General features: G+C 54.5%; 43 protein-coding genes and 1 riboswitch (1 of these 44 running past the window's edge). Of the genes, 9 read left to right on the forward strand and 34 right to left on the reverse strand.

Annotated elements, in window-relative coordinates; genetic code table 11:
- Nucleotides 1–159: 159 nt before the first annotated feature.
- The 6 genes from EJQ19_RS12125 to EJQ19_RS12150 all read right to left on the reverse strand — a co-directional run bounded on the left by EJQ19_RS12125 (nucleotide 160) and on the right by EJQ19_RS12150 (nucleotide 6,500).
- Nucleotides 160–933: a sugar phosphate nucleotidyltransferase gene (locus tag EJQ19_RS12125; protein WP_164716500.1), complete on the reverse strand. Its 774-nt coding sequence runs from the start codon at nucleotides 931–933 to the stop codon at nucleotides 160–162.
- 27 nt (nucleotides 934–960) lie between these two features.
- Complete coding sequence (gene pgsA, locus EJQ19_RS12130; protein ID WP_338143329.1) at nucleotides 961–1,632, reverse strand: CDP-diacylglycerol--glycerol-3-phosphate 3-phosphatidyltransferase; 672 nt, start codon at nucleotides 1,630–1,632, stop codon at nucleotides 961–963.
- Nucleotides 1,633–1,676: 44 nt separating this feature from the next.
- A complete protein-coding gene (locus tag EJQ19_RS12135) occupies nucleotides 1,677–2,330 on the reverse strand; it encodes a FusB/FusC family EF-G-binding protein (RefSeq protein WP_126141491.1) in 654 nt (217 codons plus the stop codon).
- A gap of 569 nt (nucleotides 2,331–2,899) precedes the next feature.
- A complete protein-coding gene (locus EJQ19_RS12140; protein WP_126141492.1) occupies nucleotides 2,900–4,012 on the reverse strand; it encodes a Ger(x)C family spore germination protein in 1,113 nt (370 codons plus the stop codon).
- Nucleotides 4,009–5,079 carry a GerAB/ArcD/ProY family transporter gene (locus tag EJQ19_RS12145; RefSeq protein WP_126141493.1) on the reverse strand — a complete coding sequence of 357 codons (1,071 nt, stop codon included), beginning with the start codon at nucleotides 5,077–5,079 and terminating at the stop codon, nucleotides 4,009–4,011. Before EJQ19_RS12145 ends, EJQ19_RS12140 begins: the two co-directional genes overlap by 4 nt.
- Complete coding sequence (locus tag EJQ19_RS12150; RefSeq protein ID WP_126141494.1) at nucleotides 5,076–6,500, reverse strand: spore germination protein; 1,425 nt, start codon at nucleotides 6,498–6,500, stop codon at nucleotides 5,076–5,078. The genes EJQ19_RS12145 and EJQ19_RS12150 overlap by 4 nt, the downstream gene beginning before the upstream one ends.
- Before the next feature lie 156 nt (nucleotides 6,501–6,656).
- Here EJQ19_RS12150 and EJQ19_RS12155 point away from each other — a divergent pair, with 156 nt between their 5' ends.
- On the forward strand, nucleotides 6,657–7,247 hold the full coding sequence (locus EJQ19_RS12155) for a TetR/AcrR family transcriptional regulator (protein ID WP_126141495.1): 591 nt from the start codon (nucleotides 6,657–6,659) through the stop codon (nucleotides 7,245–7,247).
- A 468-nt stretch (nucleotides 7,248–7,715) separates the two neighbouring features.
- A complete protein-coding gene (locus tag EJQ19_RS12160; RefSeq protein ID WP_126141496.1) occupies nucleotides 7,716–9,131 on the forward strand; it encodes an MFS transporter in 1,416 nt (471 codons plus the stop codon).
- A gap of 69 nt (nucleotides 9,132–9,200) precedes the next feature.
- Here EJQ19_RS12160 and EJQ19_RS12165 read toward each other — a convergent pair whose 3' ends face one another.
- From EJQ19_RS12165 to EJQ19_RS12245, 18 genes are all read right to left on the reverse strand, one after another.
- Entirely contained in the window at nucleotides 9,201–10,970 is a 1,770-nt protein-coding gene (locus EJQ19_RS12165) for a methyl-accepting chemotaxis protein (protein ID WP_126141497.1), read from the reverse strand.
- A gap of 210 nt (nucleotides 10,971–11,180) precedes the next feature.
- Complete coding sequence (locus EJQ19_RS12170; protein ID WP_126141498.1) at nucleotides 11,181–12,869, reverse strand: hypothetical protein; 1,689 nt, start codon at nucleotides 12,867–12,869, stop codon at nucleotides 11,181–11,183.
- A 30-nt stretch (nucleotides 12,870–12,899) separates the two neighbouring features.
- On the reverse strand, nucleotides 12,900–15,014 hold the full coding sequence (locus tag EJQ19_RS12175) for a phage tail protein (protein WP_126141499.1): 2,115 nt from the start codon (nucleotides 15,012–15,014) through the stop codon (nucleotides 12,900–12,902).
- Between the two features lie 333 nt (nucleotides 15,015–15,347).
- On the reverse strand, nucleotides 15,348–17,594 hold the full coding sequence (locus EJQ19_RS12180) for a putative baseplate assembly protein (protein ID WP_126141500.1): 2,247 nt from the start codon (nucleotides 17,592–17,594) through the stop codon (nucleotides 15,348–15,350).
- Between the two features lie 33 nt (nucleotides 17,595–17,627).
- Nucleotides 17,628–20,702 carry a baseplate J/gp47 family protein gene (locus tag EJQ19_RS12185; RefSeq protein WP_164716502.1) on the reverse strand — a complete coding sequence of 1,025 codons (3,075 nt, stop codon included), beginning with the start codon at nucleotides 20,700–20,702 and terminating at the stop codon, nucleotides 17,628–17,630.
- A 50-nt stretch (nucleotides 20,703–20,752) separates the two neighbouring features.
- Complete coding sequence (locus EJQ19_RS12190) at nucleotides 20,753–21,154, reverse strand: GPW/gp25 family protein (RefSeq protein WP_126141502.1); 402 nt, start codon at nucleotides 21,152–21,154, stop codon at nucleotides 20,753–20,755.
- 18 nt (nucleotides 21,155–21,172) lie between these two features.
- The gene (locus tag EJQ19_RS12195; protein ID WP_126141503.1) at nucleotides 21,173–21,898 is read right to left on the reverse strand and encodes a phage baseplate assembly protein V; all 726 of its coding nucleotides are present in this window, start codon (nucleotides 21,896–21,898) and stop codon (nucleotides 21,173–21,175) included.
- Nucleotides 21,898–22,986 (reverse strand): phage late control D family protein, encoded by a 1,089-nt coding sequence (locus EJQ19_RS12200; protein WP_241242865.1) that lies wholly within the window; start codon nucleotides 22,984–22,986, stop codon nucleotides 21,898–21,900. The genes EJQ19_RS12195 and EJQ19_RS12200 overlap by 1 nt, the downstream gene beginning before the upstream one ends.
- A gap of 3 nt (nucleotides 22,987–22,989) precedes the next feature.
- Nucleotides 22,990–23,616, reverse strand: a complete 627-nt coding sequence (locus tag EJQ19_RS12205; RefSeq protein WP_126141504.1) for a CIS tube protein — start codon at nucleotides 23,614–23,616, stop codon at nucleotides 22,990–22,992.
- 241 nt (nucleotides 23,617–23,857) lie between these two features.
- Nucleotides 23,858–29,188 carry a hypothetical protein gene (locus EJQ19_RS12210; RefSeq protein ID WP_126141505.1) on the reverse strand — a complete coding sequence of 1,777 codons (5,331 nt, stop codon included), beginning with the start codon at nucleotides 29,186–29,188 and terminating at the stop codon, nucleotides 23,858–23,860.
- 36 nt (nucleotides 29,189–29,224) lie between these two features.
- On the reverse strand, nucleotides 29,225–29,674 hold the full coding sequence (locus EJQ19_RS12215) for a phage tail protein (protein ID WP_126141506.1): 450 nt from the start codon (nucleotides 29,672–29,674) through the stop codon (nucleotides 29,225–29,227).
- A gap of 15 nt (nucleotides 29,675–29,689) precedes the next feature.
- Nucleotides 29,690–29,863, reverse strand: coding sequence for a DUF6760 family protein (locus EJQ19_RS32955; protein WP_338143330.1), 174 nt, complete (start codon nucleotides 29,861–29,863; stop codon nucleotides 29,690–29,692).
- A 20-nt stretch (nucleotides 29,864–29,883) separates the two neighbouring features.
- Nucleotides 29,884–30,255: a phage tail assembly protein gene (locus tag EJQ19_RS12220; protein ID WP_126141507.1), complete on the reverse strand. Its 372-nt coding sequence runs from the start codon at nucleotides 30,253–30,255 to the stop codon at nucleotides 29,884–29,886.
- 85 nt (nucleotides 30,256–30,340) lie between these two features.
- Nucleotides 30,341–30,775, reverse strand: a complete 435-nt coding sequence (locus tag EJQ19_RS12225; protein WP_126141508.1) for a phage tail protein — start codon at nucleotides 30,773–30,775, stop codon at nucleotides 30,341–30,343.
- Between the two features lie 43 nt (nucleotides 30,776–30,818).
- Nucleotides 30,819–32,552: a phage tail sheath family protein gene (locus tag EJQ19_RS12230; protein ID WP_126141509.1), complete on the reverse strand. Its 1,734-nt coding sequence runs from the start codon at nucleotides 32,550–32,552 to the stop codon at nucleotides 30,819–30,821.
- A gap of 124 nt (nucleotides 32,553–32,676) precedes the next feature.
- On the reverse strand, nucleotides 32,677–33,495 hold the full coding sequence (locus EJQ19_RS12235) for a DUF2012 domain-containing protein (RefSeq protein WP_126141510.1): 819 nt from the start codon (nucleotides 33,493–33,495) through the stop codon (nucleotides 32,677–32,679).
- Nucleotides 33,496–33,503: 8 nt separating this feature from the next.
- The gene (locus EJQ19_RS12240; protein WP_241242866.1) at nucleotides 33,504–34,082 is read right to left on the reverse strand and encodes a Pvc16 family protein; all 579 of its coding nucleotides are present in this window, start codon (nucleotides 34,080–34,082) and stop codon (nucleotides 33,504–33,506) included.
- Nucleotides 34,083–34,256: 174 nt separating this feature from the next.
- A complete protein-coding gene (locus tag EJQ19_RS12245) occupies nucleotides 34,257–36,458 on the reverse strand; it encodes an ATP-binding protein (protein ID WP_126141511.1) in 2,202 nt (733 codons plus the stop codon).
- 173 nt (nucleotides 36,459–36,631) lie between these two features.
- Between EJQ19_RS12245 and EJQ19_RS12250 the strand changes: the two genes are divergently transcribed.
- Nucleotides 36,632–37,732 (forward strand): GGDEF domain-containing protein, encoded by a 1,101-nt coding sequence (locus EJQ19_RS12250; protein WP_126141512.1) that lies wholly within the window; start codon nucleotides 36,632–36,634, stop codon nucleotides 37,730–37,732.
- A 69-nt stretch (nucleotides 37,733–37,801) separates the two neighbouring features.
- On the opposite strand, the gene EJQ19_RS12255 is transcribed toward EJQ19_RS12250, so the two are convergent.
- On the reverse strand, nucleotides 37,802–38,992 hold the full coding sequence (locus EJQ19_RS12255) for a Gfo/Idh/MocA family protein (protein ID WP_126141513.1): 1,191 nt from the start codon (nucleotides 38,990–38,992) through the stop codon (nucleotides 37,802–37,804).
- Between the two features lie 243 nt (nucleotides 38,993–39,235).
- Between EJQ19_RS12255 and EJQ19_RS12260 the strand changes: the two genes are divergently transcribed.
- The 3 genes from EJQ19_RS12260 to EJQ19_RS12270 all read left to right on the forward strand — a co-directional run bounded on the left by EJQ19_RS12260 (nucleotide 39,236) and on the right by EJQ19_RS12270 (nucleotide 41,839).
- On the forward strand, nucleotides 39,236–40,042 hold the full coding sequence (locus EJQ19_RS12260; protein ID WP_206438409.1) for a sugar phosphate isomerase/epimerase family protein: 807 nt from the start codon (nucleotides 39,236–39,238) through the stop codon (nucleotides 40,040–40,042).
- A 132-nt stretch (nucleotides 40,043–40,174) separates the two neighbouring features.
- Nucleotides 40,175–41,083 carry an AraC family transcriptional regulator gene (locus EJQ19_RS12265; RefSeq protein ID WP_126141514.1) on the forward strand — a complete coding sequence of 303 codons (909 nt, stop codon included), beginning with the start codon at nucleotides 40,175–40,177 and terminating at the stop codon, nucleotides 41,081–41,083.
- A gap of 108 nt (nucleotides 41,084–41,191) precedes the next feature.
- Nucleotides 41,192–41,839: an SOS response-associated peptidase gene (locus tag EJQ19_RS12270; protein ID WP_126141515.1), complete on the forward strand. Its 648-nt coding sequence runs from the start codon at nucleotides 41,192–41,194 to the stop codon at nucleotides 41,837–41,839.
- Between the two features lie 21 nt (nucleotides 41,840–41,860).
- Here EJQ19_RS12270 and EJQ19_RS12275 read toward each other — a convergent pair whose 3' ends face one another.
- From EJQ19_RS12275 to EJQ19_RS12285, 3 genes are all read right to left on the reverse strand, one after another.
- Entirely contained in the window at nucleotides 41,861–42,319 is a 459-nt protein-coding gene (locus tag EJQ19_RS12275) for a DUF1284 domain-containing protein (protein WP_241242867.1), read from the reverse strand.
- Nucleotides 42,320–42,408: 89 nt separating this feature from the next.
- The gene (locus EJQ19_RS12280; RefSeq protein ID WP_126141516.1) at nucleotides 42,409–42,984 is read right to left on the reverse strand and encodes an NUDIX hydrolase; all 576 of its coding nucleotides are present in this window, start codon (nucleotides 42,982–42,984) and stop codon (nucleotides 42,409–42,411) included.
- A gap of 239 nt (nucleotides 42,985–43,223) precedes the next feature.
- Nucleotides 43,224–44,636, reverse strand: coding sequence for a hypothetical protein (locus EJQ19_RS12285; RefSeq protein WP_126141517.1), 1,413 nt, complete (start codon nucleotides 44,634–44,636; stop codon nucleotides 43,224–43,226).
- 278 nt (nucleotides 44,637–44,914) lie between these two features.
- Between EJQ19_RS12285 and EJQ19_RS12290 the strand changes: the two genes are divergently transcribed.
- The gene (locus EJQ19_RS12290; RefSeq protein WP_126141518.1) at nucleotides 44,915–45,130 is read left to right on the forward strand and encodes a hypothetical protein; all 216 of its coding nucleotides are present in this window, start codon (nucleotides 44,915–44,917) and stop codon (nucleotides 45,128–45,130) included.
- 535 nt (nucleotides 45,131–45,665) lie between these two features.
- Here the strand turns inward: EJQ19_RS12290 and EJQ19_RS12295 are convergent.
- The 3 genes from EJQ19_RS12295 to EJQ19_RS12305 form a co-directional block, all read right to left on the reverse strand.
- Nucleotides 45,666–46,466 (reverse strand): AAC(3) family N-acetyltransferase, encoded by an 801-nt coding sequence (locus tag EJQ19_RS12295; RefSeq protein ID WP_126141519.1) that lies wholly within the window; start codon nucleotides 46,464–46,466, stop codon nucleotides 45,666–45,668.
- A 94-nt stretch (nucleotides 46,467–46,560) separates the two neighbouring features.
- Nucleotides 46,561–46,821 (reverse strand): YqkE family protein, encoded by a 261-nt coding sequence (locus EJQ19_RS12300; protein ID WP_126141520.1) that lies wholly within the window; start codon nucleotides 46,819–46,821, stop codon nucleotides 46,561–46,563.
- Between the two features lie 47 nt (nucleotides 46,822–46,868).
- On the reverse strand, nucleotides 46,869–48,704 hold the full coding sequence (locus EJQ19_RS12305) for an APC family permease (RefSeq protein WP_126141521.1): 1,836 nt from the start codon (nucleotides 48,702–48,704) through the stop codon (nucleotides 46,869–46,871).
- A 98-nt stretch (nucleotides 48,705–48,802) separates the two neighbouring features.
- A riboswitch (cyclic di-AMP (ydaO/yuaA leader) is annotated at nucleotides 48,803–48,954 on the reverse strand.
- 258 nt (nucleotides 48,955–49,212) lie between these two features.
- Between EJQ19_RS12305 and EJQ19_RS12310 the strand changes: the two genes are divergently transcribed.
- The gene (locus EJQ19_RS12310) at nucleotides 49,213–50,637 is read left to right on the forward strand and encodes an MFS transporter (protein WP_241242868.1); all 1,425 of its coding nucleotides are present in this window, start codon (nucleotides 49,213–49,215) and stop codon (nucleotides 50,635–50,637) included.
- 122 nt (nucleotides 50,638–50,759) lie between these two features.
- On the opposite strand, the gene EJQ19_RS12315 is transcribed toward EJQ19_RS12310, so the two are convergent.
- On the reverse strand, nucleotides 50,760–51,992 hold the full coding sequence (locus EJQ19_RS12315) for a glycoside hydrolase family 130 protein (RefSeq protein WP_126141522.1): 1,233 nt from the start codon (nucleotides 51,990–51,992) through the stop codon (nucleotides 50,760–50,762).
- Nucleotides 51,993–52,143: 151 nt separating this feature from the next.
- Between EJQ19_RS12315 and EJQ19_RS32830 the strand changes: the two genes are divergently transcribed.
- On the forward strand, nucleotides 52,144–53,490 hold the full coding sequence (locus EJQ19_RS32830; RefSeq protein ID WP_126141523.1) for a glycosyl hydrolase family 28-related protein: 1,347 nt from the start codon (nucleotides 52,144–52,146) through the stop codon (nucleotides 53,488–53,490).
- A gap of 73 nt (nucleotides 53,491–53,563) precedes the next feature.
- On the opposite strand, the gene EJQ19_RS12325 is transcribed toward EJQ19_RS32830, so the two are convergent.
- A complete protein-coding gene (locus EJQ19_RS12325) occupies nucleotides 53,564–54,724 on the reverse strand; it encodes a helix-turn-helix domain-containing protein (protein ID WP_164716504.1) in 1,161 nt (386 codons plus the stop codon).
- Nucleotides 54,725–54,808: 84 nt separating this feature from the next.
- A protein-coding gene (locus EJQ19_RS12330) for a hypothetical protein (protein ID WP_126141525.1) crosses the window boundary here: on the reverse strand, nucleotides 54,809–57,671 show its 3' portion. 566 nt of this gene lie beyond the right edge of the window; the window shows 2,863 of its 3,429 coding nt (coding positions 567–3,429); its start codon lies off the right edge, out of view; the stop codon is at nucleotides 54,809–54,811.

A 57,671-nucleotide genomic window follows, 5' to 3' on the forward strand; every position in this document is an offset into this window, starting at 1 on the left:
GACACCCCCGCCGCCAAACACAGCAGCAACACACTCCCCCGCCCGAAGCATCCCCGCGCCACTTTTTCCCGTGGACTCCTGCGTCCCCACGCTACCGCTCCAGCAGCCGGATGTCACCGCCGATAGAAGCGCTCGCCTACTTTTCCAACCAGCTGCAGCTTAATCTCGGGGCCATGAACGCACTGGATAATCCTGCATGGCGATATTTGTCTCCAACCAACCTTCCTTCGTTCCCGTATCCCAACGCTTTCCAATATATTTAACGCCATAAATATTTCCAAGCCCCATCAATTCCCACAAAACGTCTGTCACATACACTTCGTTCCCTGCACCGCGCTCGTCCCAATTCATGCCATCCATGTGCGCCATGACCCGGTAACTGCACACATAGCGGCCGATTGCCGTATACGTCGACGGATACTGCCCTTGCGGCTTTTCCATAATATCCGTTAGCTGCACGACCTTATCCTCAAACTCATGGAAAGCGACCGAATTGTACATACGGATTTTTGCTTCGCTCACCGCTTCAATTCCCGTGACGACATCTGCCGTACCGAGACAGTTAAACACGTCAATCAATTGACGCATACACGGCGGGTCACCCGCCATCACCTCATCCGAGTAGCAGAGGGCAAAAGGCTCACGTCGGAGCAACCCCTTTGCCTGATACAGCGCAGGCGCAGTTCCATTCATCTTTTCCTGGACAACGAATTGGATAAAAGGATGGTCTTGATAGTACGTTTGGATCATTTCTTTCCGATGTCCGACTACGATAATGACGCTCTCAATGCCGGACTCCAGCAATTCCGCAATCACATAATCCAGCGTCGGCCGGTTCCCAATCGGCAGCATTGGCTTGGGAATTACGCTGGTGATCGGCGCAAAACGGCTCCCCAGGCCCGCCGCGAGGATGACGGCTTGTTGAACATCCATACGTTTCATCTCCACGAATAGCAAATTTTAAAACTCTAATTGCAGTTCACGATAATTGCTTTTTACATAGTTGTAGCCAGAATAAGCTGTTATAAGCACTGCCGCCATCATCAGGGTCTGATCAATTGGAAAACCCGTTAGATACGAAAACGGAAAATTGCCCAGCAGTACTGCGGTTATTGCCACCACCTGGAGCACCATCTTCAACTTCCCATACTTGTCAGCCGCAAGCGCCACTCCCTTCGCCGCAGCAAGGATTCGAATCCCTGAAACCATCACTTCCCGGCCAATGATGACAACCACGATCCACGAAGGCAACATGTTCTGCTGAACCATCATAATTAAAGCCGCCGAGACGAGAAGCTTATCTGCGAGAGGATCGACCAATTTGCCGAAATTCGTTATCTGATTGTATTTTCTCGCAATGTGACCATCCAATTTGTCTGTTGCAGATGCAAGAACGAATATGGCAATTGCCGCGTACACACCGTACTGATTGATATATTTCAAAAATTCAACCTTCTCAATCATCCAAGACGGGTACTGTTGGAACGCCAAAACTAGAAATGGTATCATCCCGATCCTTGCAATCGTAATTTTATTAGCCAGGTTCATCTTTTTTGCCCCCATCTGCATCATTCGTCTTCGCGCAATCGCGTTAGAAATGGATTCGTTCTTCCTCCACCAAATACCTTCCATAAAAATAAAACTCCCACCCAGAGGTGAGAGTCCTTCCTTCCTATTCAACCGATCACTGCATCAATAAACCTCTCCAGCGCGGCGGTGTCCGTGATGTTCTTATTGCACTCTTGACCGTTCATGCACAGATAATTGCCGACCGCTTTATAGTAATCAGGCGAAGCGTGCGCCGGACGTTTCTTGGTAACCGCGGTGAACAGCGCAAGCTCTTCGTACCGATTGCAGACAAAGCAGAAGCTCTTCTTGTTCGTCGGCGTAAATTTGCCTTCGACACCAACAAATTGCCCGCCGGCAGGATACACGATGAACAGCTTGTTCGTCGCAATATCAACCCAGCTCAGATACGTAATGTGCCGGAAGTCGATTGTCTCCAAATCGGGCAGCTTCAGTTTTTTATTCTTGGGAAACAGCTTCTGAATCTGCTTCGCTGTAATCGGCGGAAAAGCCGTCCGATCCGGCTCCAGCGCCTTGAGCTGCCTGGAAATGTCGTCGGCCGATTGCAGCTTAAAAATAGCTTCAAGTTTCTGCATCTGCTGAGGTGCTGCGTCTGGAAACAACTCTGCGATCCTCGTTATCGCACTGTATCTGACCGACTCCACGACTTTCGGATCCGCGTTCGTGCGGAGCGCTTGCTCCAAAGTCACGGCTTGTTTTTTCATATAATTAAATTGATGGTTGCTAATGAATGGTTCACACATGAGGTCCAGCTCCTTATTTTTTCGTTGAATACGTCCATAAGGGGCAAAACCAATCATGGAACCGATCTAGGCAAAATTAGGCGACACGGGTACTGCTCCAAGTCCGCCCATGCAAAGTATCGCCTCCATAACCGGCTTTGCATGAGGCTGGGCCAATCTGGCAATCGCACATTGCCATGGCTATCAACTCCTTTTTTACCGAGCTGTCTTCTATTATAAGAAAAAGACCCCCGTCTATTCAACGGAAAGTCTTGTTATAAGGAAAAATTTCGGCTTCAAGCTCGTTAGTAAGGCGAGAATAGTGACAGTACAAAAAAGACCATGCTCGTCGCTAACGGCTACCCTGGCGCCTATTCGCTGCCAAACGCTACTTTTCCCAGGCTAACGGTTACAGCAGCAGCTAATGAAGCCTAATCAGCTCGATTTCGCTAGTTTTTTAGCAAATAAGCGCTGCTGGAACCGTTACAATCCGAAATGACGTATTTTAAGCTTAATAAGCACTGTGGCAACCGCTACACATCTTCTCCAATTCCTCGCGCAATGGGGGCCCGGGGAGGGGGTTGAACTTTCTAATTAATAATCCCCTTCGAAACAATCTCCACCGCAATTTGTGCTTGAAAATTCGTTTTCGGATATTCCGTTTCCCAGTCCATCTTCGCCCATGCCTCCGGGTAATAAGCCATAATGTCGCGTGCAATCCCATACGCATCGGAATGCGATTTCAGCAGCTGCTGGAAAATGCCTTGCGCGTCCTCCATTAAAATTTCCGAGAAGCGTTTGGCTAATTCCTTCGTATCATATTCGCCGGCCTGATCCGAGCTACCGGCATATTCAATGATGGATCCTTTCATTTTCAAAGCAAAACGTACTTGCACGTGCCCGCTTTCATCCAACCAAACCTGCTTTTTTCGCTTTAGATTCATAATGCTAAGCCCCATGTAATCCGCTGGACTATCATTGTCGTCTGTCTTCACCCTGCGGGTAATGACACAGGCATTTCCCATACTGCCGTTAAGCAGCAAGGCTAGTGTCGATTGTTTCGATGTCAGTGTATATCCGGTAAATTTACGCTTGTGAAGCAGCCCCATCCCATCTACGATGGCTTTATCCCCTTCTTTTTTCAGAACAGGAAGCACCGCATCCCGCCCGCTATCGTGCAATAACGGAAACAAATTGTGGAGTGTGATCGCCGGAATAACGGTATCGTGACGGGCGCTTTGGATGATTTTCCGCAAATATTCACCAGCCGTTGCCGAGCCTACCCTTTTTAAACGAATCAGGTCGCTTGAGTCGCCCCGTACAATCGCCACCTTCGCCAGCATCGGATCATCGGATATACGAACCGCGGAATCCAAAATTTTCGCCAAATCCTGTTTGGCCAATTTTTCGCTAATCAGCAAAACCTGATTTTTCGAGGTGCCGACCGTGCCGGCGATTTGCTGACCGATTTTGTTATTCAGCGCCTCTTGCAGCGTTGCCCCCGTCGCGCTTATAATCTCATGCTCGGGCACATTGCGCTCCTTACCGCCCGGCGATTGTATTGTGACGGTTGCGACAATATCGTTGTTGTCGTTAATATCGAGCGAGGTTGCATAGATCAACTGCAAATTTTTCAATTGATTCTCAACCGCGCAGCCCGTCAGCAGCAGGCTCAGCAGTACGCTGATCATGACCCGTCTCATGCCGTCACCTGCCCCCTTTTTCCCAACAGCCACGCGAGCAGGAGCAGCACGATCGGAACGCTCAGCATGACGTAGCTCTCATATTCAACGATCTTCCCAAGGTGCTTCACTCTCGCTTCCGATCGCCAGAGAAAGCCAAGCGCACAGACCAGCGGCACAATGAAATAAACTGCTTTTGCATGATCGCGGAGATGAAGCAGCTGGCTAAGCCCCTTTCCCGCACAATAAAAATAGCTGATCAGCGTCGCCGTCACCTTGACAAGCCAGATCGACAAAAACAGCAGATCCAGCCTTTCCAGAAAAGGCAGCGAGATGCCGTTCAAATAATAGGGAACCGGTTGCGGAATAAAATCGAGCGCTTCCTGACTGAAATTGAGATAGCTGACCAGCACGATGAGCAGAAAAAATAGCGTTGCAAGCCCGTTCGCCCACAGCAGCGGCGGCATGAAACTCTTCCCTTCGGAGCGTACATCTCCACTCAGTACCATAAGCACTTCAAATCCCAGAAAGGACAAAAACGAGCTCTTAGCGCCCGCTATCACCCCCGACCAGCCGCTTTGCCCGATCGGGAGCAAGTAGCGGTAGTCTATCGACCGAAAACTGGTCATCATAATGCCCAGCATCACGATGATCAGAAACGTAATCAGCACATTATAGCGGGCGATGACCCGGATCGGCTCTTTGGCCAGATACGTGCACACGATACAATTCGCTACTAGCACAAGCCACGGATTCGTAAAAGGCAAAATCCACATCTCGACGAAGGTCATCTCCATGAGGATAATCAGGCTGGTTGTCAATAAAAAGTGCGCTGTATACGCCGCATTCACCACTTTGCCAAGCCATTGGCCGATAATGATCGGCGTAAAGTCGAACAGGTTTTGCTTAGGGAACCTTTTACATAGAAGAACATAGGCAAACAGGATCACCTGCACGATGGCGCCCGCAACGAGGACAGATATCCAGCCGTCCGCACCTGCGTCCTTATGCAGATCATAAGGGACGGACAGCACCGCAATGCCGATCTGCGTTTGCAGGATAAAGGCAAACAGTTGAACGCGCGTCATGAGGAGCCTCTTTCTGGCCGCCGTTTGCCAAAAACACGACCCGGCAGTTGCACAATCGCGTTAAGCAGCCTTCGCGGCTTGAAAGGCGCCGCCGGGTAAAAATAAGGCACACCGAACGTCTCCAATTTGCTTATATGCATGAAGATGAAGCTAAAGCTGAACGCGATGCCCGTGAAGCCAAGCAATGAGGCGGCAATCATCATAGGAAAGCTGATCAGACGGATCGCAAGACGCATCTCGTGCGAAGGAACGCTGAAAGACGCGACCGCCGTTAATGAAATGACGACAATCATTGTCGTCGAAACCAGATTCGCGTTGACCACCTCGCTGCCAATGACGAGGCCTCCAACAATTGAAAGCGTGGTGGCAATGGATTGGGGCAGCCGAATCGCCGCTTCGCGGAGCAAGTCGAGCACGATCGTCATGAACAGCGCTTCCATCAGCGGGCTGAACGGGATGTTTTCGAGCGAGGCTTTGAGGGAAAACACGAGATCGATCGGAAGTATATCGAAATGCTTCGAGACGATCGCGATATAGATGGAGGGCATGGAAATCCCCAGCATAAAGCTGACCATGCGAAAGATCCGAAAGACGGTGCCGTTCCACCAACGTTCATTAAAGTCATCGGCCGCCTGAAAAAACATAAAAAACGTTGCCGGCATGATCACAGCAAAGGCGCTGCCGTCCACCAACATTACGACTCGCCCTTCCATCAGGTGCGCTGCCGTCGTATCCGGCCGTTCGGTGAGCAGCAGCTGGGGGAACAGCGACAATCGGCTGCCTTCCAACCGGTTCATCAGTTGACCGGGCGATTTCAGCATGGTATCCCGGTGAGACAGTAAGCGCTCGGAAATCTTATCGATCACCGCTGGATCAGCAAAATCCTCTATATAGAGCAGCCTGACGATCGTTGGACTTTCTTGGCCCAGCGTAAACTGACGGTGAAGGAAACGGGTGGTTTTAAGCCGCTTCTGGATGAGCTGCATATTCTTGCCTATTTCATCCACGAATCCTTCTTGGGAACCGCGAATCGTCTGTTCATTATGCGGCGCCGTCACCGCCTGCTCCGCGGAGGCGCTCACGTCCGCCACAACAATTTCCGCTGTATGATCAAGCAAAATGGCGCATTGGCCCTGCAGCATCGCAGCAGAAGCAGCTTTGAAATCGAACAGCACCGCAAGGTTCAGTACTGGCAGCACATCGATGATCCTGCCCTCCTGAGCTTGCAGCAATGGCTTTAAAATATCCGACTGCAACTTCATTTTATCCGTACAGGAGACTAGGTACAGCAGGCATCCTTGGTGCCCTTTGTAATGAAAAGCCCTCGTGTGCAAATCTTCGGAAGCCTGAAATTGCTGAGTAAGAAGCCGAATATTCGTCTCCAGATCCGTCGAGACCGATCCTGCCGATTCGTTATTCATGCCGCTTCCCGCCTTTCGACTGCATGGTTTTGCTTAGTATTTGCAGCCCGGAGCAAATTATCCAATTCCCGCCATTTCCTGCCCATTGACAATCGCCAGTTCCCTGTTACAATGAATGTCAGTGAGTACTGACATTTGGAGAGAGGGATCGTTTGCATGGACAGCAGCAGTAAGCAGGGGAGCAGCGATCGGCTGCTTCTCGCCGCCCTTCATTTAATTGCGGAGAGAGGTTACAACGGCGTTACTACCCAAGAAATCGCCGCGGAGGCCGGACTGAGCGAGAAGACGCTGTTTCGCCATTTCGGCAGCAAGCAGAAGCTGCTTGAAGCGGCTTTCGATAAGTATCATTACGCGGACGAAATGAAGAAACTTTTCAGCGAGAAGCTCGTCTGGGAGCTGGAGCCGGATCTGCTCCTTGTCACGGAAACGTACCATGAGATCATGAACCGCAATCGGAAAATGATTCAAATCTCCTTGCGCGATGACGGCCAATTGCCCGGCTTTCGCCAGCGCACGCATAAACATCCGCTGCAATTGCTGGAATTTCTGACGAACTATTTTACGCACATGTCCGATAAAGGCAAGATTGCCTCCGCTAATCCGGAGCTTCACGCCTTTACCTTCATCATGATGCATTTCGGTGCATTCATGAACGATCTCGACCGCCGGCAAACGTATCCAACCATCGCGCTGGAGCCGTTCATTCAGGAGAGCGTCAAGCTGTTTGCCAGGGCGTTGAGGCCATAGGTTACTCGTTGAAGAGATCAGGCAAAGCCTGCATGGGTTGGCACTCGTTGAAAAGATCGGGCAGATTCCTGCGAATAGGCAGGCATTTTTCATAAAAATGGCGTTTTTCGCAAAATGCCTGCGAGAAGGCAGTTTTTTTAGACCATACCTGCTCCAAAAGAGGGGGATCGTCAAAGATGCCTGCGATTTTGCAGGCATTTCATCGAATTGGGAAGAGAAAGAGGAAAATTCCTGCTTTATTGCAGGCTTTATGCCCAATCCGAACGTCTTCCCGGTCACACAGCCCTTGTTCAGGGCCACAACCGGCCGCTCCAAAAATACCTGCCTCATCGCAAGAATATACCTGTTCACCTCGGCTAGTACTGCGTAGATGAGCTTTTTTTATCACCCGAATGTCAGTCAGTACTGACAGTCATTCATTATCCAAACTATATCAAAACCCACGAGAAAGGATGTGCCCTCCTCACCATGGCCATTTCCGCCCCTTCGTTACCTCCGGTTCGTACGGAAATACGCGAACAACCCCAAACCCGCACAGCCGACAAGCTGCTGCGCGTGCTGATGCTGACCATGTCGGTCTCCATGATGACCGGCATCATGTTCAATATCGCGCTGCCCCGCATCAGCGCGGAATTCTCGCTGACCATTGCCCAGGTCAGCTGGATGTCGTCTGCGTACATTCTTATCTACGCGGTCGGCTCCGTCACCTACGGGAAGCTGGCTGACCGCATTCCGCTCAAAAACCTCGTCACCGCCGGGCTGCTCGTCTTCGCCCTCGGCTCCCTGCTCGGGCTGACGTCCCACGGCTTCGCCGCGGCGCTCGCGGGACGCTGCCTGCAAGCCGCCGGCGCCGCCGTCATTCCGGCGATGTCCATGATCATCCCGCTGCGCTACTTTGCGCCGGAGCGGCGGGGCGCCGCCCTCGGCATGACTGCCGTCGGGCTGGCCTTCGGCAACGCGCTCGGCCCCGTCATCGCCGCGCTGATCGTCAGCTCGCTGAGCTGGCGCTGGCTGTTCGCGGTGCCGCTCGTCGTGTTGGCTGCGCTGCCGCTGTTCCGCAAGTACCTCGGCGACGAGCGGCCGCAGCCCCAAAGCGGCACGTTCGACTGGCTGGGCGGCCTCCTGCTCGGCGCCGCCATTGCCCTGCTGCTGCTGAGCGTCACCCAGGGCAGCTGGCTTCTCGGCCTGGCGCTGCCCGCCGCAGCTCTCTTCGTCCTGCGGATTCGCGCCGCCCGCGAACCGTTTATCGCGCCTCACTTGTTCAGGAACGCGCGGTACACCTTGGGGCTGACGGTTTCCTTCCTCGTCAGCGCCACCTGCTGCTCGCTCTACGTCGTGAGCCCGCTTCTGCTCACCGACGTCCAGCGGCTGCCCTCGCTCTGGATCGGCTTCGTCATGGTGCCCGCGGCGATCGCCTCCGCGGCGTTCGGCCGAGCCGGCGGCCGGCTCGCCGACACGAGGGGCAACCTGTTCGTCGTCTGCGTAGCCTCCTCCCTGCTCGCTGCCTGCTTCGGGCTGCTCTCGGTCTTCGCCGGGGGCTCGCCGGTGCTGATCAGCGCGCTGCTGATGCTCGGCAACGTCGGGCAGTCGTTCCTCGTCATCGCGCTGTCAAACGCGGTGTCCCGGACGCTGCCGGCCGAACAGGTCGGCGTCGGCATGGGGATGCTGTCTATGGCCAACTTCATCGGCCAGGGCATGGCGATCGGCACGTACAGCCGAATCGTGGATCATGGCGCCGCAACAACCTCGCCCCTGAATCCCTTCTATGGCTACGGCGAGGGCGCCGTATTCAGCAATATGTACTTGGCGATTGCTGCGGTTCAGGTGATCATTTGGGCCCTGTACGCCCTTACATTCAGCACAAGACGTGCCACGGCAGCATAAACGCAAATAGGAGCAGAACGGCTAGGATTTGTCTCTAGCCGCCTGCTCCTGTTTGGCTTACGCCTCAACTTATGCCTTTATCCGAAACTGATGTGCCATCTCCTTGAGGGCCGTTGCCATTTGGCTCAGAGAACTCGAAGATCGGGCGATCTCATCGATCGTGGCCAGCTGTTCTTCTGTCGCGGCAGTGATCGTCTCGGAATTCTTAGCCGACTGCCCGGCAATGCGATCCAGCTCTTGCAATGAAGCCGTAATCTCTTCGGAGCTTGCCGACATTTGCTCCGCTGCCGCCGATGCCTCCTGAATTTGACCCACGACGTCTTGGGCGGTTTCCACAATTTTCGCAAATGCAGTTCCCGTCTGCTCAATCGCGAGCATGCCTTGCTGGAATTCGTCGATGCCTTGGACCGTCGAACTGGAGGCCGACGCAATGTCCGCCTGTACCTGACTGACAAGCTCGTTGATCTGCTCGGAGGAGCTCTTCGACATTTCGGCCAGCTTTTTCACCTCGGATGCAACAACCGCAAAACCTCGTCCCTGTTCCCCGGCCCGTGCCGCCTCAATGGACGCATTCAGCGACAGAAGACTCGTTTGCGAAGCAATGTCCGACATCACAGTAACGATACCGCTAATTTCCTGAGAGCGCACATTGAGCGTCTCCATCACCTTGGAAATATTGTTGACCGCTTGCTGCACAGACTGCATTTTGGCAATCGACTGCTCGATCAACCCAAAGCCGTATTCCGCTTCTGTCTTTGATTGAATCGACGTTTCATAGGCTAGCGATGACGTATCGGCGATTCGCAGAATCCCCTGTGTCATTTCTTCCATCGCTTTGGAGCTTTGCTCCGTGCTCATCGCTTGCGTATCGATGCCTGCCGCAATCTGCTGCGTGGACTCCGCAATGTTCCTGGAAGCTTGCGTCGTTTCCTCAATAGAAGACTGCAGCGTATCCGATGCTGCTGATACTTGATCCGAGCTATGTACGACTTGCTGCACAAGCGACTTTAAACTCGTGCTCATCGTCGTAAAATCGCTGGCCAGTTTGCCGATCTCATCCCTGTTTTTGATGTGCAAGCCATCTGAAGTTAAATCGCCTGCAGCAACCTTCCGGGCTTCGGCGGCAATCTTTTTAAGCGGGCCGGAAATGTGATTGGCGAACAGGATCACGCCCAATACACCCACAACCAAACAGATTACCAATGTCGTGATCGTGGAATGGAGCATGCGCTTCTGTCCATCATTGTAATCCTGATAGTACGATCCGGCTGCAACAATCCAATTCCAGTCCGGCACTTTGAGTGCATAGGCAATCTTCAGCGCCTCCTGATCGCTGTTCGGCAGCGGCCAGTCATAGAAGGTGAATCCGCCGCCATTTTGAGCCTGGTGAATCATATCCTGAATGTAATAGACCCCATCCGATGACTTTTTATCCCAGATATTCTGCCCTTCCAAACTCGGATGCGCCTGTAAATCCCCTTTATCATTTAATACAAAGTAATATCCGTTCGCGCCCAGATTAATATTGCGATTAATCGGTCTTGTTCCGTCAGCTTGCTTGCCGCCCAGCATGATAAGCTTGGCGTCTTCTTCCGCCTGCTGTTTAGTCAATTGACCGTTTTTGACCAGTTCATTCAGTTGAACGATATTCTGAACCATCAGTTTAACGCTGTTTTCGAGATTTTTCTCAATAAGCCTGTCGGTTTCATTTTTGGCGTCAAAGTAACTGTTTATTGAGAGGGAAAGCGTAGGGATCAACAACAACAATAGACAAAAGGCCAAAAGCTTCTTTCGAATCGTCCAACCCCATTTCCCGGGCATACCGTAAACTTTCTGCATGTTCTTCGCCTCCTGAGCAGCTCGCAAGCTTTTTCTATTTGACCTAGGTATAAATAACTGAATATTTAGATCTTAATACCCATATTATACTTGGTGTTTTTTCAAAAAACGGTCACACGTGTTACGAAAACGGTAATTTTCGCCAAAACTCTGACAACCTGTGTGCCTTAACGAAAAAAGCCAAGCACATCGCTGTGCTTAGCTTCTCTGTTATTCCGCGTCGCTGCCTGCCGGCGCTGCTTCGCGCATGGCCGACAGCGCCTGGTCGATCGAATCGACCTCACCGCTGCGGCTGGCGGATGAGCCCGCCATCTCCGCGCTGTACGCCCACCAGCGTACGCGCACGTTCCCGGGCTCGCCGGACTGCTGCACCTTCACGCCGATGCGGAAGGTGCCTTTTTGCGGGTACGCGATCGTGCCGATCTTCACTTCCGGGGCATCCGGTTCAAACTCGCTGCCTTTGAACACTTCCGAAGCCCCGCCGTAGACGCGTTCATCGCTCGATAACATATCCGAGAACGCATCTCCGCTCCGCTCCTCCAGGCTCGTGACGATCAGCACGTTGCCTTCGCCAAGTCCGTGCGCGATCTCGCCGGAGAAGAAGCTCTTCGTCGCCCGCCCGAACGGGGACACCGCAATTTTCGTGAATGGCTCGATCGGAATATCGACGAAGCCGCTGACAATTCCCGCGAGGCCAGTGCCGCCGCCAGCCGGAATGCCCAGATCGACCGACAGCTCGCTGATCTTCGGATCGTAATTGACTTTCAGCTCAGGCGGCTGGCCGGGCGCAAGCGTTTTGACCTTCGACTTCGTCACCAACTGCCCCGCTGTCTCATCGCGATACGCGCTCGCTTGGCTCAATCGGTACATTACGGATGTGTTGTACACGTACTCTCCGAACGGCACCTGCTCCACACTCTCGATCACATAGGTCGGCCCGACCTGAATCAGGCAAATTTTCGCCAAATAAATGCATGGCTCCGACGGAGCCTCCAGCGAAGCTTCCAGCGATTGCTTTACAAAATCGGACATCAACCGCTCGTTCACCGATGTGCTCAAAATCTGGATCTCGCCGAGATTTTGCGCTGGCAGCTCCAGCTGCCGGTCATCCAGCATCAGTGCCGCCGTGTCGGCCTGAACACCCACCGTTGCTTTCACGCCAGCGGTGCTGTCTGCGCGGAGCAGCACCTTCATTTCGTACTCGCTCTCCTGCCCATCCTGCGGCTCAAGGAAAGCGATCGTACCGCCCTGCATCGCTTCCACCCGCTGACCGGCCAACTCATAACGGAACGAGAGTCTGCCGGCTTTGAGCGTCTTTTCAAAGCGCAGCGTCATTTCAAAAAGCTGTCCCGGATTCACATAGCGCGGCGTCGTTTGCAGCACGCGCACGTGCGCATCCTGATACACGACAACCGTTTGATCCGTGAGGTTCGCCAGCGGCAACGAAGCCGGATCAGGCGCCGTTTCGCGGATGAAGAGACGGTAGCTCTCGAGCACGCGGTTATAATCGTTAATTTCGTCGGAACGCACGGAAGAATTCGCCACCGCGTGAACCGGTTCTTTGTCTTTTTCGTCATAGGCAATGCAGAGATAGACGTTCTTCGCGTACTGATTATTCGTGAACCCGTCCATCATGGACAGCTTCATCGTCATCGGCGACGGCACGACAATTTCACGGCCCAAGCTGTCAATCGCTGCCCCCATTTCCACGGAGACGGACTTTTCATCCACCGCAACGACTTGCAGGCCGGTTACGACACCGGAGCCGTGCAGCAGACGATTCATCATGCGGCGCTTGTCGTTGAAATATTTTTGCTCGGACTCAAAATCTCTGACGGTCAGCAGCTTCCCATAAAAATACCGATTGCGCTCAAACGGATAATAACGTGATTTTCTCATAACGGTCCCCTCACCTTCCTGACTCACCCTTTATTCGATTTCGGAATCCAGTCCCAAGCGTGTATGAATGTCCATGCGTTTATCGCGATCCACATCAATCAGCACCGTATTGTACGGCATTGACGAGCGCTGATCGAGGGTTAATAACGTAGGTTCCGACAAATACGTATTGATCCCCAGGTACGTATGCATATCCGCGTACATCCAAGGCTGCAGCACGATCAGCTTGCCCTCGGTGTACGCCGGCTTCTGATCCTCAATGATCGACTCCACAATGAGCCGCTGCGCATCGGTTCGCACACATTCCGGCTTCAGCAGCACGCAGAACGTATACGGATTATCCCCATACAACTGGGCAAAAAGCTTCCGCAGCTCCGACGTCTCCTGCATCTGCCTGAACTGGAAGTACTCGAGAATGAACGCTTCCGTTCCCGTATAAATCTGCAGCATGTTCAGGAGGCCTTCGCGCGTCCCCCGCAGCTTATACAGCTCGGGTGCCCGTTTGATCAGCTCGCGGAGCTTCTTCTCGCCCCACGCCTCGTGCTCGGTGATTGCCAGCCAGCCGCCCAGCCACTCGAGATACGTTCCCGACACCGCATCAGGGTCAAAATGCGACGAGATCCGGTCAATCCTATCCTCCATATCGTCAAAAAACGTGGAGAACATCGCCAGGAACCGCTCCAGAAACGGGCTGTGCGTATCGTCCTGCTGGTACATCGGCGGCAAGTACTGTATCAGCGAAGTCCGCGGGAAATAGACGCGAAGCTTGCGGATGAACGGCGTTTTCTGCTCGCTGCCGATCAGCTCGATTTTGAACCAGAGATACCGCCCCTGCGCATCAATCAGCGCATCCTTCGGATTCAGAATCGGCTCGGACCATAGTCCCGCCGTCGCCATTACCTTCGTTTGAACCGGAATCGTCGGGTCCGTCAAATAGCTCGTATAATTGAGGTAATCCCCGACAATCAACCCTTCGCTTTCATCCGAGGCAAAATACGAAAACCGCACCAGCGTCTCCTCGGGAATGTTGGCTTCAAGCCGAATTTTGTGCCAGATCGTCTCCGTATCGCCCGTATCCAGATCCGCCGAGAAATACACGGCCTCCGGCAGTTGGCTGCCTTCCAGCAGCATCGTGCGCGCCCGGAGATCCAGCAGCGTAATCTGCCCGCTGAGCCGGTCGAACACGTACAGCCGGTCTCGGCTGTCCATCGTCATTTTATCCGCCCTGCCGCGGAAGCCGGTCACTTTGTCCGCCGGAATGCCGTTGCCGCGGTATTTGAGAATGAACCGCTCCGTCACGCCCTCCTGCTGCGCAAACCCGCTGTCCCCTATATAGAGATTATGATTCGTATCAATGGAAATTCCGGCAAACCGCCCCTCCTGCTCCAGCGAAAATAGCAGCGGTTCCCGCCCATCTTCATGGAACACGGTGACCGTTCGCTGCTGCGTATCAAGCAGTGCGAGCGTCCCGTCGGCTGCCGCCGTATAATACCGGTCCTGCAGCTTAGAGAGCGGGGTCGCTTCCGTCATGCTCAGCGCTTCGTGCTCGAACACGCGCAGCACCTCCCCGGCCGAGCTCCACTGCATAATGCCAATCCGGCCGCCCGGCGGGACTTCGGGTCTTCCATTCATACCAATCTCAATGTCCAGTGGCACCGTCACGTACAGCAGATTGGCGGTTTTTAACTTCGTATTTACGGCCAGCGGATACAGCTTCAGCCCTTCCCATTCTTGCACTGCCCACATCGTCTGACCATTGGATATCGCGTACACGGCCAGCCTGCGCTCACTGCCTTCATGCGCATCCGCGATGACGAGCAGATCGGCCATCGACGCCAGCATCGCTTGCGGGCTGAACAGTTCGTGACCGTGACGGAACAACAGCTCACGGTGGCGGCTTTCGTCATCGTATACCCAGACGCTCGCCGACTCGTCGAGCAGAATCAGCTTGCGCCCCGGCCCCACCGTCATATCGACGATGCCGGGAATGCCCTCCAGCTCATCCGTGCGAACGATGCGGTGAATACTGTACTTATCCGTTTGCTGGATCGAAAAGCCCTGATCCGACATCGCAATATTCGCGTCATACCCCTGCTCCCAATCCAACCGCTTGTTCAGCGAAAAAAACGTTTGTCCATCCTGCATCGTTCGTCACCTCGTTTCTTAGATCGTTCGGGGCAGCCCCCGTTGGCGAATGGGAAAAGCGCGTTAATCGCACTCTCTCCACCATTTAGCAGGGGTTTACCACCCTTATTTCCCACTTTCGCTTCTCTTTTCCGCAAATAGCGGGGGGTTACCACTCTTAACTTGTTGGAAAGGCGTCTCATCCGCACTCTCTCCACCATTTAGCAGGGGTTTACCACCCTTATTTCCCACTTTCGCTTCTCTTTTCGGCAAATAGCGGGGGTTTACCACCCTTAACTCGGCAGGTACTCGGCTGCAGCGCCTATGCGTACTGCGCGTTGAGTCGCCGCTCCGCTACAAATCCGTAATTCCGATCGTCTCTACCTCATGATCGCCGGAGTAGACCAGCGCGTACGGCGGGATATGAATATCCCCGGCGCCGTCCTTGTGGAAGCCTTCGCCCTCGGCGTCGAGCCAAATGTCCTGCACGTAGGCGACGCCTTTCATCTTGGAAATCACACCGTAGATGTCGCCTTTGTACACCGTCCGGCCAAAACGCCAGCCCTCCGCGCCTGGCCCGCGGTCCATCGGCTGCAGGAGCTTCTTCAGCTCCAGCAAAATTGCGCGCTGTTCGCTCTTATATTTCGGTTCCATCACGACGACCGCGTGAACCGTTACCTTAATATATTCCGCCGGAATTACATGCAATTCCGTCGTAAGAAGCCGATACCGCTCCAGGTGCATCTTGATCGTCTGCAAAAAGCCTTTGCCCGCACGCGGCTTGTCGCTCTCGCTGTACGGCACGACCACCACCGTCATCTGCGCCGGCGCCGAGACGCGCGGAAAATCCCGCATCCCCGGCTTATACAGCGGGATAGCCTTCACCCGCGCGACGCGCAGCCCCGGCGCCGTCTTCGCGATCGCCTCGTAGTCCTCGGCGGTCACCGCGCGCGTCGGCGCGGCCAGCTCGCGCTGCACGCGCAGCTTCGCCTGGGCCAGCGTCTCGGCCTCGAGGCCGCCCCGCGCCGGGAACGGATTCGTCACGCTGACGCCCGGGTCCCCCGTCACAGCCGCCGCCACGCCCGTCACAAGGCCCGCCTTGACGTTGCCACGCACACCCCCGCCCGCTTGCAGCGCCAGGAACCGAATATTCGGTTCCCCGGCCTTGCGCGGGACGAGCCCCGCTTCGTTGTTCCCGAAGCGGATCGTGCCTTCCCCAGCGTCGTAAACGTAGTGCCGGTCGGTCGACTTCGAATTATCGAAGTCGTCTACGGCCGTCCAGTCCTCCCAAACGACGCTGTCCTCCCCGCGGGGGATGTAACCGACCTGCAGCAACATGCTGTCAGGCTTGTACACGCGCCCGCGCGAGATTTCCAGGGTCTGGCTCGGCAGCCCCTTCGTACTGCCCACGTACCGGTTGTAGTCGAACGCAGCCGTGTACGCTACAAGCCGCACCTGCTTCGCGCCCTGCAGCGGCACAAGCCCATGCGTCCCGTCGCCGAAGCGAAGCCGGGTCGTCCGGCGGACCGAATCCTGGTGCAGCTCGCAGCACCTGTCCGCCGGGCCGCAGGCCTCTAGATCTGCGACAATGTGCCAGTCGCGCCAGCGCCCTTGCTCGTCCCGCACCTGCACCGTGTGCAGGCCCGTATACGCAAGGTAAGAGCTCGCCTCGAACACCTGCCCCGGCTCGCCGCTGCTGTTCCACGACGTTACCTCGCTAAACGTCTCTTGCTCGGCAGCACGCACCGTATTCAGCGTCACTTTCTCGATTTTCGGCGACAGCTCGTAGCCATCCTCCTCCAGGGTACAGCAGAGCCAGTACCGGCTGCGGTCATCCGCCGGGTACAGTGCCATCGGCTTCATCTCCGACTGGAGCTGCAGCTTGATCTCGCCGCTCTGCGTGAAATGCACCGTCGCGTCGCTCACATTTTCCACCGGCAGCCAGCTCTCCGACTGTCCACCCACGCCCGCGCCGGCATAAGACCAGACGACGCGTGCCGTCGACAGCGTAAGCCCCGATCGGACCTCAGCCTGGCTCATCCCGACCGGATAGCGATCATAAAGCTGGACGTGAAGGGAAATTTCCGTATCCACCGGCAGCGCCCGATCGAAACCGAGGTACAAATGTGCTCCTTTGCGCGCCTCCGCACCGAACGCATAGAAGGCAATTTTCGCCTGATTGTTCGAGCTGTAGTCCGCAGCGGCGGTCTCCGTGCGAACGAGCACTTTCTCCACCGCCGCAGGCACCAGTTCCAACGTCCCGAGCGTCTCAAATCGCAAATCCATCGCCGTCAGCGGCGTCCCTTTCAGGAGCACAAGCTGCTGCGCCGCGCCGGTAAACGTCACCTCGCACTCCGCCGACTTCACCGGCTGCGGGTGGATGCCGAGCAACTTAAGAAACTTCCGCTCGCTGCGCTCCGTCACCCGGTTCAAATAATACTGCTGCATCTCGGTCACCCAAGCCATGAGCTGCAGCAGCGTAATGCCGGGGTCATGCTCGTTCTCATCCGTCCATTCCGGATATAGCTTCGGAATTGTTTTCCGCGCTTCCAGCACCATCTGTTCAAACATGCGATCATCCAAATTCGGGATTGGCAGCAACTTGTGCTCACCTCCTTTTGTCGATATGCGTTTCTATAATGCGTTCACAACCACCTTGTGCTTCCCGCTGACGACAATGCCGTGCGGCAGGGAAGGCAGACGGTTCACGTCTAATTCTGTGCGCTCGCCATCCTCGATTTTGTACACCGTCATGTACAGCTTCTCGACGTGACTGATCGTCCGAATCGTTTTCAGCAGCGCGTAAAAGACGGAAGGATGAATCTGCTGGCCGATCGCCCAGCCCTTCTGGTCAAAATTGCCTGTCAACGGGTCGAGAAACCGCGTCAACCTGTCCAGCGCCTGGATTTCCGTCTGCACGACGGCATCCATCCCTTCTACCGCCACGACGGCGGAGACGGAGATTTCCATATACACCGGCTCGATCACTTGCAAGCGCTCCGGGAATGCAACGAGACCTGAGGCGCGTTTCAATATAAAACGCTCCACCTGCTTTTTCAATTCCGGGAACGAAGCGCTGCCGAGTTGGCCTTCCTTTGGCAGCACGACGAGCGTCATCGCACCAATCTCTTTTTCCATATAAGCGTTCATGTTCGGAATACACGTCACCTTGGCGATGTTTGGGTACGCCTCACGTGCCAGCCACTCGTAATCCCTGGCGGAAACCGCCCGATTCCGATGCTTGAGCAGCTCGGGTCCGCGCACAAGCGCCGCTTCCAGCTTCTCGGCCTGACAGCCGCCGGATGCCGGTTCCGGGTTGTACACTTCTCCGACAAAAGCGATCGAATCCTGCATCTGATTGATCTGCCGTGCACCGACATTGCCAATTTGACCGGCCGTGACCTGGTAGTTCACCTTCATCTGCTCCAACCCGCCCTTCGGCGGACGCATGCCATGCACACCGTCACCGACGCGAATGCGGCCAAACGTGCGGTCAATCACATAATGCCGGTCCCGATAACCGGATTCCGCCAAATCGCGAACTCCCGTCCAACGCACCCAGACATTCAGCAAATTGCCGTCCGTATCCCGGCGCACGTCGGTCAGCAGCGTTCCGGACTGCTCATACTCCGCGAGCTCCTCTTCCGTAACATAGTCAGTCTCGTCAACCCAGACTTCCTCCGATACGATGCCTGTCCGGCTTAATTGATATTCCGTTTCATCCAGGTCCTTCACTTCCGGAATTTCGCCCGTGATCGTCTCCTGCTGCAAAATCCGCACCGTATTCATATAGAACCCCTGAATCGTCGGAATATGAATGCGGCCTGTCAGATCCTCGTACAAATCATCCCGGTTTACCGCGCGAATCCAATACCCCGTTTGCCCGAAAAGCGACGCCTCCGCAAAATCGGACGGCCCGACAAACTGCACCGTTCCGCTCTGCGTCAGGCCGTTCGTCTCGTCGATCACTTTCAGCGCCGTCCACTCCGCCAGAGCTCCCGGCAGCAGGCCGGCACGCAAATATTCCCACTCCAGCATCGGCACATCATGCTCAGAGAACCGCTGCTGCTTCACCGATACGAAAAGGGAAATCGGCCCTTTGATCGGTGGTGTATCGAACGAGAAGAGGAGCGCAGGGTGCCGACCTTCCAACGGCTGAAACGGCTCAAAACCGCCCATCAGCTGTCGGCTGTGCTTCGTCCGGTCCTCAAACACCGTGTTGTTGAACGCGAGGCAGCGCTCCGCTTCGTACAAGCGATCATCATACGCATACGTCAGCAGCACCTCGTCGATCCAAGGCGACAAGTACAGCGCCTGCGGCTCGTATGCGTTCTCGATGTGCAAAATTCGCGCCCGAATCCAGCGATTCTCGTTGCCATTGACAGAGGTCGGCTGCAAATCGATCGGACAGCGGAAACGGATTTCTTTTTGCACCTTGCTCTCCGTTGGGTAATAGAACAGCTTCTCCGCGTCTTTATGAACATCGAGTCTGACCCACGTCGTGCCGTTCCAATATTCCCAAGCGACTTGCAACACCGTCACGTGCTTCACCGGCTCTTTGTCGAACTTGGATTTCTTCATCACCAGTTTCCAGTCGATGTTGTCCTTCAATTCCGGCCCAAAACGGTTCTCAATCGCCTGCAACCCAAAGCTCAGCCGAATATCGCCGTCGGTCTTCGTAAACACTTCCTGGCTGCCAATATAGAAAGAACCATATAACGCGAACTGATCGCCAAACGGATAAAAGCCCGCAGGATCGGCGTCAATATCGTTATAGAACATTTGATCAGGCGCAATGCCGCCGGTTTCCAGCGTATCTGCGTAATCGGTTTTGAAAGCGATATGATCCATCGACAAGCGGCTCTCCGCAAGCGATTTTCGCTCCATGGAGTGTGGCGTCAAGCGGCATTGTAGCCACCTTCCGGCAATGCCGTTCACGTCCGTCAGGGCAATCTCGGCCTGCACGTCTTTATGCAAAATGACCCGGTTACCCTGCACCTCCACACGGTCAAAAGGCTTCCAGCCCTCGGCCGTGGCGTACAACCACTCCGTGAGCAGCGGATCGGCAAGCTGAGCGGCTATGTCCTGCTCTTCAAAACGGCGCGTCGAATTGCGGAATTCAATCTCAATCTGTGCAGGATGCGTCACGGTGAACAGTCCGCTATGCTCCACAAACATCGCATGCGCTTGAAGATCCTCGCCTTCCTGCAGATTAAAGAGCTTCTTCGGCAGCGCAAGCCCCTGACGGCTTGCCGCCAAAAAGTCGTCGCCGATGCGCAAAATGCGATCCTGACGCGCACTGGTGACATAGACGCTCGTCATCATGGCCGGTGTCAGCAGGGCGCTGCGCGCCGTTTCGTACAAGATCATGGCATCTTCCAATGCAGCGCCAATCTGTGTGCCCGCCGAGATGAACACCGACTCCTTCGTCCCTTCGTTCAGCGCAAACGTGAGGTAACTGCTTGCGGGCCTTGCCGGCAGCAGCGTCACGTCGAACATGTTCAGGAACGAGATCAGGTTTTTCGTCGGCACCTTGTTCAGCCGTTTGATATTGTCGTGGAACATATCCGCAAACATGAGAAACAAAGCCGTACCCGGATCCGGGTCTTCCGGCGTGAAGCGCCACTCCGGCGTATAGAAGGGCACCATGTCCTTCATTTGTGCGATCAGATCCGGAATGTCCCGGGCGTCAATTTTGGGAGGCAGCACTGTTGCACCTCCTTTCTTGCACATGTCATCATCGATTCCGCAGCCTCTTTCTATTTGGAGCCTTCAAATAAGTAGAACGGATACACTTGGTTAAATAAGTTGTTCGTCGTACGCACCAAATAAGAAATATGGATTTTCAGCCTAGCCGGATCGTCTGCCTCCGGCACGCATCGTACCTCGACCTCTTCCACCCGAGGCTCCCAGTTGCGGATCGCTTCCTCAATGTTCGTCTTCAGCAGGTGCAGCGTAGTGTCGTCCGTCGTACCGAAAATAAACTCCTGCACGCCGCAGCCAAACGTCGGGCGCATTACGCGCTCCCCTTGCGTCGTGCCCAAAATCACGCGGATCGCTTCCGCGATGTCTTCCTCATACTCGGACATCCGGATTCGCCCTGTGGCAGGATCAACCTGAATCGGGAACTTCCAGCCCCGTCCCAAAAATGCCTCCGACATCTCGTCACGCTCCCCGCCCTAGTTAATTTTGACTAAACTGCCTTTGATGTTAATAATGCCGTCCGATTTCAGATCCAGCGAGGCGCCGGCTTTCAGCGCCATCGTGGCCGAGGCTTCGATGTTCACCTGCGTCGACTTGATCTTAATTTCCTTCGAGCTTTCAATCGCGACGTCGCCTTTGGCGTTCATCGTGATTTTGGAGGTCGAGCTGACGATCGAGATTTCGTTTGCCGAGCCGCCCTTGATCGTAATTTTGTTGTTGCCGCTGTCGTCGGCAATCGCGATGGAGCTGTCTTTATCTTTAAGCTCAATGACTTGGCCTTTTTTCGTCTTAATCGTGATGCTTTCGTCGCCGCTTTTGTCATTGAACGAAATTTCGTGGCCAGAGCGGGATTTAATCATCCGCAAATCGTTCTTATCCGCCGGGGCCGGCGGCTTATTCTTCGGGTTCCAGAGCGAACCGATGACAAATGGCATCCGCAGCTCGCCCAAATGGAAGGCAACGAGCACCTCGTCGTTCACCTCAGGGATGAACAGAGACCCCATCTCTTTGCCGCCCATCAGCGTTGCTATGCGAACCCAGTCCGTCTCGGTGTCCGTCTCTTGCATCGGGAGCTTGAGCTTCACCCGCCCCAGCTTGTCAGGATCGTTATTGTTCGTCACAATGCCGACCATGACGCCGTTCATCTTTTGGGAAGTAAAATCGGAAATACCGCCAATCGTAAAATCGGGTGTCTTGTGCATTAGACCGCATTCCCCCCCAATTGAAACCGCGTGACATACCCTTCATCATCGTAAATGTGGGTAGCTCCGGTAATGTAATAGGGCTGGTCGAACGTTTTACCGACGCCGCTCAGCTTGATGTAGCGCCCGGCGCGAATTTCGGGGATGCCGATGCATTCCCCCGTGCCGCTGATCAATCGCATGGCCCGACGATTCAGGATTGCGTTGGCGTAGCTTTTCGCTTCCTCCTGCGAAGTAACATTTGTGTACATATGTTCCACAAATTCACCTTTGGAGGCAAGCAAATCTTTCCCCGTCTTGCTATTGCCGCCGAGCTTCGTGATGCTGGCCGATTTGCCCTCAATGACCTTGAGCTCTTTGTTATCCCAGGCGCGTACCACAACCTCGGTCAGCTGGTCGGCCAAATTCATATCAATGGACAGCGAATTGATCGTTTTCCCCATCTCCAGTGTCATGACAGCTGTAGTGGCGGTCAACGGCTTGCGAAAGTATAAATTTTTGCCGACGACGAAAAAATCGTAGTTTACCAGATTCGCGAGATTCTGGATAAAATGATAATCGTTGCTGTTGCTCTGCGCGAGCGCCGGGAATTCCGTCGTCGTGGCGTCCACATTCGTTTTGAGACCGTACGTTTTGGCGATTTCCTCAACAACGTCGCTGTATTTCTTTTTATTCCAGGAACGGGATTTCGTCCCTTTCATCATCAAGTACGAGATGTCCATGCCCCGAACAATCAGGCCGAACTCCCCCTCCGGCGAAAACTCCGCCACAACCGAGGTAATATGTCCGGTGAATACCGCTGTAAATTTGTCGACATAACCTAGGCTAATATCGATTGCTTTGCCCAGCGTGAACGTGGAAATCCACTTGATCTCGTTGTTGGTAATGTCGTAAGCATTCATAATCCGAAACGAAAAGGAATCCGCCGTCCCATCGATCGTCGTTTCCACGCGCAGCGAGTCGATGGCGATGTCATCCGAGATTTTGGAGCCGTCTACGGAGATCAGATAGGCAGGCGCTTCAAAATCTTTATACTTTTTAGCTAAATCGTCGTACGTAAATGAGCTTGTTTCCAGATCCAGAGCCATCGGCTAGTCCAATCTCGGAACCGAAACACGGCGTCCCGTAACGACTTTCAGCGGATTATCGATCCCGTTGGCTTTGGCGATCTCCCGCCACAGGGTCGGGTCTTCATATTCATTCGCGGCAAGCGTCCAGAGCTGGTCGCCTTGATTCAGCATTTTCAGCTTGGTACGGTCCGCGGAATGGCGTGGAATTTGCTTCAGTTGATCCTTCTTGCTTAGCGTCGACTTGAACGTGACTTTCAGCTTCGCGCGCACCGGCACGCCGGTGTCCAGAAACATTGTGAAGTGTTGATTGACGCCGACGACAACGCCTTTAAAATCCAGCGATCCCCAGACAAACCGGCACAGTGGCGGCGCGTGGATCTCCTTCTCCACGTCGAGCAAACCGGAAATTTTTTGGGTCAGCTCGCGAACGTCCGTCCCTTGTTCATAGGTGTCAAAAAACAAATCCATCGTTAGCGTCGTGGTGCCCCCGCTTACAAATTGAGCGATCGGCATGGACAGCCCCGGCACGGTTTTCCAAGAATAGCTGTTGTTCGTGTCAATGGTGTATTCACCCGGATTAAACATCACTTTCACGTTCTCGGTTTTGCTTCCCTTGTGAACGATAATCATCGCTTTCTTGAGCGCCATGGGACCGGTCCTTTCTAACGGGATTTTGGTGTTTCTGGAATAACTCGTATTAAAAGCTGCGAAAATGCAGGAATTTACTCGAACCTTTCCTGATTCGCGCCATATGCCTGCGATTCAGCAGGAATTTGTGGCAATAACTTACTTTTGGGGCGGAATCAACCTTGAAACCTGCGTTTTCACAGGCATTCTCGCCAAAACCGCATCTTTGTAGAAAACTCCTGCCGATTTGCAGGCATTTCAGTCAAAAGCCCCGGCGCTGCCGTTCGAACCGCATCTTTTTCTCAATTTCACGGAAAACCCGATCCGCGATCTTGGAAATATCGATCGGTGGCAGCTGCTTGATCAGTTCCTGCACCTGCTGTTCCGTCAACTCCGGCGGCGCTTGCGGGGCCTGCGGCTCCGACGGGTTCTCGGGCTCCGCACGCTTCGTGCTCAGCCAGTCCAAATCGAGCGGCGCCTCGGCCAGCGAACTGATTGGCGATTGTTTATGCTCCAGAATTGCGGCCAGCGATGCCGGCAGTTCAGCAGCGTTTGGCGGCTGTCCCATCCCCACGTTCGGGGATAACTGAATTTGCTCGACTGGCACCGTGTGCATCAGTGCACTTGCAGATGCCGGCGTGATCGCCGTGCGCTTCGTCTGCAGCTGCATGTCCGCGGGTGCGGACGTCAGCAGCGGTGACGAGGTGGCAGCCCCGGACGCAGTCATGCTCTGTGATGCGGCAGCGCTGCTCGGCAGCGAAGGGCTCTGCGCCGTGATCATCGGCGCAGAGGACGTGATCGGTTCGGTGCCGGTGCTGGCGAGGCGGCGCGGCATCAATGCGGCGCTGCTCGTGAGTGCGCCTGACGTTGACGACTGAAGCAGCGCCGGGCCGGACGCGCTCATTCTCCGTGATGCAGAGGTGCTGCTCTGCGGCGGTGTGCTTTGTTGTGCCGTGATCAGCGGCACATTGGACGTGATCGACTCTGTGCCGGTGCTGGTAAGCCTGCGCTGCGTTATTGCGGCGCTGCTCATTGGCACGCTGGATGTTGATGCAGTGATCAGCGGCGTTGATGATTCTGAGACCGCGCTGCCTTGGCGGCGAGGGATCATTGCGGTGCGGCTCGTTAGCGCACCGGTTGATGCGCTGCTCAGCGGCGCTGTCGCCGCTGTTGGTTCCATCCCCGCGCTGTCTAGGCGACGCGAGATAAGTCCGGCTCGGCTCGCGAGAACGCTAGCCGGTGATGCACTGCTCAGCGGCGCTGTCGCCGCTGTTGGTTCCATCCCCGCGCTGCCTACGCGGCGCGAGATGAGTCCGGCTCGGCTCGCCTGCGCGCTAGCCGGTGATGCACTGCTCAGCGGCACTGACGCCGCTGTTGGTTCCATCCCCGCGCTGCCTATGCGGCGCGAGATGAGTCCGGCGCTGCTCGCGAGCGCGCCGGGTGATGCTGCGGCACCGCTTCGCTCGGTGCCAGGGCCCGCTTGCCGCTGCACCTGCGGTGGCAGCGGCTGCATGCCCTCACTGGCGGCGCTCGGCGCGCCAGCCAACCGCCCGGCGGCGCGGCCGATGGCCGCCGCCTGCGTCAACCTGCCCGGCCCGAGCGCGGGCAGGCTGTGCGCCCCTGCGGCCTGGACAGCAGCCGCAGCACCGAACTCAGAGCGCTGCTGTGCAGCCGCGTTCAAGCCCCTCGGCTCGGCCAGTGTCAAGCGGGACGCTTGCCACCGGCTCTCCGAGCCGGACGTCCCCCGCAGCGGCGCGCGCTCGCGGTCGGCGGCGCTCCCACGCCGCTGCAAGTGCTCGGCTTGCGCCGTACGCCACATGCCTTGGCTGCGCTGCGCTGCGCCTTGCTCAGCCCCATGCGGCGCAAGGGGGCCAATCCCCTGAAACCGCACCGCGAGCTCTTCACTCAGCGAGCTCAAGCTCCTTGCACTGCTGCGCAGCGCAGACTCGCTCGCCTGCACGTGCATCCGGTGCAGCAGACTCATCTGTTCAGCTCGTTGCGATGGGATTAGCGTCCCTTGTGCAACGTGCTTGGTACTCTCTTCCACTTGTCTCTGCAACCATGCAGGCCGGTTCTCTTCATCCTCCAACGGCTTGCTATCGGCAAACTGTAGTCGGACAGCCGAGCGTTCTATCGCTTCGGGTGAATCTATGTGATCCTGCTGCAATCCTGCATCCTCGATCATCTCCGAAGCCCGAGCAGGCAGAACAGAACCAGCCACCGTATTCCCTTGCCGATCTGTAGTCTCCGGCGCACTTCCTTCCGCCTGAGGTGCCGATCCAGCATCGGAAGTGCGCTCAACAACCGTGCGATTGTCAGCTTCGGCGGACCGCAACACTTCCTGCACCTGCTCGAGCAACTCCGCAGATACAGCGTCTGATGCCGGAGCGCTTCTTCGCGCCTGTACCATACTGACAGGTGCTGTATCCTGCTCTTGAATGCGCTCAGCCGCAGCATGTGCCTGCTCGCTCTCCTTCAGCGTTTGAATATCCGCTGCGCTTCGTCTTACGAAGCCTCCTTGCTCCACACGCCCGGCGCGCAACGTGAGCTGCGGTCTCGAGCCTAGAAGTGGGCTGCTTCCATCCGGACCGGCTTCCCTTCTGGCGAGAAGGCCTTCTCGCAGCTCCGGATGGGTGATGGAATCCCGCCTTGAGGAGATCCCTGAATCTTGCTTATCTGCAAAATCAGGCACTCCTGCCCGACTCGCATCAATTCTGCGCTGGATCGCTGTACGCTGCATTCGTACGCGCTCTACGTTCGTCAACTCGCCGTTTCTACGGACAAGCTCGAGCGATTGACGATACGAAGCGGAGGAAATGGGCGCCCTTGACGCTTCGTGTATCTCTGTACGGCTCGCTTGACTTGTCGCCCCTGGAGCCGAGCCATTCTTCACTTGCTCCGGATTGGAACGCGTTTCCGCAACCGCCGGCCTCTCGGCTAGTGCCTTCGACGGTTGCGACGCCATGCGCTCACTGCGCTGCATGACTCGCGCCGCCAGTTCGTCGGCCTGAAGCCCTGCCGTGTGGAGCTGCACAGTTGCCTCCAGCCGTTCCGCAGCCGAAGGCGATACCGCTATACCGGTTCGCTGTTCAACTGGCGTTGCCACATCCGCCTGCCGAAGCTGGCGTTGTACATTGTCTACCATCCCCGGCTGTGGGGAAGGCGACTGGCCTTGCTTCCGGAACAGAAGCGAGCCACTTCGCGTTCCAAGCCCTGACGCAGACCGTATGCCGCTCACCAGTGTCCGCTCACCGGCCATCTGCCTGTTCTTCGCTGCAACTGCCACAGCCAGCTCACTTGCCGGCAGACGGTTTGGCGCAACATGCAACGCAATACCGTCCTGCTCCACCGCCTGACTTCCTGCGGATACCGACGATGTCTTGACTGAATCGCCCAGGCGCTCGCTTGCTTTGGCCAATACGCTGGAGGCAAGATCGCCCCGAAGCGTTTCTTTCTTTGCAACTGTTTCTCTAGTTTCATATAAAGCTGTTTCAGCTTGTGGAGTGCTATTATCAATACTTCTAATCGACGAATCGTTAGAAGAGGATTGTCGTTGCCAGGTAACGAGCTGCTGCATCGCGTTCTCATTGCTCTGGATTTTCCGCACCGAGGACAGGGAATCACCTAGGTGATGCTCCGTCATTTTTCTAAAAATACGGTTCGGATACGTCGCCAGCAAATCTTCACGCTTTACTTGCGCTGCGGCTCTTCTTGCTATGGGCGGGCTTTCTTCTGCAGAAGGAGACATCCAGCTGCCAGTGCCTTCGCTTAATTGTTCGGCAATCGGTGCAGGCTCATTTGCCTTCGCAGCCATTGCGATACGTTCTTGATGAACGGGTTCAACGATCGGATGCTTCCGAGGCCGACCACGCTTTCTTTTTACAGGCTGTTGTTCGAGCTGTCCGGGCCTGTTTGCCTGATCTTCGCGTTCCATCATCGAACGTGGATCTGGTAAACTGCCCTCTTGGCTCGCTTGCAGGTTAGTTTGATGACTTGCTTGATGATGACTTGCTTGTTGTTCTGCAGCTTGCTCATCCGCTTGACTCGCCGGACGAACCCACACCGCTGCCGCTTGAACCGTCTCAGATTCCAACGGACTTTCAATTCCCCGTTCTCCTTGGGACACTGAGCTGCCATTCACTTGCTGTCGATGGGTCATCACTGAAGAAGCAGCTTGCATAAACCTTGGCACACGCGAGGTTAGACTTACGGCATTGATCGGCAAAAGTTGATTGCTTGTTGCCAAATACCCTTGTGCCATCGAAGCAGACGGGCTGCTTGCCGGTGGCGTTAATACTGAACTTGCATGTAATTCTCTATCAGACGCTGGCTGCTGAATGCTTGCCGTCTGGCCCTCCGTGTGCTTCATCAGCAAACTTTGGATAAATTGGACCGTACTCGGCACTTCCCTATTGGAGAAAGGGCCTTCCCCTAACTTCCAATCCCCCTGCGACGCATTCACTTCGGCAGGTTGACGCCCTACCGACATATCCATCTCAGGCGAGATTGTCGCATTCAGGCTCACAGAACCTTGTTGCAATCTCGGCTTCGCGATGTGCTGCAGCAATTGCTTAGCAGCATGTAAAATCGTTGGTTGCCCTTGCCGCGAAACCTTGGCGCCAAGCGCCCCTAACACACTTTGCTGCTCATACGCACTTAGACTTCCGTTTTGAAACTCCGCCATCCACTGCGATGCACGACGTACAGCCTCCACATGCTGTGCCACGTTCACCTGATTCATGACCGTCTTACGCTGAATCTCTCTCTCTCCCATTTGAAGAGATGCGGGTCCATTAGCTTCGCGAACAGCCTGTCTGAGCCATACTTGAAAGGGACTTTGCAGCCGTCGATCCGTGCCCAAGCCGCGATTGTCCTTACTCTGATCAGACGCTTGTTCTCTGCTGCCGATGATGCCATGCCTCAGCATGCCGATCGAAGCGGCAAGTTGCCCAATCGCACGCTGCGTTATCGATGTGCGATGATGATTAACTACGTTAACTACCGGCTGCTTCATCGTCACGTGATGATGATTCACGACATGAACTTTTTTCAGCGCAGCCTGCGTTTCTTGCTCAAATCTTGCGCGCCGTTCCTCCAGATCCCTCTTGCTTGGACGCCCGCGTTTTTTCGTCTTAGCTTCATCTCCCACAGGAGGAGGCGATGCCGGTGCTGCTTGCGCATGCTCCACAGGAGCCGCTGACCTCGATGCAGACTGTATCGGACGCTCGTGTCCGCTCTGCAGGATCATCTGCTGCAAGTGTTGAATCGTGCGCTCTTTGGTAATCAGCGGAGGCGATTCCGGATGCTGCAAACTTTGCAGCTGCAGTTCCAGCTGCAGTACCCAAGCTGGATCGCTGGAAGCGCCAAACTTGGCGAATTCCTTGTCGGACAGCCAGCCTTTTTCCTTAAAGATAAGGGAAAACATGCCCAAATAATTACGCTGATCCCAGCCATACTTGCCCATTAAGCCGCTTGCAAATTGCTTCGAGGACCTGGAGACCCGATCCATCGGAGCCGGCATCTTGCTTGCGGTGAAACGTACGGGAGCCTTATTACTCTTCCCTCGGGATTTATGCGATTGTCGAGCTTTCATCAATCATCACCTCAAGCAATCCCGGATGAACCCCCGCTATTTTTTAAAAATCGTCTTCAAGCCCTCATGAACAAGCTCAATCGACTCCACCGCCACATTCACACTGGTGGCATTCAAATCTGGACCGTTCCATTTTACCGGAAATGCGCGCGTGAATTCCCAACGGCACACTTCATCGCCCAGGGCGTTGTTTAAAATAATCGAACCGTTTTTCCGCTTGATTTTCCCTTGCGCCGCACTATTGTACCAATCCCAGAGATCGCTCGAACTCGCAATCCCTCGCTTGAGCACAATGTTGGGGGTCTTGCTGTGCTGCACCATATAATGCGGGTGCGTGTTCACGCCGCCTTCCCACAATGGTTTCACTTCAATCTCCGACTTCATGCCGGTGACCTCCGAGAACCCCCCGGCTTCCAGACCGTCAAGCTCGACTTTAAAACGAAAAGCACCGCTGATATTGCGCAGCTTGGAAGGATGCGTGCTCATGTCTTCATTCCCTTCTTACCGAAACACATCGAACGGATTATCGGACGGTTTCTTGCCTTCTTCGTTCAGATTGCGGTTGATGCGGGAGATTTCCTCGCACCATTTACGGCGTTCACGGTGTTCCATCGCCATGATCTCGTCGTGCGGCCAATGGAAATAGTACGCGATAAAGCCTACTTCCTCATAGATTTTCTCTACAGGATAGCCCGTTACGCCCTCTCGTCCAAAAAAGACACGTCCACGCTAAACTCATGCTCGCATTTCGGGCAGGATGTGTGAACACGAGGCACTTCCATTTCGTTAATTTGCCGGTAAAAATTTTGCAGGAACGCGAGGTCCGCCGTGAAAAGCTTCTCGATCACACGCGTATCGATCGCACGCAAATCGCCCAGGCTCGTAATAACCCGCGTCAGCAAAATGATCGTCAAGTACCCTGGATTTTGCTGTACCCGCTGATCGCGCATCGGCAAAATTTCGTCGGCCGCCGTCGCCAACCGCATAACGCCGCGTTTGTGCAGCGTGCCGTTGTCGTCTACGTAGCCTCTAGGAAGTTCAAACTCGTATTCTGTCTTGAAAGCCATGATGTCGGTGCCCCCTTAAGGTTCAAATTAAAAAGAAGAGTCAGGTACCGGAGCTTGCCGCCCCGGCACCTACTCTAACCTCGTCTTACTTCGTGCGCGTCATGCCTTCGTGAGCAAGCTCCAGGCTCTCGATCGCGACTTCGTTCCCTGTACCTTTAAAGCTAGGTGCGGAGTACTTCGTCGGCCAAGCTTCGATGACTTGCCATGTCGCTACGTCAGCGCCTTCTTCGTTGATCGCGATGATCGTAACTGTTTTACGGGAGATCTTGCCTTGAATGGACTCGGACATCCAGTTGTACATATCCATGGAGTCCGTAACCCCCCATTTCAATGAGATGTTGCCGTATTTAGCCAGACCCGGAAGCTTCCGGGCCGTGATCGTTTCGTTGCCTTCACGATACTCGATAACCGCCAAGGATGCGTCGAACCCGGACACATCGCTGAAACCAGCTTGTTGAATACCCTCTACTTCCACTCTAAATCTAAAATTGCGGTATGGATCCCTACGTTCGCCAGCCATATGATACCCCTTTCGTCAATATGTGAAATATCGTAACGTCAGACTATTCTTCTCTTGTTTTCTGTGTAATACGGAAGATCACGAACTCGGCAGGTTTTACCGGAGCGACCCCGATCACACAGATGAGGCGGCCGTTGTCAATGTCGTCTTGCGTCATTGTGCTGCGGCCGATGTTGATGTAGAACGCCTCGGAAGGACTTCCGCCCATCAGTGCGCCGTCTCTCCATACACGCGTCAAGAACGCGTCAATCGTCCGCTGAACACGTGCCCACAGCTGCTCGTCATTCGGTTCAAATACGACCCAGTTCGTGCCGTTTTTGATCGACTCTTCAATGAAGATGAACAAACGTCTTACGTTCACATATTTCCACAGTCCGTTGGAAGAGGTTGTGCGAGCGCCCCATACGCGAATGCCTTGACCGGCAAAATGACGGATCAAGTTCACGCCTTGCGGGTTCAGGATGTCTTGCTCACCTTTGTTGTATTGGCAATCCAGACCAACGGCACCGCGTACGACTTCGTTCGCAGGCGCTTTTTGTACACCACGAGATTGGTCGGAACGGGAGTAGATCCCGATGACGGAACCGGATGGCGGAATGTAAATATTGCGCTTATCCAGCGGATCGAACACTTGCAGCCACGGGTTGTACATCGCTGCATAGGAGCTGTCGAAAATGTTGCGGTGCGTCATCACATCGGCAACCTTCGTTTTCTCACGCGGAATATCGAGCACCGCGAAGCGGCTGCCCAAGTTCTCGCAGTGTGCAACGAGCGACAATTGTACCGTAGGCTCCGTTACACCCGGAATCGCCATGATGGAAACAACATCGTTGTCGATAAAGGATTGAATGCCTGTACGTTTGCCAGGACCGCGGTCTACACCCATGAAAATATCAGGCGTTACGTTCGCAATGGAACCGTTGCTGCCGCCGGAAAGCGCGATTTGGAATTTGCCGACAGACTCGTCTTCGCCGGAGAGCACCTCGAAAGGAGCAATTGCACCGAGATCTTTGCCTTCGGTCAAATCTTTCACCTGAATGATGTTGGAACGGGCAATGATTTTCTCAACGTGGTTCGCCGCCGAAATGTTCAAAGACACTTTCTCGTAAGTTTCCGCCTCGTCACCGTAGAAAACGTGCAGCGTGAACTCGCAAGTTGTAAGCACTTTGCTGGCCAGCAAGCCGCCGTCAACAACATCGCCATCCAAAGCGTCAGACAGCTTGATAATGTTGTCTTGAGAAGAAACAACTTTGCTGTATTGCTTTTCGCCGGCTGCTTCGAAAGCGACAACGTCGCCAACGTTAAAGCCTGCATTATTTTTGACGCGATATTCTTTTTCGCTCAGCACTTCGTAAATTTGCGTTTTCGCTTTGCTCGAAGGCAGGACGACAACGCGCACTTGGTTGCCCCAAGTACCTGGGTTCTTCGACGTAATGTTCAGAATCGCCGCTTCTTTGTTGCCGGCATCTTGGTTGCTCGCCACTTTGGCATCCGTAGGCGCTACGCGCATTACGAAGCAGCGGGAACCGCCATTCAAGAAGAAATGCTCAACAGCGTAAGAAAGGAAACGGTACTCGCCAAACTCGTTCTCGGACAGATAGCTGCCGAATAAACGGTGGAAATCGGCTACGCTTGTAACCAGCTGCGGTACGCCCTCGATTTCCCCTCTTTGCGCAAGCCCGATAAACCCGGCCGTACTTGTGCTTGCACCCTCAAGCGGTTGTGCTCCGCTGTCAAACTCTTCCACATAGACCCCAGGTGATAAATAGTCAGCCATTGTTCCCCAGTTCCGTCAGCGGACACGATCTCTTGCTCATCATGCTGACCTCTGACATGAAACCAGTTCTCTCCTTTCTGCTTGTCATTTTTTGTATAGAAGATGGACGTATCCATTCTACTAATTAGCGTTGCGTGAGACAGACCGTGCCCAGATTCGTCGTTGCGCCTTCGGCGACGGCAACCTCTTTGATCACTTGCTGGCTTGCCGATCCGTATGAAATCATTAAATCGGCTGTAAAGTCCGGAATGCGATTCCCCCGGAAGGCAATAACCACCTCTCCCCGCTCTGTGCTTCGCGTCATCTGCACGGGCATCAGCAGCGCGCCTCGCGCGTACGCCTTGGTCAGCTTGTCCATCAGCCGAAATCGTTTCTGATGCTCCAGCACCTCGGCAATCCGGATCATTTCCTCGGATGCTTTGCCCCCCCGGCCTCGAAGCAGATAAGTGTCGCCAGCGAGCACTCCGCCTGTAAAAGAGCCAAGCGTCAGCTCCTCGCTGCCGCGTTCGGCCTGCTCCGTCATTAATCTGGCGCGTGCGCCGTCTTCCGACTGCACGACCGCCTGCAGCTCCGCGCCTTGCAGCGGGGTTCCTGCGCTGCTGTGCAGCATCATTCGAATCAATGGCGTTCCGGGTGAAAAAGGGTAAGAGGGCTTGGGACTGAGCTGCACGACCGCAATCGCATTCGTGCTGCCGATGGAGATGCGCACTTGCTCCTGGAAGTAATACTCGCTCGTTACCGTAGCCAGATACGTGCCAGGCGTTAAATCATTAAATATATAGGAACCGTTCGTTTTGCGAATCGCTTTCGAACGGGTGCCCTCGAGGTGAACGGTGGTTGTGTTGCCTAGGGGAGACTGAGAAGTGAGTGAATCGACAACGCCTACAACCAGGGAAACGCGGGATTTTAAATGAGACACGCGAAGCTGTTCCATGTGTTCCATAGATCCCCCTACCCTTCAACGCGAAAATCGGTTTCAGTAACTCTTTTGGTCGTTTTAATGCGAGTCGAATCAATATATACAGGACCAACCGTATAACTGACGGATAACCGGTAAGGCGTATCGGCGAAATTCCACAAGTTCGTGAGGCTCTCGCCTTTAAAAGGCTCCATGACGATGCGGACTTCTTCATCCTGCTCGGCCAGCGTACCAACGGTCTGCGACCCGCGAAGAATCGAATTGTCGTACAGCACCTGCATCGCCCTTCCCAGAATACGGTGCTCGTCGAGCGCCCTGGACTGCAGTTCCGCAGGCGATTGCACTGTCAGCAAATAGCTGAGATCGACGACCATCGGTGGAAACTGGATCTGGTCGGTGCCTCTGGACACCATGTGGGTTTGACGATTTGCACCGCTTTCACGCACGTTGAACAAAAAGAGCGAGAGATAAAAATCGCCCTTATCGACCGGTGACGCAAGCCCTATCATTTCCGGCTGCGGGATCGGATCAGGTGTCATATTTTCTCGAAGAAGCTTGATTAATGACGCGCTGACATCGGCGATGACAGAATAATTGCCTATGGGAGTCAACTCCTACCACAAAATACCTATGTATGTGTTGAAATGATGAGTAATATGTCATATTCTGTACCTTTTTCTATTATAATTGCAAACGCGAGAGATGACTATAGTATTTTCAAATAAAAAAAGAAGCCGGCCCCCCCATTGAACAGGAAACCAGCTTCATAGATTGCTATATCGGATTTAGTAGTCCTCCCACTCCTGTTTGGCAAGAATTTTGCCGGATTTCTGTAGTTCGTGGCGAATCGAACGGATGATGTGTCCCATGTTGATGGACACGCCCGCCTCCGCAGCCAGAAACGCCGAGGACAGCACCACGTTCTTAATATTTCCCCCGGCAATCTCGTAGCGCTGCGCCAAATATTTGAAGTCGACTTCGTCGCTGAGCGGCGCGGACGGCGGGAACATGGAACGCCATATTTTCTCCCGATACTCGCTGTCCGGAAACGGAAATTTGATAACATAATTGATCCGCCGCAGAAACGCTTCATCAATGTTGTTCAGCAGGTTCGTCGCCAGCACGGTGATGCCCTGGTATTCCTCCATCTTTTGCAGCAAATAGGCCGTCTCGATGTTCGCATACTTGTCATGCGAGTCCTTCACTTCCGACCGCTTGCCGAAGAGGGCATCCGTCTCGTCAAAGAACAGCACGGCATTGCTCATCTGCGCCTCGGTAAAAATCTCGTGGAGATTCTTCTCCGTCTCCCCGATGTACTTGGAGATGACCTGGGACAGGTCCACCTTGTACAGTTCCAGCTGCAGGTCGCCGGCGACGACCTGCGCCGACATCGTCTTCCCGGTGCCCGGCGGGCCGGCGAACAGCATGCTGAGCCCCTTGCCGTAGGCCAGCTTCTTCTCAAATCCCCACTCGCTGTAAACGACACCGCGATATTTCACCTGGTTGCAGGCGTTGCGCAGCTGATCCTTCTGCTCCGGTGCGAGGATGACATCCTCCCACTTGTAGCGCGGCTCGATGCGCGTCGCCTTGCGCTCCAGTTTGTGCTGCACCTGCTGGTAGCACGCCCGATAAAGCGCGTCGCTGCGCAGCGACGCGCCGGGCTCTCCGGCAGGGGCCTCGCCCTGCCAGGCCGAATAGCCGCGCGCGAGCTCAAGCGCGCGCCGGATCTGACCCGGGGTGAAGCGGAATTTGCCGCTCATCACCCGGGGGTCCAGCCCTGCGCCGACGCCGAGCTCATCGGCGTACGTGCGCCACAACCGTTCCCGCTCCCGCTCGTCGGGAACGGGCAGTTCATGCTCAAGGAGGAGCCGCTCCTTGGGCTTCCAGCTCAGCCGGTGATGCGCACCGGCCAGCAAAAACACGGTGCCGCCGTAGCCGTCCAGCACCTCGTGGAACTTCGCGAGCCGCTGCTGGGCGGCGAGATCCGGCTCTTCGGGGTAGAGCTGTTCCAGGCGCGTGAAGCACAGCATCGCCTGGTGCAGGATCGCTTCGCGCACGATGACGCGGATGCGCTCCTCGAAGTGCTCCGCGTGCAGAGTTACCTCCGCGAGATCGGCCACGAGCAGCGGCCGGTTGAAGTGGCGGCTGAGATGCTGCACGTGCAGCTTTTTGCCGGCGCCGGCGTTCCCCCACAGGTGGAAGGCCAAGCGCTTCCGCTGCTCGAGCGGCTGTTCCAGCGCCTCCGTGATGAACCGCCGCAGGCGCTCCTGAAAGTCCGCCTGCACGAGCAAAGGCGGGATCGCCTCGTCCGGGTAGACGATGGCGACGCCCGGCTTCAGCTTCGGATCGAGCTCGCCAGAATCCAGCAGGAAGGCGATGATCCGCTTATCCAGCTGCACCGCCCTGGAAAGCAGCGTAGGGCCGTTCATTTCAAGCAGCTCGCGGTTCAACAAATAGCGCGCCAGCCGGCCCTCCGGCAACTGAAACGTCGCCCGCGCCGCACGCATGTCCTCCGGCGTGCGGCAGGCGACCTGCAGCGCGAGGCTGACGTTTGGCGTTTTGGCTGTCAAATCGTCCTGCAAAAATCCGAAAATCCGTTCATACTTCCGGTCAAGCTCTACCGCCAGCGCCAGCAGCACGACCCGCTCCTCGATCGGGGAGAGGCCGAATACCTGTGTCAGATAGGCCAGCGGCAGAAAAACGCCCTGACGGCGGCTCTCTTCGCGTCTGGCCGCAATTGCCTGCTCCATATCCCGGATGGCGGCCAGATAGCCGGCATCCTCCTCCTCCAGGTAATCATACAAATCGGCCCCGCCGATCAGGCGGAGAAACTCGTCTTCCGACACAAACATCCCGCGAAAAGAATCCGTCTGCGGATCCGGCGTCAGGAGCTGACGTTTCCGGTAGATCAGCTCCAGCTTTTTTTCGAGCAGCGACAGCTCGTCCTTGTAATGCTCCCAGGCATGTCCATATTGATATGCAGCCATAATCCTCCTGCCGACGTCTTTCTATCATTTTTTCCTGTAAACGCCTATTGCCAAATTCAATTAACTCATCTACTAAACTACTTGCTAAATGAGGGTGGAATTCTTTACAATATTCCTATAAGGTGCCAACAAGCACATGACCCATGCCCTGAAAGGAACGTGGCCTCCCCTTAATGGAACAAATCCCTGCTCATGATCCTGTTTGGAATCGCAAACTGATTTCCATGCTTTGGTGGATTTTGCTTACTTATGAAGTCGCTTCATTGCTCAGCCTGCTCGTGGAAATCGTGCAAGGCGAGAACTGGCGGCAAACCCTTCTACCGTTTCACGTTATCCCGACCGTTTTCCAGCTTGGCATCATGGGAGTCGGCTATCTTGCTATTCATAGATTAAAATCCTACAGTGATTTTATCATGATTATATGGACGATGACCATGGCCTGTGTGTTTATCCTCAGTATTCCGGAGTTGTCGAACAACTACGCGGTGCTATGTATACCGATTCTACTTTCTTCTATATATTTCCAGAAAAAATATATCGTCTTTGCCTCCAGTCTCGGCATCGCCTGCTTTCTGACGCTCACACTGGTGCAGACCTTCTCCGGCATTCAGGTAACCGCTTTTGATGTGATCGTCGGTTTGACGGTAATGCTGGCGACGACGCTGCTCTGCTTCTCGATTATGGAGCGAGGACTGACGCTGATGCAGAAATTAAAGGAATCCGTCGTCCGCGAGCAGGATTTGCTGATTCGCAATGTCATGATCGATCGCCTCTCCAAAGTGGACGCACTGACGGAATTATTTAACCACCGTTCGTTCCAGGAGCACGCGGATCACCTGATCTCGCACATTCCGCACGATACGCCGCTGGAGCTGGCACTCATGGATATTGACAATTTCAAGCTGATTAACGATACGTACGGCCACTGGGTGGGCGATGTCGTCCTCAAGACGGTCGGTTCGCTCATTCAAGAGGTGCTCGGCCCTGACGATATGTCGTTCCGTTACGGGGGTGAGGAGTTCGCCGTGCTGTTCGTGGGCAAGTCGGCGCAAGAAGTACTGGGGATCTGCGAAAAAATGATGGCGCTCATCCGATCCACCGTCATCCCGGAAATGCCTGGACACAAGTTGACGATGAGCATCGGCGTCGCCACCTACAACCGCAACACGATGAAAAAAGCGTGGTTCCAGCTTGTCGACGAATGCCTGTACAAGGCGAAGCGGAACGGCAAAGACTGCATTTATCGGCATCAGGCGGAGCCCCATGTGAGCTAAACCGCTGCAGGGAGCCTCGCATCAAAGAAAAACGCAAACACCCAGCCTCCACGGCTGGGTGTTCTGTTATCACTTGGAGAAGGAAGCATTCATATCCTCCGACTCCACGCTGACAGCTTTCTTCTTGACATATTTCGAGCCCCGGATTCGCTCCTGCAACTGAGCCTCATAAGCATTGCCGTCCATCGGAAGCTCGACCGTTTGACGGGTGAAGGAGGACAGCATAATGGCATTCGCCAAGGTCAAGCCATGGATCCCTTCCGTTCCATGGGCAACCAGTTCCGCATCTCCGTGATGGATCGCACGGATGAACTGCTCGAACACCACAGGGTGGTTGCTGGGCACGTTCCGGTCCACTGGAATTTCAGTATACCACGTTTCAATATTATCAAACCTGGTGGGCGTATTTTGAATGTGATCGATCATCGAGACTCTGCCCTTATGCAGCACAAGTGTATCCTTCTCATACACCAGGGTCCCATACTCACCTACGATTTCGAGGCGGTTGGTTCCCGGCGACTCCGCCGTCGTGACGATAAAATGGCCGACCATGCCGTTCTCATGCTCCAAATAAGCGGTGACCTCATCCTCCACCTCGATGTTGTGGTACTTGCCGATATGCGCGAAGCCGTGAACTTGCGCCGGCATGCCAAACAGCCACTGATACAAGTCCAGGTTATGCGGGCATTGATTGGTCAGTATCCCGCCACCTTCCCCAGCCCAGGTTGCGCGCCAGTCTCCGCTGTCGTAATACAGCTGGGAGCGGAACCACTTCGTATTGATCCACGTCGCCCGCATCAATCTGCCCAGCTCGCCGCTGGCCACAATGTCCTTCAGCTTGCGGTGGAACGGCAACGTTCTCTCCTGGAACATGATGCCGAATACCAGGCTCGGGTTCGCCGCTTTGGCTTCTTCGTAGGCGACGATCATCTTGGTCGCGTCGTTGATATGAACGGCAATAGGCTTCTCACACAGCACGTGCAGGCCCCTGCGGAAAGCTTCTATAGCAATCGGGGTATGGTCGTAATGCGGAACGCTGATAATGATCGCATTGAGCCCCGATTGGTCGAACATCTCATTCACATCGTAAAACGCGGTGGTGTTCAGTACAGCAGCGTATTCATCCGCCTTACTCCGGTCTATATCGCAGATCCCGACAACTTCAACCTCTTCAGCCTCCTTCAAGATCGGAACATACATTCTAGTTCCGATCGCTCCCAGGCCGACGAGGCCTATTTTTACTTTTGGCGGTGCTCCCATGGTCGGACACTCCTTTAAATAAAGTGATTTGCTGATGCTTATTCTCTATTCTAGTGTGCTTCGACAAACGGCCCCATCCATTATCTTTGGACAAAGGTAGACTATTTTTCGTTTCTCACACTTGCCCCAAAATGTCCAAAAATACGCTATATCCTTCTGAAAATAGTGGATATTCTCTCCCCGCCCGGCTTGCTAAGCTAGAAGATGATCAGCTAAAAGCCATCTATATTACGGAGGAGATCCATGATGAAAATTGCCTTTCAAACTTTGGCAACCCCGAATTGGACGTGGGAGCACACGTTACATGAAGCGAAGTGTTTGGGCTTTGACGGTATTGAGCTTAGAGGAGTCGAGGGTGAAATGTATCTTCCGCGTGCACGCCCGTTTCTTTCGGAGAATCTGGAACAAACCATCCGAGGTCTGGAGGAGCATGGGTTGGAAATATGCTGCCTCGATACGTCCTGCTCGTTCCATCAACCGGATAAGTATGTCGATGCCATTCAGGAAGGGAAGGATTCGATTGATCTGGCGGTGAAGCTGAAGACGCCGTATATCCGGGTGTTCGGTGACCGGCTGCCGCAGGAGGTTGCTGCTCAAGATACGATAGCCAGCATTGCCGCCGGACTGACCGAGCTGGGGCGCTATGCGGAAGGAACGGGCGTTAAGGTGCTCCTGGAAACGCACGGCGATATCAACAATTACACGGTGATTACCGCCATCCTGGAGCAAACGGCGAGCACCGCCGTAGGGGTCTTGTGGGATTTTGAACATCCCTATTTGCACGGGGAAGAACCCGAGGCTACCTGGGCGCAGCTGGCTCGCTATATCAAGCATACGCATGTGAAGGACGCGATCAAGCACGAAACAGGCAAAACCCTCACACTGATCGGCGAAGGAGAAGTTCCTGTAGCCAGAATCATAGGCTTACTGAAGGAGAATGGCTACAACGGTTGGCTGTCGCTGGAATATGAGAAGAAATGGGTTCCAACCCTTGAGGAGCCTGAGGTCTCGCTGCCGGCTTATATGGCGTTTATTCAAAAGCACTTGTAAGTTCGCACGAATACAAACAGGGCTGTTCCCAATATAGGGGACGGTCCTGTTTGTTTTGGAGAAAAGCATCCGGATGTCCAAGCTTATGGTAAAATCAAGAAGAACCGCGCTATCGCAAAGGAGTACGCCAACGTGTCCTATTATCGGTATAAAGAATTTATGGACGAGCAGTTTCCATTCAAAATCGCCGTCAAAAACAATGCCGCCCTTCTCGGCAACCGGCAGCATGCCCATGAATATTTTCAAATCTGCTATGTGATCAAAGGGACTGCCCTTCATAATGTCAACGGAATGAAAGCTACGCTCATCAAAGGCGATTTGTTCTCCATCCCGCCTAACTATGAGCATCAGATCGAGCTGCTGGAGGGCAAAGAAGCCGAGATCGTCCATATCGATTTTATGCCGTACCTGCTCGATTCGAGCCTGCAAGGGCTGACCGACATGGAGAGCTTTGTCAACTTCGCGTTTATTCAGCCCTTTGTTGCTATGAACGACCGGCTGCTGCCCAAGCTTAATTTGACTTTTAACGGACAGCGGGAGACGGAGCAGTTGATCGCACGGATGTTGCAAGAGCGGGAACGTCAGCAGGACGGCTACACGTTGATGGTCAAATCCAATCTGCAGATGCTGCTCGTGATCGCGGGGCGCGAATATGCGGAATTTCTGGAACAAAGTGCGGAGAAGCAGCACGTTCAAGCGAACCGCAAGCATTTTGAAAAAGCGGTCGACTACATCGAAAGTCATTATATGCATGAAATCAAGCTGCAGGACGCTGCCGCCCAAGCGACGATGTCTCCCGCTTATTTCAGCACGATGTTTAAGCTGCTCAAGGGCAAATCGTTCATCGAATATGTGAATGACATCCGCCTTTCCGAGGCCATGAAGCTGCTCAAACAAACCAGCCATAGTATTGAACAGATCTCCTACCGGATCGGCTTCAATCATTTGACCCATTTTCACCGTATGTTCAAGAAAACGACTGGACTTACGCCGGCTGAATACCGAAAGCAAAGCAAGCCGGATAACCCGGACCTATTGTGACGCTAGATTCCGCTGCGGCCCGGTGCCGTGGTTTTTTTTTACATACAAGCGAGTGAAAAAGAAAATTCTGGCACATACTAACCAAAATTTGCAATTGAGGTGATTCGTATGTGTCATTCCATCGCCATTTTGGCTGAGGTACAGGATGTCATGAAGCAGTTTCGTGTAGATCGGCTGCTGTCGTATAATTCCACCCGTTACGAGGTGAAACCTACCGAATCGGTTTCTGCCATCATGGTTAACCGTAAAGGCGAACGAATTTTGGACGAGTTCCGTTGGGGGCTGATGCCTTTTTGGGCTAGAGAGGCGGTGTGCGGAGAGCGGGATTCCATCTTCAGCAACCCCACGTTTGAACGCATTGTGCGCAAGCAACGGTGTCTCATTCCATGCAGCGGCTTCTATATCGGCGTTCCCGAGGGCAAAGACACGACATGGATCCGGGTCAAAATGCGCAGCGGCAACTTCGCCATCGCTGGCTTGTACGACGTGTGGCGCGCCCCGTCGGGCGAGGAGGAGCTTCGCACCTGCATGATGCTGATGACGGAAGCAAACGATGTCGTCCTTCCATATCAGCGCAGCATGCCGGCGATTCTGGACAGCGAGCAAGCCGAAGCTTGGCTTGCGCCGGAGCAAAAAGACAGCCGCCAGCTGCGCTCGCTGCTCCGCCCGGTCGACGATCTGCTGATGGTGTCCAGTCTCCTGGGCTCCGCCCAGGAGAAACTGGACATCAGCGCAGATGTGGGTGTGCTGGCGTAGTTCCGCAGGCTGGCGTGAAGCTCAGCGTTTGGCGACAGGCGGCAATGCGCCGCCTTCGCCAATGATGCGTACGCCGTCAGCGCAGACGCCGTACGGCTCCCAGCGGCAGGTCGCGCACAAGTGATGGATGTCGGAGGGTTTCATCCGCTCCGCAACCTTTGCGCAAATGTCGGCCCAGCTCCGCTCCATGCCGACCTCCATGCCGACGACGGCGGCGATCTCCGCGTCGCGTGTGTACACCGTGCGGTTCTCGCAGTGCTGTTCACCCTCTATGGGATGAAACGCGCACAGGTCGTCCGGCCCCAACACGAGACGGATCATCGTCTCCGGCTCCTCGCGCAGCTGTTCGTAGACCGCCGTCATATTTTCGCAAAAGGCATCCGAATAGCCCATGCCTCTGTAGCCAAGCAGACAGAGCAAGTGATGGCCACGCAATTGAATAGGCATCGCGATCCTCCCTTTCGATGTTATCTTGTACATTATATTCGCGCACACACCAAAAACAGACCTCGTCCACTTCAGCAGCCGACGCACGCCGGCCTCACGCGGATTAGGTCTGTTCTCGTTTTTTACCTTTGAGGCTCTGCCGGGGTGCGGAACAAGCCGTAGCCGTCCATTTTGACAATAGGCTCTTTATCTGCCAACAGACCTTCCCCTTCGGAATTCAGCGCCACATCGATCAGCCATTTCGTAAAATCGGCCACCGGCATCGACGCCATCTCCTCGAGGGAGTAAAAGCCCGCTGCGTCCACTTCGACCCCGTCCGGCTGAGGTGTCCCCCCGATATATTCCATCTCGAATGCAATATAGACATTGTGAATGCTTCGCGGCAAATCCCGTACGGCGACAAGGCGCGCCACTTTCGCTTCCACACTGGCTTCCTCCATCACTTCGCGTTCGATCGTATCCGAAATAAGCTCATGCTGCTCAATGTAACCACCAGGGTTTGTCCAGCGTCCTTTGCCCGGCTCTTGCGCTCGCCTGACGAGCAGGATTTTACCTTCATTCATGACTAAAGCGCCGACACCGATGCTATAATTCCCCCAGTGCACAAAGGTACATACCGTACAAGCCCGGCGTACCGTGCCGTCGATGTCGCGGCTTTCCATTTCTGCCCCGCAGTTCATGCAAAATTTGGCTTCCATTCTCTCTCATCTCCATTAGGTTGTAGGCTGTATGGTTAGCTTACTGCGTGTCCCCGTGAAAAGCAACCGCTGCGCCAAAACCGCTCACGCCTGCCTGAAGCCGACTTGCTTGTCTGCCAGCTTTGGCGTTCCTGTGTCCAACATGGGCCGCTTTGGTCACCATCCCGTCCGCTCAGGTAAAAAGCCCCCGCTTCCGCGAGGGCCTTCGTTACTGCCTAACTTGCTGACGCACAGTCCGCCTACACCAAAAACATCGCCACGACCGTCGTCACCGACAGGCCGAGCAGCACAGGCACGAGATTCCGTCTCGCCAGCTCGAACGGACTCACGCCGCAGATGGCCGCCGCCGGGATCAGCGCCCACGGGATCAACGTGCCGCCGCCGACCCAGATGGCGGACACTTGCCCGAGCGCCGTGAGCACCGGTGCGCCGGAACCGATGGCGGTCGCGAACAGCTGCGCGACCGAGCCCGCGAGGGAGATGCCGGAGAAGCCGGAGCCGTCGAGGCCCGTGATCGCGCCGACGACGGAGAGCGTCACTGCGCCGACTGCGCCGTTCAACGGCACGACGCCGGCGAGCGCGACGCCGAGGTCGTTGACGATGCCGTGCGAGCCCTCCGGCAGCACTTTGCCGAACAGATCGGTGAACGCCGAGTCACCGAGATAGAAGAAGGCCGCAATCGGGATGACCGGCCCGAACACTTTGAAGCCGAAGACGAAGCCTTCGATGAGGTAGGCGGTGATTTTTTCGATGCCCTCATTGCGATGTGAAAGCAGTGTCACAGCAATAAGGATGAACACGGCGGTGCCGCCAACGAGCGCCGTTGCGTCGCCGCCTTGCAGGTTCAGCACGAACATGGCGACCACGTCGAGCGCGAATAGAATCGGGATGAGAATGGCCAGGAGCTTTCTGAGGCCAGGCGCCATGTGCAGCCTGGTGTCAGGCTCGGTGGAGAGCAGCCCGCCGGGCTCTTCCATATTTTTGTCCACGAGCCCGCTGCGGAACGTGCCTCTTTTGAGATCTCGGCGCATGAGCCAGAACGCCGTGACCGTCGTGACGACGCCCATCACGATAACGAGTGGCACGCTCGCTTCCATCACGGATGCGACCGGCAGACCGGCTGCGTCCGCCGTCAGCTTCGGCGCGCCTTGAATAATGTAGTCGCCCGATAGCGCGATCCCGTGGCCGAACAAGTTCATCGCCATCGCTGCGCCCAGCGCAGGCAGGCCCACACGCACGGCGACCGGCAAGAGCACCGCCCCGATCAGCGCAACGCCCGGCGACGGCCAGAAGAACCACGAAGTCACCATCATAATAATCCCGATGCCCCAGAACGCGAGCGCTGGCGTCCTTAAGAACTTGGTCAGCGGCGCGACCATCGTTTCGTTAATGCCGGTGCGAATGAGCACACGGCTCATCGCGACGATAATCGAGATAATCATAATCGTGCCCATGAGCTCTTTTGTCGCATAAATAAAGCTGTTGAACACCCCTGACACGGACCCGCTTAACGTTTCCGTCGCCAGCAAGCCCAACGCAAAAATCCCGACCACACAGATCATCGTCGTATCCCGACGCTTGATCAGCAGGGCCAGAATGAAGCCAATAAACACCAGATAGACCCAATGAATCGGCAGAAGCTGAATGTCCATCCTGCATCACGCATCCTCTCAGCCAAGCAGCATTTTGTTGCTACATCGTATGCGTGAATGGGCGCAGGCGTTCGTCCCGTGAGGTGTGGTTATGACAGCGTTATCAAAAATATTTATGACATGAAGGATAGTCTTGGTGGACCCCCTCCCGAGTGAGCTGTGACTGCGACGAAAGCAGCGGGCAGAAACAGGAGCTATCGCGGACGGGGAGCCTCTGGTTCTCTCTTGTGGTACAATAGAGAGATATTATCGATATCCCGAGGAGGCGAACCGCCGGCATGGCAAGAAATCAAAGATTAGTGACGGACGCGGATTTCCAGGAGGTCGTGGACCGTCAGGCTGTCGTGCGCGTCTTCAAAGACGACCATATCGTCGATTCGAACGCGCTCGTTCTCCGCTTTAGCGACACGACCGTCGTCGTGCAGACGCGCGTCAGCGAGTTGACGTACTACGACCGGCACGCGTGCGAGTTTTTTGAGATGAAACGGCGGTAGGGGGGTTCTGCAAATGAAGGCGGTGTGCTAGCCGGTTCGTGGAGAGGGAAACTCAATTCGTCACCTGATTGAGACTGCGATCCGTCTGTAGTACCTTGGACGGTTGCATATTGACGTGGCTAAGAGGGGCCAGCCCCCGTTAAATGATCAAATTGTGGCAATTTGAGTGAATTAGAAGGGGCTAGCCCCTCTTAAGAAGGCTAAAATGACGCTGACTGCGGGAATTTGGCGTAGCTAAGAGGGGCCAGACCTCGTTAAATGGCCAAACTGGGGCAATTCGAGTGAATTAGAAGGGGCTAGCCCCTCTTAAGGAGGCTAAGACGACGCTGGATGCGCAGGAATTAGCTTCTCCACTCGACAAATCAAAACTCCACATAAAACGGCTGCAGGTCCTCCTTCAAGCAGTATTCAATCCCACACTACCACCATTCCCCGCATGCTACCATAGAACATAACTAACGATTCGCTCACAAAAGCCTCATGCACCGCGCCTGTCGCAGCGTGCCTTCCTCCTCGCAGTCGAGTCGTGACGGTTTTAATCTTGTTTTAAATAATGGCTTGCAAAATCGACCGCATCCCGCATAGCAAAAAGCGCGCATGTCGCGTTGCCTATACGGCCCCGCTTTAGACCACGTTCCGATTCAAAGCGTTCCCCGATTTCGGCAAAATGACCGGAATCGTAAGCGAAATCCGTAAACCATTCCCAAGAACGCTCGCCATCCACATACATCGCCGTCCCCATTCGTTTGGTTGGCATATGCGCCCACCGTGTCTCTGCGAGATGAAAGCTCGTACAGGAGTCAAACCCTACGCCGAGCAGCAACACCTTAGCGCCCAACTCGTAAAGCTTGCCGAGCGGGGAATCCTCCCCAAATTGTGGCGTTAGGGGGTGCTGTGCCACGACAGCGTCCGCATATTTACCATTTGCACAGAAGGAAACCTGCGGGTGCTGAGATCTTTTCGTTCCTGGAAATGATCTGAACAATTCTGCAATGTGCCCCATTCCTCTCGTTGGCGTTATGGCAGCATCAAATGCGGGCATTTCATTGTAAATCGTATCCCACCATTCTTGTGGGACAGGCGGATTTCCCCATTCAGCAGGGTCGCTCCAATCCCCGCTCTGAGCAGGCATAACCAACGTGCCTTCATCGCCTACTGACCTTAACAGGGCTTGCACAACGGCCTGAGCCCCACCGCAGACCCACCCCATGCTGGAAAGTGACGCATGCACGAGCAGCGTGTCCCCTTTTTGGATGCCCAACTCCTTCATTTCCCGAATCATACTGCTTACGGTTATGGGTGCCTTCGTTTGGTTAATAATCTCTTGTTCCTTCATGTTTTAGTCTGCTCCTTTTAAAAATTTCCGGCAACGTTCCCTGGGAACGCCCTCACAAAGCAAAAGAGGCGCACCCGCGCGCCTCTCGCAAACCTTACTTATGCTTTCGCCAATCCAAGTCACTCTTGGAAAGCAAATGGCCAAAATCATTCTCCAGCCGCTTCTCTTCGGCCTTCCGTGCAGCCTCCGCGCGCGCGCGTTCCGCATCCCGTTTGGCTTGCTCATCGGCTTTCATCGCATCCGCCTGCGCTTTCAGGCCAGCCAACACCTCAGGCCGCAGCAGGTCCTTCAGCGTTGCCGGTTTATCTTCCACGCTGGGTGCAGCGGGGGTTACTTTTCCTCTCTTTTTCACCATGCAGGGTTCACCTCAAATCATACAGTTGTCCCCTCTATTGTACACCGCTATTGATGCAAATGATACGGCACGGTCGCCACGACAATATCCTTGTCGGCTTGCAGCTTGGAACGAATCCGTGAAGCCGATTGGTTGTGCAGGAGGCGGTGCCACCATTTTTTCGGAATGAATTGGGGCAAAATCACCATGATCGACTGCTTCTCCGACACATGCGTGTCGATGCGCTCGATGAATTCCGCCAACGGTTTCAGAATCGTCCGGTACCGGGATTTAAAGACGACAAGCCGGACACCGGGGTCCCAGACCTGCCATTTTTCCTGCATCGCCTCCTCGTCCTCGTCGGAGAAGGAGACATAGAACGCAATGACGTTCGGACTCAGCGACTTGGCGTAATTGAGCGTCTGCGCCACCGCGCGATGGATGCCTGCGACCGGTACAATGATGACCGGCTCTTTGGTGCAGACACGCTCCTGCACAAGATCGATGCGCAGCTGATTGGCGACGTCGTCGTAATGGCGGCTAATTTTAGTGATCATCAGCAGCATAATCGGCGTGACCACAATGACGATCCAGGCGCCTTCACTGAATTTGGTCATGCAGAAAATAATTAACACCGCTAACGATACCAGCCCGCCCAGCCCGTTGATGATCAGCTTGCCGACCCAGCCGGAGACGCGCTCGCGGTACCATTTGCGCACCAACCCGCTTTGGGCCAGGGTAAAAGAAAGGAACACGCCGATCGCATACAGCGGGATCAAAGCGTCCGTTCTCCCTTTAAAGCCGATCAGCAGCAAGCTGGCAAGGGCGCCCAGCGTAATGATGCCGTAATTGTACGACAGGCGGTCGCCGCGGAACGAGAACATTCTCGGGAAGTTTTTGTCCTGGGCCATGATGGACGCCAGAATTGGAAAGCCGTTGAAGCTCGTGTTGGCAGCAAGCACCAGAATGAGCATCGTCGCGATTTGTGTGGCGTAATACATCACGCCGCGGCCGAAAGCTTGCTCGGTCACCATGGACAGCACCGATGTATGACCCTTCGGGTCCGGTGCGATACCGTACGCCAAGGAGATCAACGTCACACCGCCGAACACGATAGCCAGCAGCGTGCCGAGCGAGAGAAGCGTACGTTTTGCATTTCGCACCGAAGGTGTGCGAAAATGAGGTACGGCGTCCGAGATCGCCTCAATGCCCGTTACGGCCGAGCAGCCGGAGGAGAAAGCTTTTAACAGAACAAACAGCGTTAAGGAATTTGTCGCTGCATTCGGCTCAAAGTTAATCGCATGCGTATTCATACTGCCGGTCAGCAGGTCGAACAGGCCTTTGCCGACGAGCAGCAGAACGCAAAATATAAAAAAGTACGTCGGGATCGCAAACACCGTTCCAGACTCGGACGTGCCGCGCAAGTTGAGCCACACCATGATCCATACAAGAATAAGCGCCAAAGGTACGATATACGGTACCGCAGACGGAAATGCCGACGTAATCGCCTGCACCCCTGCCGAAATCGAAACGGCTACGGTCAGCGTATAGTCGATCAGCAGCGAGACGCCGGTCAGCCGTCCCCAGGACATGCCCAGGTTCTCCTTCGTCACCATGTATGCGCCGCCACCTTGCGGATACGCCTCAATGACTTGCCGGTAGCTCAGCACCAGCAGCATAATCAGGGCGATAATGGAAATCGCAATCGGCAGCGAAAAGGCAAACGCCGCAGCGCCGACCGTCGCCAGCTCCAGCAAAATTTGCTCCGTCCCGTACGCAACGGACGATAAAGCGTCGGAGGAAAGGATCGGCAGCGCCTTCCAGACCTGCATTTTTTCCGATTCCAGCTCGCTGGATTTCAGCGGTTTGCCAAACACGATTTTTTTTAATGAATCACTTGTCATGCGCGGATGTTCCCCCAATGAGTTCTTAGTGTTTGGTCTAAGAGGCAAAAATGGACGCAAAAAAACACAAGGATCGACCTTGTGTTTTGGGCACAGTTCTCCTCTCTCACGTTCGCTTACGAGGTTAGCTGTCGGGTTCGGGCCGCGAGAAATCTGCCCTAAACAGTGCCTGAATGCAGCACCGTTACTCACCCCATGAATTGCGTGGTTCCCCCGCTTTTCTTCACAGAAAATTAAGCGACATATTCAGTTGTCAGGTACGGACCCAATACTACTCTCTTCTTTGTCCATAGTAAAGGTGAGAATCGCGTTAAAAAGTTTCGTTCCCTATCTCCCACTCCTCATTAATTCGCTTACATGCCAATGACTCTTTCATTATCTCTCGTTTTCGCAGCTGATCGCAGTATTTTATGTTTTTTTACTTGCTTGCCATTCTTATATGAAAAAAAATAACCGGATTGACACCCTCTAAACACCATGCTAAACTGTTACAAAATAAGTTATAGTTATGGAAGGGGCAGGTGTTTTCATTATGACAGTGCCGTCCGCAGCGAACTCGCGTTTACGAGAAACCCCGGTTTCTCTGTTGCTTTGTTTCACTATCGTTCTCGTCATTATGAACACCATGATGTTCAATTTGGCGCTTCCAGGCATCTCGGCGGAGTTTGGGCTCAGCCCTTCGACGGCGTCCTGGATTGTGACGGGCTACTCGATTATTTTTGCCATTTCATCGATTACCTACAGTCGTCTGTCCGACTTTGTGCCGATCCGGCGGCTTTACCTGATCGCCCTGCTCTCCCTCGGCGGCGCCTCCATTCTCGGCATGTTCTCGAACAGCTTCGCCCTGCTGCTGATTACCCGGCTGCTGCAAGCGTCCGGCGCAGGCGCAATCCCTTCCCTCGGCATCGTGCTTGTGACCCGCTACATTCCCTTATCGCGCCGAGGCAGGGCTATGGCTGCCATTCTGTCCGCCGCTTCGCTCGGCCTCGGGCTCGGCCCCGTCGCCGGCGGTTCGATCGTGCAGTATTTGGGCTGGCACTTCCTGTTCGTCATTACCGGGCTGACGCTGCTGCTGATCCCGATGTTTCTAATCCTGATTCCAAAAGAAACGCCCGTCCGCGGCTCCTTCGACGCCATCGGCGCCGTGCTGCTGGGTGTCGGGACGACCGGCCTGCTTCTGTTCCTGACGTCCCGAAGCGTACTTGCACTGCTGGCCGGCCTGCTTGCGCTCGCGCTGTTCACCCTGCGCATCCGTAAGGCCGCGCAGCCGTTTCTCATGCCCGCTCTCTTCGGAGATCGGCCTTATATGGCGCTCAGTGCCATCGGCGTCTTCTCGTACATGATTTCCTTCGGCTTTCTGTTCCTGGCGCCGCAGATGCTGGCCCGCGTGTTCGGGCTGACGCCGCTGATCTCAGGGCTGCTGCTGTTCCCCGGCGCGCTGCTCGCCATGCTCGTCTCGAACCGCGTCGGCCGCATCATTGACAAGTACGGCAACGCGATGCTGCTGCGCTTCGTGCCGTGGCTGCTGCTAGCCGCGACCGTGCTGCTGGCGCTGACCGCCGCTCACTCGTACTACTGGATTGCGGCGCTCTATATTCTCGTCAGCGTAAGCTTCACCGCGCTGTCGAGCTCGGTGTCCAACGAACTGTCGCGGCAGCTGCCTGCCGAGCGCATCGGCTCGGGCATGGGCTTGTTCCAGCTTTTGCAGTTTTTCAGCGGCGCCTTCGCCGTCGCGCTGTCGGGCAGCGCACTCGTCTGGCAGAAGACGCTGCCCTTGCCGAGCGCTTTTGACAACATTATCTGGGGACTGGCCGGCATCGCCTTCCTGACGATTTGCAGCTCCCTCGTGTATATGGGCTATTCGGGAAAACGCAAATCTCCTGCAGGATCTGACAGCACCAATGCCTCGCTCGCGGCAATCGATCACGGGTAAGCCTCAACAAAAAAGCTGGACAGCTGCACCGGAATTCGAATTCCGGTGCGGCCGCCCAGCTTTTTTTGCATTGCCCTCAATACGGGACGTGCCTGCTGCACGTCATTCGCTTCTGTCTGAAATCACTTTTTTCCATGTGGGCCTCCGCCCGCATCGAATTGCTTCACATAGGCTACAAGCTCGGCGAAATGAACCCAAGCCATACCCACCTTCTGGTCTGCAGCCCCGTATGACATAATCAGCTCGTCTTTCACTATAATGCCACCTGTTGTAAACAAGCAAGGGGTAGGATAGTCGGTTGGCATCTCCCAAGCCTGCTGGGCATACATCAAGCGCTCCGAGCATCGATGCGTCACAACAGGGAAATCATTATCCTGCTCGCGTACGATCATGAAGGATTGGGTATAACCAAAGTGACTATCCTTCTTACCGTGATAGGAAACAAGCCATTCCTGATCTGAAATCTTAATCGGTGCCCAGCTTGCCCCGATCCGATTGTCCTCCCAATGGAATTGGCTGGTTGCAAGCAGTCGATGGGTTGCACGATCCGTTGCGAAGTCCTCTAACTTCTCCGCTGCAGCGAGATAGATCGACGGCTTCTTCACTTGTGAGCCTTGCGGGAATAAGGCAGGCTCCATTGGACGATGAAGCATGACATACTGTCTTTTTCCGTCAATCCGCATACGCTCCGGGAACAGAAACACATCGCGGTTATCGCTCACATGCCCTTCCGTTAACGGACACACATAACGAAATGCTTCCTCATATCTCCTTGCTTTCAGCATCTCGAGATCCACCTTATACAGCACGGTTACTGTATGGTTGGTACGCGCTGCCACCCGGAAAGGATCGTTCCCTTCTGTCTCTGTCACCCAATCGGGCACATAGTCATTGCGGGTATCAATAAAGGGGGCGCGGTCAATAAGCCAATACGGGCCAGGCGGAAACAATCGGCAAGCCACGGACAGATAAAGCTCATCTTCCACCAAAAATAAGCGCGGATCCTCGATGCACCCGTTCGCATAATCACGAACCCGGTTGCCGTGGATGTCCGTGATGAAGATGTCGTCCAACTCCTCATTCAGCGCAGGGGCAAGGGCAGGCCGGGTAAAATCAGCCTCCCAGGTTTGGCCCAGATCCCTGCTCACCGCGTACCCTAAAAAAATCGGATACGGGTCGTGCTTGCCCTCCTTTCGCTTGTGTGACCACGGACCCGAAGCACGAAAAAGCATGTGCAGCTCATCGGAGGCCGGATCGCGAATAATCGCGGGATTAAGCACCATTTGGCTAGCCCACTCGCAGCCGGGTACCGGTTCAAGCACGGGCTGCGGAGAATATCGAAAATGCGGTTTCATTCCTGAAGTTCCTCCTTACGTTCTATGAATGCTTACGAATTCAACGATTTACTACACTTTGACCGGAGATCTTGTAAAAGCGCTTCCATCCCATACAATCGGAGTGCTATGCTCAGGGTGAAGTCCAACCATAAAAGGAGGAATTCGTGTTATGGAATCAAGTCGTCCTATCAGCAGAAGAAAGCTGCTGTCTGCACTCGGAGCAGCAAGCATTGGCATGGCGGGAACAACGTTATTAAGAGGAACCGGATCAGGCACCGCCTATGCGGCTGCTCCCGCCGATTGGGTGAATGTGAAAACCGACCATGGTGCCTTGGGAGACGGAATCGCCGATGATACTGCTGCGATTCAGGCTGCCGTAAACGCAGCGGCTTCTTCGGGAGCTGTCGTCTATTTCCCTTCCGGCACCTATAAGGTAACCGGTACGATTACTGTTGGGGCTGTCTCCCTGCAGGCCTCCTTCGGCGCCACCATCAAGCATAAGCCTGCGAATGATACGACCGATTGTCTCGTCATCAGCGGCCTGAATGGCGGAAGAACGAAAATTTCCGGTCTGCAAATCAAGGGCTTGCAGGACAGCCACACCTTCGGCCGCGATCTGATTCGCATCAACAAGGGAGACTACGTCACCTTGGAAGATTTGTACCTTGACTCCGCGAAGCGTGATGCCGTTCATATCGAACCAAGCCAGAGCGGGTATTGGATTGAAAACACGCTGATGGTCAATGTCAAAGTACAATCCCCGCAGAGAGACGCTTTCCACTATGCTATCCCCGCGAGCCTGGCCACCGCTTTTATTAACCAGACGACGATGATCAACTGTGAAAGCAGGTCCGCAGTGCGCCATGCACTTGCGCTATTTAACGGCAATGAAGCGACGGCTTCCAACAAAATCAGCTGTTTAAAGGTGCTCAACTGCGAATTGGCCGGTGCCGGTTCCACGGCCGAACCGCTTGTTAAGCTGAGCGGCTCCTTGAACGGCGGCGATATTGAGAACATTTCGTTCGAGGATTCGGCAATTGAGGACACGACCGCTTCAAGAACGGGCGACGCCATCCTCATTACCGGCAAAATGTCAGGGTTATTCCAGTTCAATAACAGCATTCATTACGGCACCGCCAGCGGAATTACCGGGTTTGAGCTTTTTCCGCACTACTATTACCGGAATGTGGTAAGCTCAGCCAATGTGTCCGTATACAGCTCGCATATGGGCATTTACAAAAAATACAGAACCGCTACACTCGCGCAAAATGCCTTTGAGGATACGTACCAGCTTCAGGATGGAGAGATTATTAAAGGTTATGTGCTTGACCGCTTCAACAACGGGGGCTGGTACGCCGAGTTCACCTGTTGGGACACGTCGAGGCTGTTTGTTGCCGTACAGAATAACGTGACAGTCACCTTAAACGGGTCGTCGGTCCGATTAACGAATACCTCCGCTAGCTCTGCCTCCTTGGAGCTGTTCCTGCAGCGGGTGACGAAAGATACCGCCTTCTGAAGCTATACGACTCAGCCGCCTGCCCTTATGAGCCGGCGGCTTTATAGACATGTAGGTTGCCTCTGGAGAAAATTCACGATCTTTTCCGGTATTCGCTGGGTGTCAGCCCAATTTCGCCCTTGAATTGGCGATGAAAATAAGTCATATTGCTGTATCCCAGCTGATTCGAAACTTCATAAATTCTTAAGGTCGGATCCTGCAGCAGTTGCTTGGCTCTCTCCATTCGACTCCGGATGAGATAGTCGCTGAAGCTGATCCCGGTGCTTTCTTTGAACAAGGCGCCCAAATAATTAGGGGAAAACGCAAATACATTCGCTACTTCACGCAGTGTGATTTTGCTGTCTAGATGTTCATGAACATACTGCTGCATTTGCGCAATCAGCTTGCTCTGCCTCCGTCTCTCCCGCATCACGTGCAGCTCGGATATTTCAAACAAGGTTCTTCTCGTCCATGCTTCGATATCGGAGATGGTTTCGAACTGAAGCAGTACGTCAAGCTGCTTATATTCCCGCCCTAGCAGCTCATATAGGCTCCCCTTCACGGTTCGAAGGCTCATATCCAGCCTGGAGAGGATTTGTATACATACGTTATACACGGTCATGTGATTCTCCGTCGCCCGGACCAACTCGAACAGCTCCTCCAAGCGATCGACAATGCCAACCAAATCGTAGGCCATGATACATGGAAAAAGCCGGCTAAGCACATCATCCAGCTGTGCCGTGTCCATAGCCGGCTCTTGCGTCGTTTCTCGGGCAGCAAGGACTTTGCCTTTGCCGATAAACATTTTGCAGCCAAGGGCCTCTACGGCCTGATTGTAGGATCGATGGATATCCTTAAGATCGGTTTCCGTTTTCCCGAGGCCGATGGTGACCGAGATCGGGTGGTTCTGTTTAACGTGCTCGATAAGCGTCACCAAAGTCGTCTGCGCTTCCGAATGACTCATGCACAAGATGGCGGCCATCCGGTGCTCGGCTGTGCGGCCCCATATCCCGATCCCCTGCCGATGTAAATATGCGCTGATCGATGCCATTAGCTTCCGGGTAATTTCTTTGCGCTTCTCCGGTGTGTACTTGTTGAGCTTCCAATTCACATCGTCTATTTCGATAACGGCCGCACACCATTGGTCGGAGCGCATGGATAGCGCATATTGCGCCATGAACCCTTTGATTTGCCCCTCCTCGGCTCCTCCCTCCAGCAGCCTGTAAATCAGTTCATTTTGCAGTACGTGATACACGATCATCTCTCCCCCGACAATCATGCAAATTCTGCATTGGCCAATGTTTACACCGATTGGGACACGCTCGAACTAATCACGACATCATTGAGCTACCGCGAGGGCGGCGCTATCTCGGAGCAAATACCCAGCTGCTATGGCGGCAATATGCTTGCCGCTTTGCGCCTGAACCTCGTGGATGAATGCGCCCAAACTCGCATGATTCAGCTTCTCGGTCAAGCTGCCTGCGATTCCGCCATTGTCAATCCAGCCCATCCCTCTGAATTTGACTACAAGCGCACACAGCGAATCGATGCTCGCTATTGTGGTAAACGTTACGCTCATGCTTCCCTCGTTCCCGTTCAAGTCGCTCGCTGCGATGTGTAGATGATGTTGACCCGGGTTGAATTCGTAGAGCGGAACGCTCGATCCCTGTTGTATGGGCTTCCCGTCGATCGACAGGATCGTTTTTGTATCGTCAACTCCGGACATAGCATCTGTAATCGTCATCTGCGGAAGCAATTCATCCACCGTCCTGTAAACGCTTCCCTCAATTGGCTCAGTAAGCGTAATTGTTGGCGCCGCGTCGTCCGACAGCTTGAAGCTTATCGTTTTTATCGCTTCCTCGTTGTCGTTTTCATCGATTGAATGATAGCTTATTGTATACGTGCCCTCCCGATCATAGGTTACTGGGGCTCCATACACCTGCCAAGTGACGCCCCCATCCGAGCTAAATTCCGTCCTCCCTCCCCCGGGCGTACTGCTCGAAGTAACAAATCCCAGCGTAACGGGACTTGCGTAACTGCCATTTTGCCCGTTAGGCTGCGCAGGTGTTAATACAGCCGTTGTCTCCGGACCCCGGGTCGTGACGGAAGCATCATGCACTTGCTCAAAGCCGGGATTGGCGGTTTTCATGACGTTAACCATATCTGTATAGGGCTGATCCTGCTGGTTGACTAGCCCGATATTGTAATTCTCACCGTCTTTACGGCCTGGAACCGCTTGATCGTAATAAGAGAACCAGCCGGATCCGACAAATAACGGATGGGAGAGCTGCGCCTCCACGAACGACTGAAAGGCAGAACCTCTATCCGCTGTACTTGCTACAGTCGTGGCGGCATTGACGGGTGACAATCCATGCTGGGTCGTACTAAACGTGTACTCCAGATTCAACAACGGCTTCCCGAAGGACTCGTATCTCGAAATCCAGCCCGGACTGTTGCCGTATTCGTCAATCGAGAAAGCATCGACAAAATCCATGGCCGCCGAATCCCAGTCCAGACTGGTCCGCCAAGTAGGCACGACAGAAACGCCTAAGAATAAATGGTTGGTATCATATTTCTTAATGATATTCGTGATGGTTGTAAAGTAAGTTCTGGATGCCAGCTTGATATAGTCCGAAATGTCCGCCGTAGGCACTTTAGCGATATTGATCGAAACTCCTTTAAGTTCGGCAAACGAAGCTGCGCTTGTACCCAGAAGCTGATTAACAGCAGCTAGGTCATTGTTATACCGAGGCGCCAGGAAATCGACAAAAGCGCTCTTAGCGGGGGATGCCGCATCATACGTCAGCACTTCCTTCACGATCTCGCTGTCCCATCCAGCCTCGTTATCATAGGTATACCCGATCAGCCAAGGATCGTTTTTCGCACCTTGAAGCTGGTCTTTCAAAGCGTTTTCGATGATCGATTCGTTCTGCGGATTAAACACGTCGTACGTCCATTGAATCCGTTTTAAATTGCCCGGGTCCTGCAAAACCTGAATATAGGGGAACGTGACATTACGCGGCTTGGTCCATTTGCTGAAGGCATTAAAGCCCCAGTCGATCAGACGCTTTTTCGTCATATCTTCCCACTTCGCTTCGAAACTGCTACCATATTTCCTCATCGCATTGGCAATGACGAAGCTGACACGTTCACCGTTGGAATCATTGACGTAGGCAGATGCATACGCTGTCCGGTCAGGCAGTTCCTCGAACACATGCTTCGGTGTGCCATCCGCCTTTTTCAACGGAGTCCCATATCCCCACTCCCATAAGCTGGCGGCATCAACGCCTTTGAGAATAAATTTGTACCCGTCCGGCGTAACAAACCACCATTTATTATCGATTTTTTGGAGTCTGAAATAGCCGGTGGTTTTATATTGTCCCCCTTCTTTAATTCCGCCGAACCGATCGTATTTGGCCGCATCCCAAGCCGCATTGGAGAGAGCATTCGCCTCATTCGCATATTCCTGCTGCAGCTGCGTGTCAGAGGTAATCTTGCCCGGCCAATCTTCATAATAGAACTGCCCATACTTGTCGATCAGCAAAGCGTCTTTACTAAGTTCAAGCCTCATTTGTTCAGCCGTCAGCGCAGGACCTGAATTGGTGCCAACCTCGCCCGTCCCTTTAAAAATTTGGACCTCGGTGAGAGGAATATGCTGATACGCATGCGGACGCTTAATATCAATAACAATAAATCGGGCTGTTTTGTTTGCCATCGGAATATTGACAGCATAGTTCCACGTAGAGCTGGGGCTCGTCGAGGTGATGCCCGGTGTTCGAATATGCTTGTCAGCCAGATAGTAATACTCGGTTAATGCCTCCGGACGGTATTTGACCGTAAATTCCTTGAACCCCCAGTTGGCGTTGGGTGAGTTCAACACGAGGTTGATGCTGTCGATCGGATAATCCTTCAACAGGTCAAATACGACCTGCACAGTCCCTGGGGTCCCCGTTCCATTTCCGGTGAATCCGGCATACGTGGAGTTGGATCCGTCCATCAGCACGCCGCTTTTGGCGGACACCAAGCCGGTTGCTCCTTTATCCGGAGATCCCCCGTCATTCGGGGCAACACTGTAGTAATAATTGCCGGTTTTTAACAAATTTTCCGCAGCTAGGGTGTCTTTCGTGAATTCAAGCGCCATTTGCTCCGCAGTCAGCGCAGGTCCGGGATTCGCACCCGGCTGCCCGGCCCCTTTAAATATT

This window comes from Paenibacillus whitsoniae, assembly GCF_003955665.1.
Taxonomy (GTDB): Bacteria; Bacillota; Bacilli; order Paenibacillales; family NBRC-103111; genus Paenibacillus_E; species Paenibacillus_E whitsoniae.

Bases quoted from the DNA above. Each gene is read 5' to 3' on its own strand.
- EJQ19_RS12125 (WP_164716500.1), bottom strand. From the start codon at position 933: ATGGATGTTCAACAAGCCGTCATCCTCGCGGCGGGCCTGGGGAGCCGT.
- pgsA (WP_338143329.1), bottom strand. From the start codon at position 1,632: ATGGAAGGTATTTGGTGGAGGAAGAACGAATCCATTTCTAACGCGATT.
- EJQ19_RS12135 (WP_126141491.1), bottom strand. From the start codon at position 2,330: ATGTGTGAACCATTCATTAGCAACCATCAATTTAATTATATGAAAAAA.
- EJQ19_RS12140 (WP_126141492.1), bottom strand. From the start codon at position 4,012: ATGAGACGGGTCATGATCAGCGTACTGCTGAGCCTGCTGCTGACGGGC.
- EJQ19_RS12145 (WP_126141493.1), bottom strand. From the start codon at position 5,079: ATGACGCGCGTTCAACTGTTTGCCTTTATCCTGCAAACGCAGATCGGC.
- EJQ19_RS12150 (WP_126141494.1), bottom strand. From the start codon at position 6,500: ATGAATAACGAATCGGCAGGATCGGTCTCGACGGATCTGGAGACGAAT.
- EJQ19_RS12155 (WP_126141495.1), top strand. From the start codon at position 6,657: ATGGACAGCAGCAGTAAGCAGGGGAGCAGCGATCGGCTGCTTCTCGCC.
- EJQ19_RS12160 (WP_126141496.1), top strand. From the start codon at position 7,716: ATGGCCATTTCCGCCCCTTCGTTACCTCCGGTTCGTACGGAAATACGC.
- EJQ19_RS12165 (WP_126141497.1), bottom strand. From the start codon at position 10,970: ATGCAGAAAGTTTACGGTATGCCCGGGAAATGGGGTTGGACGATTCGA.
- EJQ19_RS12170 (WP_126141498.1), bottom strand. From the start codon at position 12,869: ATGAGAAAATCACGTTATTATCCGTTTGAGCGCAATCGGTATTTTTAT.
- EJQ19_RS12175 (WP_126141499.1), bottom strand. From the start codon at position 15,014: ATGCAGGATGGACAAACGTTTTTTTCGCTGAACAAGCGGTTGGATTGG.
- EJQ19_RS12190 (WP_126141502.1), bottom strand. From the start codon at position 21,154: ATGTCGGAGGCATTTTTGGGACGGGGCTGGAAGTTCCCGATTCAGGTT.
- EJQ19_RS12195 (WP_126141503.1), bottom strand. From the start codon at position 21,898: ATGCACAAGACACCCGATTTTACGATTGGCGGTATTTCCGATTTTACT.
- EJQ19_RS12200 (WP_241242865.1), bottom strand. From the start codon at position 22,986: ATGGCTCTGGATCTGGAAACAAGCTCATTTACGTACGACGATTTAGCT.
- EJQ19_RS12205 (WP_126141504.1), bottom strand. From the start codon at position 23,616: ATGGCGCTCAAGAAAGCGATGATTATCGTTCACAAGGGAAGCAAAACC.
- EJQ19_RS12210 (WP_126141505.1), bottom strand. From the start codon at position 29,188: ATGAAAGCTCGACAATCGCATAAATCCCGAGGGAAGAGTAATAAGGCT.
- EJQ19_RS12215 (WP_126141506.1), bottom strand. From the start codon at position 29,674: ATGAGCACGCATCCTTCCAAGCTGCGCAATATCAGCGGTGCTTTTCGT.
- EJQ19_RS12220 (WP_126141507.1), bottom strand. From the start codon at position 30,255: ATGGCTTTCAAGACAGAATACGAGTTTGAACTTCCTAGAGGCTACGTA.
- EJQ19_RS12225 (WP_126141508.1), bottom strand. From the start codon at position 30,775: ATGGCTGGCGAACGTAGGGATCCATACCGCAATTTTAGATTTAGAGTG.
- EJQ19_RS12230 (WP_126141509.1), bottom strand. From the start codon at position 32,552: ATGGCTGACTATTTATCACCTGGGGTCTATGTGGAAGAGTTTGACAGC.
- EJQ19_RS12235 (WP_126141510.1), bottom strand. From the start codon at position 33,495: ATGGAACACATGGAACAGCTTCGCGTGTCTCATTTAAAATCCCGCGTT.
- EJQ19_RS12245 (WP_126141511.1), bottom strand. From the start codon at position 36,458: ATGGCTGCATATCAATATGGACATGCCTGGGAGCATTACAAGGACGAG.
- EJQ19_RS12250 (WP_126141512.1), top strand. From the start codon at position 36,632: ATGGAACAAATCCCTGCTCATGATCCTGTTTGGAATCGCAAACTGATT.
- EJQ19_RS12255 (WP_126141513.1), bottom strand. From the start codon at position 38,992: ATGGGAGCACCGCCAAAAGTAAAAATAGGCCTCGTCGGCCTGGGAGCG.
- EJQ19_RS12260 (WP_206438409.1), top strand. From the start codon at position 39,236: ATGATGAAAATTGCCTTTCAAACTTTGGCAACCCCGAATTGGACGTGG.
- EJQ19_RS12270 (WP_126141515.1), top strand. From the start codon at position 41,192: ATGTGTCATTCCATCGCCATTTTGGCTGAGGTACAGGATGTCATGAAG.
- EJQ19_RS12275 (WP_241242867.1), bottom strand. From the start codon at position 42,319: ATGTACAAGATAACATCGAAAGGGAGGATCGCGATGCCTATTCAATTG.
- EJQ19_RS12280 (WP_126141516.1), bottom strand. From the start codon at position 42,984: ATGGAAGCCAAATTTTGCATGAACTGCGGGGCAGAAATGGAAAGCCGC.
- EJQ19_RS12285 (WP_126141517.1), bottom strand. From the start codon at position 44,636: ATGGACATTCAGCTTCTGCCGATTCATTGGGTCTATCTGGTGTTTATT.
- EJQ19_RS12290 (WP_126141518.1), top strand. From the start codon at position 44,915: ATGGCAAGAAATCAAAGATTAGTGACGGACGCGGATTTCCAGGAGGTC.
- EJQ19_RS12295 (WP_126141519.1), bottom strand. From the start codon at position 46,466: ATGAAGGAACAAGAGATTATTAACCAAACGAAGGCACCCATAACCGTA.
- EJQ19_RS12300 (WP_126141520.1), bottom strand. From the start codon at position 46,821: ATGGTGAAAAAGAGAGGAAAAGTAACCCCCGCTGCACCCAGCGTGGAA.
- EJQ19_RS12305 (WP_126141521.1), bottom strand. From the start codon at position 48,704: ATGACAAGTGATTCATTAAAAAAAATCGTGTTTGGCAAACCGCTGAAA.
- EJQ19_RS12310 (WP_241242868.1), top strand. From the start codon at position 49,213: ATGGAAGGGGCAGGTGTTTTCATTATGACAGTGCCGTCCGCAGCGAAC.
- EJQ19_RS12315 (WP_126141522.1), bottom strand. From the start codon at position 51,992: ATGAAACCGCATTTTCGATATTCTCCGCAGCCCGTGCTTGAACCGGTA.
- EJQ19_RS32830 (WP_126141523.1), top strand. From the start codon at position 52,144: ATGGAATCAAGTCGTCCTATCAGCAGAAGAAAGCTGCTGTCTGCACTC.